This window comes from Haloferax gibbonsii ATCC 33959 (assembly GCF_000336775.1).
GTDB lineage: Archaea > Halobacteriota > Halobacteria > Halobacteriales > Haloferacaceae > Haloferax > Haloferax gibbonsii.
The window spans coordinates 56,582-101,479 of record NZ_AOLJ01000012.1; the positions used below are offsets into that span (position 1 = coordinate 56,582).

Annotated in this window: 39 protein-coding genes, 1 tRNA gene and 2 rRNA genes; 25 read left to right on the forward strand and 17 right to left on the reverse strand. The window is 66.9% G+C overall.

Annotated elements, in window-relative coordinates; genetic code table 11:
- Positions 1-22: 22 nt before the first annotated feature.
- Both C454_RS07495 and C454_RS07500 read right to left on the reverse strand, forming a co-directional pair.
- Positions 23-259 carry a hypothetical protein gene (locus C454_RS07495; protein ID WP_004974147.1) on the reverse strand — a complete coding sequence of 79 codons (237 nt, stop codon included), beginning with the start codon at positions 257-259 and terminating at the stop codon, positions 23-25.
- On the reverse strand, positions 256-1,578 hold the full coding sequence (locus C454_RS07500) for a CobW family GTP-binding protein (RefSeq protein WP_004974148.1): 1,323 nt from the start codon (positions 1,576-1,578) through the stop codon (positions 256-258). The genes C454_RS07495 and C454_RS07500 overlap by 4 nt, the downstream gene beginning before the upstream one ends.
- 101 nt (positions 1,579-1,679) lie before the next feature.
- Here C454_RS07500 and C454_RS07505 point away from each other — a divergent pair, with 101 nt between their 5' ends.
- From C454_RS07505 to C454_RS07515, 3 genes are all read left to right on the forward strand, one after another.
- Positions 1,680-1,976 (forward strand): hypothetical protein, encoded by a 297-nt coding sequence (locus tag C454_RS07505; RefSeq protein WP_004968702.1) that lies wholly within the window; start codon positions 1,680-1,682, stop codon positions 1,974-1,976.
- A gap of 1 nt (position 1,977) precedes the next feature.
- A complete protein-coding gene (locus C454_RS07510) occupies positions 1,978-2,943 on the forward strand; it encodes an ArsA family ATPase (RefSeq protein ID WP_004974149.1) in 966 nt (321 codons plus the stop codon).
- A gap of 134 nt (positions 2,944-3,077) precedes the next feature.
- Entirely contained in the window at positions 3,078-4,895 is a 1,818-nt protein-coding gene (locus C454_RS07515) for a carbon starvation CstA family protein (protein WP_004974150.1), read from the forward strand.
- Positions 4,896-4,926: 31 nt separating this feature from the next.
- Here the strand turns inward: C454_RS07515 and C454_RS07520 are convergent, their stop codons facing one another.
- On the reverse strand, positions 4,927-5,580 hold the full coding sequence (locus C454_RS07520) for a hypothetical protein (RefSeq protein ID WP_004974155.1): 654 nt from the start codon (positions 5,578-5,580) through the stop codon (positions 4,927-4,929).
- Positions 5,577-5,957: a cupin domain-containing protein gene (locus C454_RS07525; protein ID WP_004974156.1), complete on the reverse strand. Its 381-nt coding sequence runs from the start codon at positions 5,955-5,957 to the stop codon at positions 5,577-5,579. The genes C454_RS07520 and C454_RS07525 overlap by 4 nt, the downstream gene beginning before the upstream one ends.
- Before the next feature lie 88 nt (positions 5,958-6,045).
- On the opposite strand from C454_RS07525, the gene C454_RS07530 reads away from it, so the two are divergent.
- The 6 genes from C454_RS07530 to C454_RS07555 all read left to right on the forward strand — a co-directional run bounded on the left by C454_RS07530 (position 6,046) and on the right by C454_RS07555 (position 9,802).
- Complete coding sequence (locus C454_RS07530; RefSeq protein ID WP_004974158.1) at positions 6,046-6,255, forward strand: hypothetical protein; 210 nt, start codon at positions 6,046-6,048, stop codon at positions 6,253-6,255.
- Between the two features lie 73 nt (positions 6,256-6,328).
- Positions 6,329-7,021, forward strand: coding sequence for a DUF5828 family protein (locus tag C454_RS07535; protein ID WP_004974159.1), 693 nt, complete (start codon positions 6,329-6,331; stop codon positions 7,019-7,021).
- A gap of 99 nt (positions 7,022-7,120) precedes the next feature.
- Positions 7,121-7,360: a hypothetical protein gene (locus C454_RS07540; RefSeq protein WP_004974161.1), complete on the forward strand. Its 240-nt coding sequence runs from the start codon at positions 7,121-7,123 to the stop codon at positions 7,358-7,360.
- A gap of 78 nt (positions 7,361-7,438) precedes the next feature.
- On the forward strand, positions 7,439-7,810 hold the full coding sequence (locus tag C454_RS07545) for a helix-turn-helix domain-containing protein (protein ID WP_004044838.1): 372 nt from the start codon (positions 7,439-7,441) through the stop codon (positions 7,808-7,810).
- Positions 7,811-7,906: 96 nt separating this feature from the next.
- Positions 7,907-9,166 carry a threonine synthase gene (gene thrC / locus C454_RS07550; protein WP_004974165.1) on the forward strand — a complete coding sequence of 420 codons (1,260 nt, stop codon included), beginning with the start codon at positions 7,907-7,909 and terminating at the stop codon, positions 9,164-9,166.
- A gap of 135 nt (positions 9,167-9,301) precedes the next feature.
- Positions 9,302-9,802 carry a hypothetical protein gene (locus C454_RS07555; RefSeq protein ID WP_004974167.1) on the forward strand — a complete coding sequence of 167 codons (501 nt, stop codon included), beginning with the start codon at positions 9,302-9,304 and terminating at the stop codon, positions 9,800-9,802.
- 39 nt (positions 9,803-9,841) lie between these two features.
- On the opposite strand, the gene serA is transcribed toward C454_RS07555, so the two are convergent.
- Positions 9,842-11,419 carry a phosphoglycerate dehydrogenase gene (serA, locus tag C454_RS07560; protein WP_004974170.1) on the reverse strand — a complete coding sequence of 526 codons (1,578 nt, stop codon included), beginning with the start codon at positions 11,417-11,419 and terminating at the stop codon, positions 9,842-9,844.
- 139 nt (positions 11,420-11,558) lie between these two features.
- Here serA and C454_RS07565 point away from each other — a divergent pair, with 139 nt between their 5' ends.
- A complete protein-coding gene (locus C454_RS07565) occupies positions 11,559-12,224 on the forward strand; it encodes a DUF7504 family protein (protein WP_004974177.1) in 666 nt (221 codons plus the stop codon).
- A gap of 30 nt (positions 12,225-12,254) precedes the next feature.
- On the opposite strand, the gene C454_RS07570 is transcribed toward C454_RS07565, so the two are convergent.
- Entirely contained in the window at positions 12,255-12,692 is a 438-nt protein-coding gene (locus tag C454_RS07570) for a hypothetical protein (protein ID WP_004974180.1), read from the reverse strand.
- A 144-nt stretch (positions 12,693-12,836) separates the two neighbouring features.
- On the opposite strand from C454_RS07570, the gene serB reads away from it, so the two are divergent.
- A complete protein-coding gene (gene serB / locus C454_RS07575; RefSeq protein WP_004968687.1) occupies positions 12,837-13,484 on the forward strand; it encodes a phosphoserine phosphatase SerB in 648 nt (215 codons plus the stop codon).
- A 51-nt stretch (positions 13,485-13,535) separates the two neighbouring features.
- A complete protein-coding gene (locus tag C454_RS07580; protein WP_004974182.1) occupies positions 13,536-13,727 on the forward strand; it encodes a hypothetical protein in 192 nt (63 codons plus the stop codon).
- A 27-nt stretch (positions 13,728-13,754) separates the two neighbouring features.
- Here C454_RS07580 and lpdA read toward each other — a convergent pair whose 3' ends face one another.
- The 5 genes from lpdA to lipA form a co-directional block, all read right to left on the reverse strand.
- Positions 13,755-15,182 (reverse strand): dihydrolipoyl dehydrogenase, encoded by a 1,428-nt coding sequence (gene lpdA / locus C454_RS07585; RefSeq protein ID WP_004974186.1) that lies wholly within the window; start codon positions 15,180-15,182, stop codon positions 13,755-13,757.
- Positions 15,182-16,747, reverse strand: coding sequence for a 2-oxo acid dehydrogenase subunit E2 (locus C454_RS07590; RefSeq protein ID WP_004974187.1), 1,566 nt, complete (start codon positions 16,745-16,747; stop codon positions 15,182-15,184). Before C454_RS07590 ends, lpdA begins: the two co-directional genes overlap by 1 nt.
- A 3-nt stretch (positions 16,748-16,750) precedes the next feature.
- Positions 16,751-17,734, reverse strand: coding sequence for an alpha-ketoacid dehydrogenase subunit beta (locus C454_RS07595; protein ID WP_004974191.1), 984 nt, complete (start codon positions 17,732-17,734; stop codon positions 16,751-16,753).
- Positions 17,731-18,837, reverse strand: coding sequence for a pyruvate dehydrogenase (acetyl-transferring) E1 component subunit alpha (gene pdhA / locus C454_RS07600; RefSeq protein ID WP_004974193.1), 1,107 nt, complete (start codon positions 18,835-18,837; stop codon positions 17,731-17,733). The genes C454_RS07595 and pdhA overlap by 4 nt, the downstream gene beginning before the upstream one ends.
- 296 nt (positions 18,838-19,133) lie before the next feature.
- Positions 19,134-20,069 (reverse strand): lipoyl synthase, encoded by a 936-nt coding sequence (gene lipA / locus C454_RS07605; protein WP_049905034.1) that lies wholly within the window; start codon positions 20,067-20,069, stop codon positions 19,134-19,136.
- 630 nt (positions 20,070-20,699) lie between these two features.
- On the opposite strand from lipA, the gene C454_RS07610 reads away from it, so the two are divergent.
- On the forward strand, positions 20,700-23,039 hold the full coding sequence (locus C454_RS07610; RefSeq protein ID WP_004974197.1) for a DEAD/DEAH box helicase: 2,340 nt from the start codon (positions 20,700-20,702) through the stop codon (positions 23,037-23,039).
- Positions 23,040-23,088: 49 nt separating this feature from the next.
- Here C454_RS07610 and C454_RS07615 read toward each other — a convergent pair whose 3' ends face one another.
- Entirely contained in the window at positions 23,089-23,739 is a 651-nt protein-coding gene (locus C454_RS07615; protein ID WP_004974198.1) for an HAD family hydrolase, read from the reverse strand.
- A gap of 102 nt (positions 23,740-23,841) precedes the next feature.
- Between C454_RS07615 and C454_RS07620 the strand changes: the two genes are divergently transcribed.
- From C454_RS07620 to C454_RS07630, 3 genes are all read left to right on the forward strand, one after another.
- Complete coding sequence (locus C454_RS07620; RefSeq protein WP_004974199.1) at positions 23,842-24,573, forward strand: Sjogren's syndrome/scleroderma autoantigen 1 family protein; 732 nt, start codon at positions 23,842-23,844, stop codon at positions 24,571-24,573.
- A gap of 194 nt (positions 24,574-24,767) precedes the next feature.
- A complete protein-coding gene (gene endA, locus C454_RS07625; RefSeq protein WP_004974201.1) occupies positions 24,768-25,787 on the forward strand; it encodes a tRNA-intron lyase in 1,020 nt (339 codons plus the stop codon).
- Positions 25,784-27,373, forward strand: a complete 1,590-nt coding sequence (locus tag C454_RS07630; RefSeq protein WP_004974203.1) for a tryptophan--tRNA ligase — start codon at positions 25,784-25,786, stop codon at positions 27,371-27,373. Before endA ends, C454_RS07630 begins: the two co-directional genes overlap by 4 nt.
- 36 nt (positions 27,374-27,409) lie before the next feature.
- Here C454_RS07630 and C454_RS07635 read toward each other — a convergent pair whose 3' ends face one another.
- Positions 27,410-28,441, reverse strand: coding sequence for an ornithine cyclodeaminase family protein (locus C454_RS07635; protein WP_004974207.1), 1,032 nt, complete (start codon positions 28,439-28,441; stop codon positions 27,410-27,412).
- A 91-nt stretch (positions 28,442-28,532) separates the two neighbouring features.
- Here C454_RS07635 and C454_RS07640 point away from each other — a divergent pair, with 91 nt between their 5' ends.
- Positions 28,533-29,675 carry an NAD(P)/FAD-dependent oxidoreductase gene (locus tag C454_RS07640; protein WP_004974209.1) on the forward strand — a complete coding sequence of 381 codons (1,143 nt, stop codon included), beginning with the start codon at positions 28,533-28,535 and terminating at the stop codon, positions 29,673-29,675.
- Between the two features lie 19 nt (positions 29,676-29,694).
- On the opposite strand, the gene C454_RS07645 is transcribed toward C454_RS07640, so the two are convergent.
- Positions 29,695-29,967, reverse strand: coding sequence for a hypothetical protein (locus C454_RS07645; protein WP_004974211.1), 273 nt, complete (start codon positions 29,965-29,967; stop codon positions 29,695-29,697).
- A gap of 319 nt (positions 29,968-30,286) precedes the next feature.
- Here C454_RS07645 and pheS point away from each other — a divergent pair, with 319 nt between their 5' ends.
- The 4 genes from pheS (at position 30,287) to C454_RS07665 (ending at position 37,642) form a co-directional block, all read left to right on the forward strand.
- A complete protein-coding gene (gene pheS, locus C454_RS07650; RefSeq protein WP_004974214.1) occupies positions 30,287-31,786 on the forward strand; it encodes a phenylalanine--tRNA ligase subunit alpha in 1,500 nt (499 codons plus the stop codon).
- Entirely contained in the window at positions 31,786-33,498 is a 1,713-nt protein-coding gene (gene pheT, locus C454_RS07655) for a phenylalanine--tRNA ligase subunit beta (protein ID WP_004974215.1), read from the forward strand. The genes pheS and pheT overlap by 1 nt, the downstream gene beginning before the upstream one ends.
- 235 nt (positions 33,499-33,733) lie before the next feature.
- A complete protein-coding gene (locus C454_RS07660; RefSeq protein WP_049905035.1) occupies positions 33,734-34,939 on the forward strand; it encodes a trans-sulfuration enzyme family protein in 1,206 nt (401 codons plus the stop codon).
- Between the two features lie 90 nt (positions 34,940-35,029).
- Complete coding sequence (locus C454_RS07665; protein WP_004974220.1) at positions 35,030-37,642, forward strand: valine--tRNA ligase; 2,613 nt, start codon at positions 35,030-35,032, stop codon at positions 37,640-37,642.
- A gap of 66 nt (positions 37,643-37,708) precedes the next feature.
- On the opposite strand, the gene C454_RS07670 is transcribed toward C454_RS07665, so the two are convergent.
- The 3 genes from C454_RS07670 to C454_RS07680 all read right to left on the reverse strand — a co-directional run bounded on the left by C454_RS07670 (position 37,709) and on the right by C454_RS07680 (position 40,430).
- Positions 37,709-39,019 (reverse strand): DUF6498-containing protein, encoded by a 1,311-nt coding sequence (locus tag C454_RS07670; RefSeq protein ID WP_275039249.1) that lies wholly within the window; start codon positions 39,017-39,019, stop codon positions 37,709-37,711.
- Between the two features lie 97 nt (positions 39,020-39,116).
- Complete coding sequence (locus tag C454_RS07675; protein ID WP_004974225.1) at positions 39,117-40,172, reverse strand: quinone-dependent dihydroorotate dehydrogenase; 1,056 nt, start codon at positions 40,170-40,172, stop codon at positions 39,117-39,119.
- Between the two features lie 60 nt (positions 40,173-40,232).
- Positions 40,233-40,430: a hypothetical protein gene (locus C454_RS07680; protein ID WP_004044784.1), complete on the reverse strand. Its 198-nt coding sequence runs from the start codon at positions 40,428-40,430 to the stop codon at positions 40,233-40,235.
- A 238-nt stretch (positions 40,431-40,668) separates the two neighbouring features.
- Here C454_RS07680 and C454_RS07685 point away from each other — a divergent pair, with 238 nt between their 5' ends.
- The 4 genes from C454_RS07685 to C454_RS20910 form a co-directional block, all read left to right on the forward strand.
- Positions 40,669-40,983, forward strand: a complete 315-nt coding sequence (locus C454_RS07685) for a non-histone chromosomal MC1 family protein (protein WP_004044781.1) — start codon at positions 40,669-40,671, stop codon at positions 40,981-40,983.
- An 819-nt stretch (positions 40,984-41,802) separates the two neighbouring features.
- A 16S ribosomal RNA gene (locus tag C454_RS07690) occupies positions 41,803-43,257 on the forward strand.
- Between the two features lie 197 nt (positions 43,258-43,454).
- Positions 43,455-43,526: transfer RNA gene (locus C454_RS07695), tRNA-Ala, on the forward strand.
- 216 nt (positions 43,527-43,742) lie between these two features.
- Positions 43,743-44,898: ribosomal RNA gene (locus tag C454_RS20910) — 23S ribosomal RNA — on the forward strand; the annotation flags it as partial.

The window sequence follows — 44,898 nt, forward strand, 5'->3', positions numbered from 1 at the left end:
TTCGGCGGCGCATCCCGCGGTTTCAGTTCGTCACGAGGTACGTGACGGCCGTGAGCACGAGCGCCGCGGACGCGACGTTGACGACCGAGAAGGCCGCGAGGTCGAGGTACGACAGGCCGTAGACGACGACCGCCGCGAACGCCGTCGAGAGGACGAGGTTCATGACGAACAGCACCCGCGGGTCGCCCTCGCCCCACTCTATCTCGTCGGCTCCGCGCCCCTCGTCGTCGCTCCCGGCCCCTTCGGCTTCGCCGCTCATCGCCCGCCCTCCGAGGCCGCGCCCGTGGTCGGCACCGACTCGCGCTCCCGGGTCGGCTCCGCGAGCGCGACTTCCTCGCCGGGGTCGGTCGGGAAGTCGCCGGCGTCCGCGGACGCGCCGGGGTCGAGCAGGTGGGCGTCGAGCGCGGCCGCGAGCGCGTCTTCGTCCATCCCGCGGCCGATGAACACCAGTTCGGTCCGCCTGTCGCCGTGGTCGTCGTGCCAGTCGAGTTCGGGGTGATTGCGGCGGTAGGTGTCCTGTTCGAACTCGGGGCGCGAGGCGACCCACGGGCCGGCGGCGGCGACGTACGCCGACGGGCCGGCCTGACTGTAGGTGAAGTGTACGTCCTCGGCCCCGGCGACCCACAGCGAGCCTTTCGCCCGGACGACCGAGTCGGGGAGGTCACCGAGGACAGCGGCCGCACCCTCGGGGTCGAGCGGCGCCCGGCGGCGGTAGACGAACGAGGTGACGCCGTAGGTCGCTTCCGCGTGTGTGGTGTCGTCGTGGTCGTGGTCGCCGTAGCCGCCGTGGTCGTGGTCGCTGTGGTCGCTGTGGTCGTGGTCGCCGTGGCCGCCGTGGCCGTCTCGGTCGCTCTCGTCTCCTCCCGTATCATTTTCCAACGCCGCCCGCCAGCCGACGGGCGCGTCGGGGTCGTGGAGGTCAGAGAGGAGCAGGTCCGCGTCCACGTCGCCGCGGGTCGTCTCCACCACGGTCGCGCCGGGACGGAGCGCCTCGACCGCGTCGCGGACCGCGGCGAGTTCCGCGTCGGAGACGAGGTCGCGCTTGTTGAGGACGACGAGGTCGGCGCTCTCGACCTGCTCGACGAGGAGGTCCGAGAGGGGGCGCACCGAGCCGTCTCCCTCCTCGGCCACGGTCCGGTCGGGGTCGCCGTCGCCGAAGGTGTCCGCGAAGAGTCTGGCGTCGACGACCGTCGCGAGGCCGGCCACGTCGTAGCGGGCGGCCGCCCGCGAGGCGACGAACAGCCGGGCGACCGGGCCGGGCTCCGAGACGCCCGAGGCCTCGACGACGAGGTGGTCGAACGACCGCTCGCGCGCGAGGCGGACGACCGCGGTTTCGAGGTCGTCCTGTAGCTCGCAGCAGATACAGCCGTTCGAGAGTTCGGTCACGCCGTCGCCGACCGCGAGGTCGGACTCCTCGGCGACGAGTTCGGCGTCGACGTTCACGGAACCCATGTCGTTGACGAGCACGGCGATGTCCCGGTCGCCGGCGTGTGTCAACAGGTGGTTGAGAAGCGTCGTCTTGCCCGCCCCGAGGCTCCCGCCGAGCACCGTCACCGGAATCGTCTCCCCCGCGTTCATGGGCGGGCCTACCGGGGCCGCACATATGAAAGCGCAGGTAACCCATGTGGACGTTCGTGAACGATACCCTTTTGTCCGAAAGCGGGTGAGTGTGTAAACTGATGACGCTCGCCGCGCGCATCGAATCCTTTCGCGAACTCGTCGAAGAGTGGCTCCGCGGCCTCTACCACGGGATGATTTCGCACCCCGCCTACGAGAAGATAGAAAAGCAGGCCGAGGACGACGAGGACGCGTTCATGCTCGCGTGCTTCCCCGACGCGTTCGGCATCCCCTCGCCGATCTCGTACTACACCGCCGAACTGCTCCCGTACCTCGAAGACGAGTTCGAGGCGTGGGAGCGGCGGATGTGGGACCGCGGGTCGCTCCTCGAACGCAAGGGTCACCAGTACCACTTCTAACATGCGCAAATTCGTCTTCTTCGGCGGCAAAGGCGGCGTGGGCAAGACGACGATGTCGAGCGCCTACGCGGTCAAGTGCGCCCGCGACGGCGTCCGGACGCTCCTCGTCTCGACCGACCCGGCCCACAGCACGAGCGACGTGTTCGACCAGTCGTTCACCGACGAGCCCGCGGCCGTCGCCGGCGAGCCCAACCTCGACGCGATGGAAATCGACCCCGAGACCGAGGTCCGCGAGCACCTCATGGAGACCAAGCGGGCGATGGGCGACCAGGTCAGCCCCGCGATGGTCAACGAAATCGACCGGCAGATAGAGATGGCCCACCAGACGCCCGGCGCGTACGAGTCGGCGCTGTTCGACCGCTTCATCGACGTGATGCGCTCCGCGGACGACTACGACCGGGTCGTCTTCGACACCTCGCCGACCGGCGGGACGCTCCGACTGCTCTCGCTGCCGGAGTACCTCGACGGCTGGATTCAGCGGCTCCTCCACAAGCGAAAGGAGTCGGTCAAACTGTTCGAGCGCGCGGCCATCGGCAACAACGAACCCCGGCGGATGATGGACGGCGACCCCATCATCGCCCGCCTCGAACAGCGCCGCGACGACTTCTCGTTCGCCAAGGAGACGCTTCGGGACGACGCCGCGTTCTTCCTCGTCGTGAACCCCGACGAACTCTCGCTCCGGGAGACCGAGCGCGCCATCGACCAACTCGACGACTACGGCCTCGACGTGCGCGGCCTCGCGGTCAACCGCCTCACGCCCGAACCCGACCCCGAGGAGTCCGGGCGGGGCGCGACGTTCTTGCGCGAGCGAGTCAAGACAGAGCGAGCGCGCCTCGACGACCTCCGCGAGAATTTTTCACCGCCGCTCGTCGCCGCGGTCGAGACGCGGGTCGCCGAGGTCAAAGGCGACTTCCTCGGCGAGGTCGCCGCCGAACTCGACGTCGACACCGCACCCGACGTTCAGTGAGCCGGCAAACCGACCGCGCGGTGAGAATTTTCGGCTACTCCGCCGATTGAACGTGTCGTTCGAACACGATACATTCCTATCTATCGTTAACGTTAAGGTGAGCATTTTCGTGTCACCGAGTGGGGCAGCGTACCATGGTACAAGTCATTTGGTTGGTCGTCACGGTACTCGCGTTGTTTACCGTCGGGTATCTCGGTTACTCCCGATATCTCGCGCAGTTCGTCGAACTCGACGACAGTCGTGAGACGCCAGCGCACAAGTACGAAGACGGTCAAGAATACGTTCCGGCGAAAAAGCCGGTGTTACTGGGGCATCACTATTCGAGCATCGCAGGCGGCGCGCCGATTGTCGGTCCGATTACGGCGGGCGTGGTGTGGGGCTGGGTCCCCGCGCTCGCGTGGATCGCCATCGGCAACCCGCTTCTCGGGAGCGTTCACGACTTCGTGTCGCTGTCGAGCAGTCTGCGACACGACGGGAAGTCCATCGGCTACATCATCGGCGAGTACGTCGGCGAGCGCGGCAAGAACATGCTGTTGTGGTTCGCGTTTCTCACCATCGTCCTCGTCGTCGCGGTGTTCGCCCTCGTGGTGGCCATCGTGTTCAACGCCTATCCGGAGGCCGCCACGGCGAGTCTGGTGTACATCGTCCTCGCGGTGCTGTTCGGCATCTACCTCTACCAACTGAACCTCCCGTTCCTGCTGGGGACGTTCGCCTTCGTCGTGGCGATGTTCGTCGGCGTCTACGCGGGGATTCAGTACCCGATTGCGCTGTTCGAACCCGCGGCCCGCGCGCCCGCCGAGACGTTCGTCCTGTTCTCCGGTTCCGGCGCGTGGCTCCCCGGTGCGAGTTCGTTCAACGGGAACACCGCGGCGTGGGTGCCGCTCATCCTCGTCTACGGGGCGGTCGCCAGCGCCCTCCCGGTCTGGGTGCTCCTGCAACCGCGCGACTACCTCTCGTCGTTCCTGCTGTACGCGGGCGTCGGCGGCGCGCTCGTCGCCATCGTCGTGGGCACGTTCTTCACGAACCCGACTCAGCCGCTCGTGACGAACCTCGAACCGTACTACGGGTTCATCGGCCGCTCCGGCGCGCCGCTGTTCCCGCTCCTGTTCATCACTATCGCCTGCGGGACCATCAGCGGGTTCCACTCGCTCGTCTCGTCGGGCACGACCTCGAAGCAGCTGAACAAGGAGTCCGACGCGCGCGTCATCGGCTACGGCGGCATGCTCGGCGAGGGACTCCTCGCCACCGTCGCGCTGGCGACGGTCGCCATCATCGCGCCCGACGTGGGCGGCGGCATCGGCCTCGCGCTGCCGACGTTCGCCGCGGGCGGCGGCGTCATCCTGTCGAGCTTCGGCATCCCGACTTCCTTCGGCGGGCCGTTCATGGCCCTCGTGCTCGTGAGCTTCCTGCTCACGTCGACCGACACGGCCGTGCGTCTCGGTCGCTACATGATGGAGGAAATCGTCGGGACGCCCGAGACGCCGGTCGAGGAGTTCGCGACCAACCGCTACGGCAACGCGTTCGTGCAGTCGCTGCCGGCGTACATCCTCATCACGAGCGGCTCGTGGCTGACGCTCTGGCAGCTGTTCGGCGGCGCGAACCAGTTGCTCGCCGCGCTGGCGCTCCTGACCGCGACCGTCTGGCTGGCTAACTGGGACGACTCCAAGCAGCTCCTCAGCACGGGGCTACCGATGGCCCTCATGACGACGATCACGTCGCTGGGTCTGCTCTGGCTCGCGTTCCACGACAACCTCTACGCGAAGTTCCTGAACGCCGAGTGGATGGCCTCGGCGGGCACCTTCGCGATGGTGTCGGCGGCCGTCCAAATCGTCCTCGCGCTGGTGCTCGTCTACCTCGCGCTGTCGCTGGCGAAAATCGGCTACGACAACATCAAAGACGCCCGGAGTTCGGGCGGCGGTGGCGGCGGTCGTCCGCAGCCGAGCGACGACTGACGCGCCGGCCGCGCGACCGCTCCGTTTTCTCTTATCGACGAAGCTTCCCGAGGAGCCGACCTAACAGTCCGCCGGAGACGGCCGGCGAGCCGTCGCTCCAGAGCGTGAACGCGGCGACCGAGTCGGCGTTCCGGCTGGCGACGGCGTCCTCGTCGGTCGGCGCGACGACGGCGAGGTTCACCTCGTAGTGGCCGTAGTAGCCGAACTTCAGGAGCGTCCGGTCCGCGAAGTCGGAAACGAACGACCGGACCTCGTCCGACACCGCGTCGGCGACGACCACGAAGGTGAAGTCCGTCCCGTAGTGTTCCTCGTCGGGCTCTATCCACTCGTCGGCGAGCGCGTGGCCCAGTTCGACGAGCCGTTCGAGTTCGGCGACCGTCGCCGACTCGACCCGCCGCGCGAACATGTACTCCATCGCGTGGTGGTTGGCGTAGTTGATAGACTGATGGAGGAACTGCTTTTGGCTCTCCATGCGCATCGAGCCGAACAGGTCGAACCGCTCGCCGCGGACGGCGTACTCCCGCTCCAAGTCGTAGTTGTACATGAGCCGTTCGGCGACCCGGTCGAGGTACTCGTCGTCCCACTCGGGGCGGTCGAGGGCCGGACCCGGAGCCGACGCGTTAGCCTCGGTCGACTCCCCCGACGTTCCGGCTCCCTCGGCGTCCTCGGGCTCGGCGCGCTTCATTCCTCGTCGGGGTCGTAGACCACCGCGTCGCCCGACACGGCCGGCGAGCCGAGCGCGAGCAGTTCGACCGGCTCGTCGGCTTCTTCGGGGTTGTACGCCCGGTGGGGGCTCTCGGGGTCGGCGACGAACAGGCCGTCAGCGCCGACTTCGAACGTCTCGTCGGGCGTCTCGACGAACAGCGTGCCCGAGAGGACGTAGAACGCCTCTTCCTGTTCGGTGTGGTAGTGGTACGAAAGCGGCACCTGCTCGCCGGGGGCGGCCCGGAAGCGGTTGAGCGCGACGGTCTCCAAGCCGCCCTCGCCGCCGATGCGGCGGAGTTCGCACGGGCGGTCGTCGGCGGGTTCGACGGCGGTTGCGTCCACGACGCGATATCCCATGAGACGGAGCAACACGTTCGACCGTATAAGCCCGTCGCGACCCGTCCGAAAACCAAGATTTATTCGTGAAGGTTCCGAACCGCGGCGCATGGCAGACTCGTCCCGCGAGGCCTGCGGTCGGTGTTCGATGACCACCGTCGTGGACGCCACCGCGAGCGAGGACCGCGACCCGCTCGGCGACGACCGAATCGAACTCGACGAGTCGGCGCTCCGACTCGCGTCGCCGGCGGCGTGGCTCGGTCGGGTGTCGGCCCGCCTCGACGCGGCCGCCGAGCGGTTCGTCTACCGCGACCGCTAGGCGTTCCCATGGGTGTGCGAACCTGTCCCCTCGTAGAGTTTATACCGTCTGGCACGTACACCCGTCAACGACAATGGAAGAGAGCATCTCCGGGTTCAAGCGCCGCGGCACCTGGGACGAGGTCGTCGAACACGGGGAGCGAATCACCCGAGCGCTCCGCGACGCCGACGTCGACGGCGCCGCCTTCGACGACTGGGACGAGTGGCGACCGAAGTCCCACGAGCGCCTCGGCGAGGACGTCAACGAGAAGACGGCCCAGCAGGCCAGCGTCGGCGAGGGCGAGGGCGAGAAGGCGGGCAAGACGCCCAACGACGACCTCAAGACGGCGGGCGAGAAGCTCTCTCGGTCCTACGAGCGCGTCGAGGAGGGCGACAACGAGGGGGCCGTCGAGTCGTGGCAGGACTCCATCAACTACGTCGCCCGCGCGGCGGACTCCGCCGGCCGGAAGGCGCTGCGGAAGGTCGAGGACACGGTCTACCGCAACGTGATGACCCAGTTGGCACCGTACTACTTCGACAACGAACTCGTGAGCGCGAACATCCAGCAGGTCGGTCGCGGCACCGGCGACGAGCGGTTCGTCTTCGAGGTGAACGTCAACGACGACGAACTGAAGTCGATGGTGTCGGAGACGCTGCGGGACTTCGAGGACGAAATCGACCGCTGGCACATCGACACGCCGAAAGAGACCGAGGTCGCGGAGGTCGTCGAGGGCGTGGAGGTGCCGGTGACGGACGACGAACAGCGGTCCAAGTCCACGACGAACTGACGCACGTCCCGCGCTGCTTCGACTCGTCGAGCGCGGTCGCCGTCGTCGGCGTCCGCCGTCATCGACAATACTGATACCGTTCGCCCGCGACCCTCCGGTATGCCCGAGCCGCTTCGAGTCGAGTCCGGCGAACTGACCGCAGACGAAATCCTCGACGCGCTCCGCGAGGGCCGCCGCGTCGTCGTCCAAGCGGAGATGCTCGGCGGTATCCACGAGGTGACGCTCCGACACGACGGGACGGTCTTTTACTGCGACACGCCGACGACGCTCCACAAACACGACGACGAAGACGGCATGCGGGACTGCGTGCTGAAGATGGGCTACGCGAAATCGGAGTAGCCGCGGCGTCCCGTCCGGGACGACCGCTCGCTCGCCTGTAGGTGAGGGTTTAATCCGGCGCACGGCGAACAGGTGTGCATGGCCGACGCACCGGACATGGGCGAACTGATGGAGACCGAGGACCCGAACTTCGGACAGGTCCTCGCGTGCGTCTTCGGCATCCAGAGCCACGAGAGCCGGACGTACCTCGCACTACTCGACAACCCCGGCAGCACCGTCGCCGAACTCGCGGAGGTGCTCGACCGCGACCGGAGCAACGTCAACCGCTCGCTGACGACGCTCCTCGACAAGGGACTCACCGAGCGCAAGCGCCGCCTGCTCGACCCCGGCGGCTACGTCTACCAGTACACGGCGACCCCGCTCCCCGAGGCCAAGGAGATGATGCACGCCGCGCTCGACGAGTGGGCCGAAGACGTGCACGCCCGCATCGACGCCTTCGGCGAGTCGTAACCCTCCCCGACCGACCGCGTTCCCGACGAGGTCGTCGCCCGGCAGGTGCCGCCCAAACCCGCCCGCTTTTGTCCCTCTGGTGCCACCGCCCGAGCAATGAGCCTCGAACTCACGGCACCCGCCCCCGAGGAGCCATCCGTCGCCGACGACGGCACCTGGCTCGAATGTATCGCGTGCGGCGCGCAGTTCGCGCCGTTCGAGGACGTTCGGTACACCTGCGACGACTGCGACGGCCTCCTCGAAGTGCGCTACGCGTCCCCGCCGACGTGGGACGACTTCGAGGGCCGCGGCGTCTGGCGCTACAACGCCGCGCTCCCCTTCGAGGAGGGCGTCTCGCTCCCCGAGGGCGCGACGCCCCTGCACGAAGTACCCCGCCTCGAAGCCGACGTCGGCGTCGAGACCCTCCGCGTCAAACACGAGGGGATGAACCCCACCGGCTCGTTCAAGGACCGCGGCATGACCGTCGGCGTCCGCGTGGCGAAGGAACTCGGCGTCGGCCGCCTCGCCTGCGCCTCGACCGGCAACACCTCGGCCGCGCTCGCCGCCTACGGCGCGCGCGGCGGGATGGAGACGCTCGTGCTCCTCCCCGCCGGCAAGGTCGCCGCCGGGAAAATCGCCCAGGCGTCGCTCCACGACGCGCGCATCCTCGAAGTCGACGGCAACTTCGATTCCTGTCTGGACATCGTACAGGACCTCGCCGCCCGCGGCGAGGCGTACCTCCTCAACTCCCTGAACCCCTTCCGCCTGGAGGGCCAGAAGACCATCGGCCTCGAAATCTTAGAGGAGTTCCACGAGGACTACGGTACCTACCCGGACCGCATCGTCCTCCCCGTCGGCAACGCGGGCAACACCTCCGCGCTCTACAAGGCGTTCCGCGAACTCGTCCAGTCGGGCGCGCTCGACGTCGACGACGTGCCGAAACTGACCGGCGTGCAGGCCGAGGGCGCGGCCCCGATGGTCGAGGCTATCGAGAACGGCTGGGACGAGACCCGCCGCTGGGACGAGGTCGAGACGCGCGCGACCGCCATCCGCATCGGCAACCCGGTCAACGCGCCGAAGGCGCTCCCCGGCATCCGCGAGACGGACGGCACGGCCGTCGCCGTCTCCGACGAGGAAATCACCGAGGCGCAGCGCGACCTCGCGGGTGAGGGCGTCGGCGTCGAACCCGCCTCCGCCGCCTCCGTCGCCGGCCTCCGCAAACTCCGCGCCGAGGGCGTCGTCTCCGAGGACGAACAGGTCGTCTGTCTCACGACGGGCCACCTGCTGAAGGACCCCGACGCGGCGTTCGAGGCGGGCGACGACCCCGAACCCGTCCCGAACGACACCGAAGCGGTCCTCGAACACCTCGCCGAGTAGGCGCGACCGGTCCGGTCCGACCGTCGCCGGCGGTCGCGAATATCGGCGGGCGGAGCCGTCTGACCGCGGACGATGACGCGCGTCGGGTGCGCGTCTGACGCATCCTTTTCATTCTGTGGTACGTCGTGGCACACGATGTCGCTCAGCAGTATGCCGACCGGAACCGTCAGTCGGGACGGGGCCGGGTCGAGAACGTACCCGCCGGACGAGCCCGAGCGAGGGTCGTCCACCGCCGCGGCCTCGTCCGCACCCGCGGCCTCGTCCGCGTCTTCACCCGCACGCGCGTCGTCACCCGCGTCCACGTCCGCTCCACCCCGCGGTCACCGCCAGTCACCCGCGGGCGACGCTCGCGGTCGAGACGCCCTCCAACGCGAGAACGAGGCGCTCCGTCGCGCCAACGCCCGACTCAACGCCCGTCTCGACAGTGCCGACGCGGACCGACAGGAGATAATCGACCGCTACGAACGACTGTTAGCCGAGAGCCGGAGTCGCGGTCGGCAGCGGACGCACGGCCGCTCGGGTCGGCGGAACGAGCGGTCCCGTCGCTCGGGGGGAGAATCGAACGCGGTCGCCGCGGTCCGAGCGGTCGCCGACCGCGTGGTCGACCGGGTCGCGTCGGCGTTCGGCCGACGGTAGTCCGGCTTTTCTTTCAGAAAGAGGTGCGGTTCGACCGCTTCAGAGCGTGATGAGGTCCACGTCGATGATGCGGTCGTCGGCGAGGAGCTTCTCGCGGACGCTGTCCGGCACGTCGTCGTCGAGGTTGTAGACGGTCAGCGCCTCGCCGCCGGCCTTCGCGCGGCGGGCGTTGAACATCCCGGCGATGTTCACGTCGTTCTCGCCGAGGACGGTTCCGATGAAGCCGATGACGCCCGGCTTGTCGTAGTTGCGGGCGACGAGCATCTGGCCGTGCGGGATGGCGTCGAGACGGTAGCCGTTGATGCGGACGATGCGCGGGTCCTCGCCGGTGAACAGCGTCCCGGAGACGGTCATCTCCTCGTCGCCGTTGCGGACGGTGACGGTCACGAGGCTCTGGAAGTCGTCCGACTGGCGGGACTTCGACTCGACGACCTCGATACCGCGTTCCTTCGCGACCTGCGGGGCGTTGACGGCGTTGACCTGCCATTCGAGCGGCGCGAAGACGCCCTTCAGCGCGGACGCCGTGACGAGTTCGACGTCCTCTGCGGCGATGTCGCCGGTGTAGGTGACCTCGACTTCGTTGAGGCGGCCGTCGAGCAGTTGGGCGGCGATTTTACCGGCGGTCTCGGCGAGGCCGATGTACGGCTGGATGCGCGGGAAGGCGCTCTCGTCGACCGAGGGCGCGTTGAGCGCGTTGATGACGGGCTCGTCGCGGAACGCGGCGACGATTTGGTCGGCCGTCGAGACGGCGACGTTCTCCTGTGCGGCCGAGGTGGACGCGCCGAGGTGCGGCGTGACGACCACGTCGTCGACGGAGAGAAGCGGGTTGTCGGGCGAGACCGGCTCGTCGGCGAACACGTCGACCGCGGCCCCGTCGATGACGCCGGCGTCGACGGCCTCGGCGAGGGCGGCCTCGTCGACGACGCCGCCGCGGGCGCAGTTGACGAGGTAGCCGCTGCCCATCGTTTCGAGTTCGTCGGTGGAGATGAGCCCCTCCGTCTCGGGGGTCAGCGGCGTGTGGACGGTGAGGAAGTCGGCGCGGGAGAGACAGGCGTCGAACTCGACGAGTTCGGCACCGAGCTGGTCGGCGCGCTCCTCGCCGATGTAGGGGTCGTAGGCGACGATGTCCATCCCGAGCGACGAGAACTTCTTTGCGACCTCTTGGCCGACGCGGCCGAGGCCGACGACGCCGAGGGTCTTGCCGTTGACCTCGTTGCCGAGGTAGTCGGACTTGGCCCACTCGCCGTCTTTCAGGCGGGCGTGGGCCTGCGGAATCGAGCGCGCGGCGGCGAAGCCCATCGCCACCGTGTGTTCGGCGGCGGCGCGGACGTTCCCCTCGGGCGCGTTGGCGACGATGACGCCGTGTTGGGTCGCGGCGTCGATGTCGATGTTGTCGACGCCGATGCCGGCGCGTCCGACGATGACGAGGTCGGGTGCCGCCTCGAACACCTCGGCGGTCACCTGCGTTCCGGAGCGGACGATGAGCCCGTTCGCGTCGGAGACGGCTTCGAGCAGCGCGTCACCTTCGACATCGTACGCGGTCTCTACCTCGTAACCGGCCTCGCGTAACCGGTCCAGACCCGCGTCGGCGATCGGGTCCGTGACGAGTACCTTCATGCGCGTAGGGTCAGACCCGTGCGGGTTAAGGGTTGTCACAACGGCCGATATCGTGACATTGAGACTGTCTCGCACGGTTCGGGTCGTCCGACGTTCTCGCCCACTAGTATTATCTTGGCGAGTCCGATAGATTCTGTAGATGGTCTTCCGTCCCGAGAACGGTTCGCCGGCGACGCAACCGCCCGAGGTGTCGCTTCCGGACACCGGGTCCGTGCTCATCGCCGGCCCGACGATGACGCGGAAGCGACGGCTCATGCTCTCGATGCTCGCGCCCGGCGAGCGCGACGACGTGGGGACGGTCGTCGTGACGACCAAGAAGCCCGCCCCGAGCATCGCACAGGAACTGTCGCACATCAGCGGCTCGCCCCCGGAGCAGTTCGAGGTCATCGACACGACGAGCGTCGCCGACCTCCTCGGCGACCGCGCCGACGCGGAGAACCTCCGGTACGTCTCCAGCCCCGGCGACCTGACCGGCATCGGCATCCACCTGACGGAGTCGCTCCGACAGCACTACGAGGCGAGTCGGGCGGCCCGCGTCGGCCTGCACGTCCTCTCGACGCTCGTGATGTACGTCGACCTCAAGCGGCTGTTCCAGTTCCTTCACGTCATCACGGGTCGCATCTCGGCGGCGGGCTTTTCGGGCGTCTTCACGCTCGACACCGGCTTCGTCGACGAGCGCGAACTCGCGCTCCTCAAGCAGCCGTTCGACGGGTTCGTCGAGACGCGCGACACCGACGGCGACCCGGAGTTCCGGGTCCGCGGCCTCGACGACGGCCCGCGGTCGTGGACGCCGCTCCGAGTTTGAGCGGTCGCCGCGGTCGCCCCGCGAACGTTCTCACGACAGGTGCTTCGACGCGAGGTCGACCAGCGGCGAGTTCGCCCGGTCGAACGTCGCGATGGCCCCCGACCACTCGTCGTGCGGGTAGATGGCGACGACGACCTCGTCGAACCACCTGATGACGGCGTTCAAATCGCCGTAGCCGTCGAGTTCGGGTTCGTTGACGGGTTCGCCGAGCGCCTTCAGCACGAGCGTCTTCACGCGCTCGGTGCGCGCGTCCGGTTCGAGCGCCGCTTCGATGTCGTCCCGGAGGTAGAGCAACTCGAACGACTCGCCGTCGTACTGCCCGACCGCGCGCACGTCGGCCTCGTCGAGGTCGCGCAGGCCCCGGACGAACCGTCGGAGCGGGGTGTCGCCTTCCTCGCCGAAGTCGTCGGCGAGGTCGGCTTCGACGTCGCTGAGCCTCTCGTGTTCGGCGTCGTGGAGGTCGTCCATACGTGCTTGTCATGGAGACGACCGGTAAATAGCTGTGCGCGGCGCGACGCTGCTTTCCTCCGGCGGCCGACTCGGTCGCTGTCTCCCTCGCCCGATAACTGCCGACGCGGAAGCTTTGAAACCCCGCGGCGACGACGGGCAGATATGCGCATCATCGCCTTCGACTTCGACGGCACGCTCTCGGACTCCGAGATGACGGTTCTCCTCGGCAAGAAGAACGGCACGGCCGACGAGATGGCCGACATCACCGAGCGAGCCATGAACGACGAGATGAGCTACGCGGAGAGCCTCCGGTCGCGCGCCCGCCTCCTCGAAGGCCTCGAAGAGGAACTCGCCGAGGAGGCCTACGGCGAGGTCGAACTCCGCCCCGGCGCGGCCGACCTCATCCGGCGCCTCCGCGACTACGGCCACCACGTCGCCATCTTCACCGGCGGGTTCGAACGCGGCGTCGAGCGCGCGCTGGAAAAGGAGGGCGTCGAGGTCGACGACATCGTCTCGAACCGCCTGCCCGTGAAGGGCGGCCGACTCACCGGCGACGTCGAGGGGTCGCTCATCGAGGGCACGAAGGACACGGCGCTGGAGAACCACGCGGCCGAACACGACGTCCCGATGGACCGAACGGTCGCGGTCGGCGACGGCGCGAACGACCTCCCGATGCTCGAAGTCGCCGGCCTCTCGGTCGGCTTCGTCCCCAAGGACGCGGTCCGACCGGCCTGCGACGCCGTCGTCGCCTCCATGGACCGACTCGGAAAGCTCTTCGAGAGCCACGGGATTCTCGACGCCGACGAGTAGTCTGATTGTGGTCTGCTAACACTTATCATATTTCGGCCCGTAGCACCGCGCATGCCAATCAGCGACGTCAACACGCCCGAAATCTGGGTGGCGGGCTTCGTCTTCGTGGCCCTCGCGCTCGCCGCCCTGTTCGAGGGCGTCGTCCTCTTCGACGTCCGCACACTCGGCGTCGACGAGTCGATTCCCGCGGCCGTGGCAGTCGTGGGGACGATGCTGGCGCTGTGGTGGTTCGACGACGGGTGAAAAAAGACCGGTCCGGTTCTGCGGCGCTTACCGATTCAGCGTGTGAATCGCCTGCCCGAGCGCGTTCTCGGCGGCCTCCATGACCGCTTCCGCGAGCGTCGGGTGGGTGTGGATGGTCGACGCCACGTCTTCGAGCGTCGCGCCCATCTCGATGGCGAACGCCAGTTCGGCGATTAGCTCCGAGGCCTCGGGGCCGACGATTTGCGCCCCGAGGACGAAGCCGGACTCCTCGTCGGCGACGATGCGGACGAAGCCGTCGGCGTGGTTCGTCGTCAGCGCGCGGCCGGACGCCCGGAAGGGCATCTGGCCGACGGCAGGCGAAAAGCCGGCCTCCTCGGCGTCGGCCTCGGTCATGCCGACCGTGCCGATTTCGGGGTCGGTGAACACCGCCGCGGGGACGGCCTGGCTGTCGAAGGCGACCGGCTCGCCGGCGATGTGTTCGGCGGCGACGATGCCCTCTTTCGAGGCGACGTGCGCGAGCATCGGCGTGTCCTCGACCACGTCGCCGACGGCGTAGATGTGCTCCACGTCGGTTCGGCGGCGGTCGTCGACCGAGAGGAAGCCGCGGTCGTCGGCTTCGAGACCGGCGCTCTCGATGTCCATCGTGTCGGTGACGGGCGAGCGCCCGACGGCGACGAGCACCTTGTCGGCGCGGTACTCGTTTTCCTCGCCGTCTTCGGTCTCGGTGGTCACCATGATGCCATCGTCCTCCTCGCGCCAGCCGCTTGCTCCCTCGCCGAAGTGCATGTCGATGCCGAGGTCCTCGGCGCGCTTGCGGACGACGCGGGCCACGTCGGACTCGTAGCCCGGCAGGATGTCGTCGAGCATCTCCACGACGGTCACGTCCGCGCCGAGCTTGGCGAACGTCGTGGACAGCTCCATCCCGATGTAGCCGCCGCCGACGACGACCAGCCGCTCCGGGACGGTGTCGGCTTCGAGGGCGTCGCGCGACGACCACACCGGCTCGTCGCCGAAGTCGAAGCCGGGTATCTGGATGACGCGCGAGCCGGTGGCGATGATGCAGTGCTCGAACTCGATGGTCTCCGAGCCCTGTCCCTCGCCGCCGTGGGCGATGCGGACGGCGTTCTCGTCTTTGAACCGGGCGGTGCCCTCGACGAGGTTGACGCCGTTGGCCTTACAGAGCTTCTCGACGCCGCCGGTCAGTTGGTCCACGACGCCGCTCTTCCAGTCGCGCAGCTGCGACATGTCGACGACGGGGTCGGCGTGGATGCCCATCTCCTCGGCGTGGCCCGCCTCGTGGGCGAGGTTCGCGCCCGTGATGAGCGCCTTCGAGGGGATACAGCCGTAGTTGAGGCAGGTGCCCCCGTAGGCGTCCTTCTCGACGAGCGTCGTGTCGATTCCATTCTGTGCGGCGCGGATGGCGGCGACGTAGCCGCCCGGCCCCGCGCCGATGACGAGCAGGTCGGTTCCGGTCGCGATGTCTCCGACGACCATTATTCTAACACCAACAGCTTGGGGTCTTCGAGCAGTTCCTTCACGCGGTTCGTGAAGCGAGCGCCCTGCGCGCCGTCGACGATGCGGTGGTCGAACGACAGCGAGAGGGTGAGGACTTTTCGCGGCACGACCTCACCGTCGACGACCCGCGGCTTGTCTTTGATGGCTCCGAGCGCGAGAATCGCCACCTCGGGGTAGTTGACGATGGGCGTCGCGTACTCGCCGCCGATGCCGCCGATGTTGGTGATGGTGAAGGTGCCGCCGCGCATCTCGCCGGGCGAAATCTTGCGGTTTCGGGCCTTCTCGACCTTCTCGTTCATCTCGTCGGCGAGTTCGAGCATGCCCTTGCGGTCCGCGTCGTGGACGACGGGGACGAGCAGGCCGGCGTCGGTCGCGGCCGCGACGCCGATGTTGTACTCGTCGCGCAGGACGATTTCCTCGTTCTCCTCGTCGAGCTGCGAGTTGAGGTACGGGAAGTCCTTCAGCGCCGCGATGACGGCCTTCATCACGAACGGCATGTAGGTCAGCCGCGAGCCGCGCTCCTCGGCGACCGGCTTGAGCCGTTCGCGCAGTTCGACGAGCTCCGTCACGTCCACCTCGTCGTGGTGGGTGACGTGCGGCGCGGTGTACTTCGAGCGCTGCATCTGGTCGCCGATGGCCTTGCGGACGCCCTTGTAGGGGACGCGCTCGCCGGCACCGGGGCCGGTTTCGGCTTCGGCGCGCTCGGCCGCTTCCGACTCGCTCGTCGCCTCGGCGGTCGCGGTTCCGGCGTCGGCCTCGGCGGACACCGCTTCGGCGTCCGCGGCCTGCGCCTCGCGCTGGGCCTGCGCGTACTCTTGGACGGCCTCGGGCGAGACGAACGCCTCGCCGTCGCGCATCTCGGTCGCGGGGACGGCGTTGAGGTCAACACCCTCCTCCTTGGCCAGCGCGCGGGTCGCGGGCGCGGCGAGCGTCTGTTCTCGGTCGGCGCTCTCGGCCGACGCGGACGCGCCCGACGCCCCCTCGTCGCGCTTCGCGGTCGCGGACTTCCCGTTGCTCTGGACGGTCCGCGGGCCGCTGGGGTCGTCGTCGTCGCCGTCGTCTTCCGCGGCGGCGCGAACGTCGCCTTCGGTCACGCGGCCGCTCGGGCCGCTGCCGTCGACGGAGTCGAGACTGACGCCGAGTTCGCGGGCGAGCCGTCGGACGCTCGGGGGGGCGAACACGCGTCCGCCGGAACCAGCGTCGTCGTCGGCGTCGCCGGTGTCGTCCGACGCCTGCGCGTCGTCGCTCTCGGCCGTCTCCTCGGCGTCCGCGTCGGCTGTCTCGGCGGCCTCCTCGTCGTCGCCACCCACCCGGATGGTGATGATGACGTTGCCGACGGGGACGACCTCGCCCTCCTCGGCGAGGAGTTCCTCAACCGTCCCGTTGAACGGCGAGGGCACGTCGACGAGCGCCTTGTCCGTCTCGACCTCCGCGAGCACCTGGTCTTCTGTCACCTCGTCGCCCGGCGCGACGTGCCACGTTACGAGTTCGCCTTCCGCGACGCCTTCGCCGACGTCGGGGAGTTTGAATTCCTTGAGCGCCATCGTTCAGAAGTTCACCGCCTCACGAATACCTTCTTCGACGCGGGCGACCGAGGGGAGGTAGTAGTCCTCCAACGCGTACAGCGGGTACGGCACGTCGTAGCCCGCGACGCGCTTGACCGGCGCTTCCTGGTAGAGCAGCGCCTCCTCCTGAATCGTCGCCGTGATTTCGGCCCCGAGACCGCCGTTCTTCGGGGCCTCGTGGACGACCACCGCGCGGCCGGTCTTCTTGAACGACTCCACGATGGTCTCGCGGTCGAGCGGCGAGATGGTGCGGATGTCCACGACCTCGGCGTCGATGCCCTCCGCTTCGAGGTTCTCGACGGCTTCGAGCGTCGGGCGCGTCATCGCGCCGAAAGTGAACACGGACACGTCCGTTCCCTCGCGGCGGACGGCGGCCTCGCCGATGGGGACCGTGTACTCCTCTTCGGGGACCTCGCCGCGGAACGCCCGGTAGATGAGCTTCGGTTCCATGAAGATGACCGGGTCGGGGTCGCGGATGGCGGAGATGAGCAGTCCCTTCGTGTCGTACGGCGTCGAGGGGATGACGACCTTCAGGCCGGCCTCGTGCGCGTAGAACATCTCCTTGGACTCCGAGTGCGACTCGGGGGCGCGGATGCCGCCGCCGTAGGGCGCGCGGAGCACCATGGGGAGGGTGTATCGGCCGCGGGTGCGGTTGCGGAACCGCGACATGTGGCTCACGATTTGGTCGAAGCCGGGGTACATGAAGCCGGAGAACTGAATCTCGGGGACCGGCTTCAGCCCCATCGCGGCCATGCCGACGGCCGTGCCGACGATGCCCGATTCGGCAAGCGGCGTGTCGATGACGCGGTCGTCGCCGAACTCGTCCCAGAGGCCCTCCGTGGCCCGGAAGACGCCGCCGTTCTTGCCGACGTCTTCGCCCATGACGAGCACCTCGTCGTCGAGGTTCATCTCGGTGTAGAGACCGTCCCGTACCGCCTGCACGATGGTGAGGTTCTGACTGCTCATTCTCTGAGGAATCCTTCGTCGCCGAACTTCTCGCGGAGCGCCTCGAACTCCTCGTACTGCGCTTGAATCTCCGGGGTTCGCTCGGCGTATGCGTGGTTGAACATCTCGCTCGGGTCCGGACGCGGGTCGGACTCGGCCGCCTCGATGGCGTCGGCGACCCGCTGTTTCACGTCCGCCTCGATGGCCTCGACGCCCTCGTCGTCGATGCGGCCCGTCTCGCGGAGGAACGACTCCAGCCGCGGGATGGGGTCTTTCGCCTTCCACTTCTCGACTTCCTCGTCGTCGCGGTAGACGGTCGGGTCGTCGGCGGTCGTGTGCGCGCCGAAGCGGTACTGGACCGCCTCGATGAGCGTCGGCCGGCCCTCGCCCTCGGCGGGGTTCTTCGCCTTGTCGAGCGCCGCCTTCGTCACCGAGTAGACCGCGAGCGGGTCCATCCCGTCGACCTGCACGCCGTCGATGCCGTAGGCGGTCGCCTTCTGCGCCAGCGTCTCGGAGGCGGTCTGTCGCTCCCGCGGCACCGAGATGGCCCACTGGTTGTTGTTACAGAAGAAGACGTTCGGGGTGTCGAAGACGCCCGCGAAGTTCAGGCCCTCGTGGAAGTCGCCCTCGGAGGTCGCGCCGTCGCCGAAGTAACAGATGACGGCCGTGTCGTCCTCGCCGCGGAGCTTCTTCGCCCACGCCGCGCCGGTCGCGTGGGGAATCTGCGAGGCGATGGGGACCGCGGGCGGAAAGATGTTCACGCCCTCGGGCATCTCGTTGCCCTTCTCGTGGCCCATCCAGTACAGAAGCGTCTGTTTCAGCGGGAGGCCCCGGAGCAGCGACGCGCCGTGTTCGCGATAGCTCGGGACCATCCAGTCCTGTTCGTCGAGCGCGATTGCGCTGCCGATCTGTGCGCCTTCCTGTCCCGACAGCGGTGGATACGTCCCCATCCGCCCCTGCCGCTGGAGACTCACCGCCCGCGTGTCGAAGTGTCGGGCGAGACGCATGTACCGGTACATCTCGACGAGCGTCTCGTCGTCGATGTCGGGAACCTCGCCGACGACGGTCCCGTCCTCGTCGAGCACTCGTACCTGGTCCTGCGGGTCGCGCTGAAGCACGCTCACGGGAGAACCCTCCTGTTCATGGCAAAATCGACACCCGCCGGCGTTATATTGTTTTCGTATATAATTTACTTTGGCTCGGAATATTGCGGCTCGCGTCGTGCTATGTAAACTCACGCGAGGTAAAATTGGACATTTTCGCTTCTAAACGATTCTTCCTGACGTTCATTAGTGTGAACCCACACATCACCGAGAAATAATCGGAAATATCGACAGCATTGCAGGACCGTTTCGGGGCGGGAACGGGGTCGGACCCGGTCGGTCGAGTCGCGCGGAGCGGGGTGGGATGGCGGCGGAACTTACTGTCCGGCGGCCGCGCGCGCGGCCTGCCGCGCCTCCTCCACGCTCGACCCCTCGCGGAGGAGCGCGTCCACGAACAGTTCGCCGGCCTTGTACGACGACCGGACCATCGGGCCGGACGCGCAGTAGAGGAAGCCCAGTTCGTCTTCCGCGACGCGCCGCCACGTCTCGAAGGCGTCGGGGTGGACGTACTCGAACACGTCGAGGTGGCTCCGAGAGGGTTGGAGGTACTGACCGAAGGTGACGATGTCCACGTCGGCCTCGCGGAGGTCGGAGAGCGTCTGGTAGACCTCGTGGGCGTGCTCGCCGAGGCCGAGCATGACCGAGGTCTTCGTGTGGATGTCGGACTCGTCCGTCACCTGCTGGAGCACCGAGAGCGACTGCTCGTAGCCGGCGCGGCGGTCCCGAATCGGCCACTGGAGGCGCTCGACGGTCTCGATGTTGTGGGCGATGACGTCGGGCCCGGCGTCGATTATCTTCCGGACGTGCTCGGGTTCGCCCTGGAAGTCGGGAATCAGCACCTCGACGAGCACCTCGGGGTCGCGGCGCTTGATTTCGCGGATGGTCTCGGCGAAGTGGGCCGCGCCCTGGTCCGGCAGGTCGTCGCGGTCCACGGAGGTCAACACGACGTAGTCGAGGCCGATTTCGGCCACCGCGTCGGCGACGTTCGCCGGCTCCTCGGGGTCGAGCGGCTCCATCCCGCCGGTCGTCACGTCGCAGAAGTTACACCCGCGCGAGCACCGGTCGCCCATGAGCATGAACGTGGCCGTCCCGGGGCCGTCGCGGCCGCTCCAACACTCTCCGAGGTTCGGGCAGTTCGCCTCCTCGCAGACGGTGTTGAGGTTCCGGTCCCGGAGCGTCGATTTGATATCGGTGAAACGCCGGCCCGATGGCGGTCGCATCTTCAACCAGTCTGGCTTCCGCCGCGTGCGCATAGGCAGTTCTTGCGAGGCGACGGGCAAAAACGTGAGGATTGGTCCGCCGTCTGTCGGGTCGCCGATGGAATCTCCCGCCGAGTCAACCGAAACCGCGTCCCCGCGACGTTAGCCATCGCATGCACGTCCCGTGCTACCACGCCTTGTTCAGAATCGTTCAAACGAACACTACTATCGCGAGAAACAAAACGTTCAGGCCGAATACATCACAACTTTCCATCAAACAGCATGTACGACCGTGCTAGATGTATCATCTAACTGAAAAACTTATATTCGAGTAAAGACTTCTATCGAGTATGAACTGGAAACACCGCCGCAACATGACGAAGGCCGAATCGAAGAAGCACGAGGCCACCGCGGGGACGAACTGGTCGTTCATCGCCGCGCTCGCCGGCGCCGCGTAAGCGCTCGGCACTTCGGTCCTCGACTCCGCCCCCCACTCTACCACACCACACCGCGTTCCGCCGGAACGCGCCACCAACCTCAGCCCCTCCGTTTTCCGCCCGTTCGATACCCGCGAGCCACCGCGCCGGATGGAGAAACGCCTTTCCCCACGGACGACTCGGCTTCGTGTATGACGCTCGTCTTCGTCTCGTCCCCGACGCCAGCGCGCACCCGGAGGTGCGCCCAGTGAAAGTCGCCGAGGCGGTCCCCGAGTTCGCAGACGCCTTCGGGTTCGAGGAGTTCAACCGGATGCAGCGCGAGGCGCTGCCCGCCATCCTCGACACCGACCACAACGTCGTCGCCTCCGCGCCCACCGCCAGCGGGAAGACGGCGCTCGCCGAACTCGCCATCTGTCGGACCCTCCGCGACGAGGGGACGGCGCTTTTCATCGCGCCGCTCCGCGCGCTCACCACCGAGAAGGAGACCGAGTGGGAGCGCTTCGAGGACCTCGGCTACTCGGTGTACGTCGTCACCGGCGAGCGCGACCTGAACCCGCGGCGGGCCGCCCGCGCCGACATCCTCGTGATGACGCCCGAGAAGACCGACTCCGCGACCCGGAAACACGACTCGGCGCGCTACTCCTTCATCGAGGACGTGGACTGCGTCGTCATCGACGAGGTCCACCTGCTGGACTCCGAGACTCGCGGCGGCGTCCTCGAAGTCACCGTCTCGCGGATGCGACGCATCTGCGACCCCCGCATCGTCGCGCTGTCCGCGACCATGCCCAACATCGACGACGTGGCGGCGTGGCTCGACGCGCCGGACGAGACGACCTTCGAGTTCGGCGACGACTACCGCCCCGTCGACCTCCACGCGGGCGTCAAAACCTACACCCACGGCGAGAACTCCTTCGCCGACAAGTACCGCCGCCTGTACCGGGCGTTCGACCTCGCGGAGCCCCACATCCGCGACGGCGGCCAGTCGCTCGTCTTCGTCTCCTCGCGGCAGGACGCCGTCCGCGCGGCCGCCAAGGCCCGCGACGAACTCGCCAAGCGCGACGTGCCGATCGGCGCGCGCGGCGACTACGACTTCCACAACGAGGCGAAGGAACTGAGCAACGACTCGCTCGCCAAGGGCGTCTTAGACGGCGTCGGCTTCCACCACGCCGGCCTCTCCCGCGACGACCGCGAGGCGGTCGAAGAATGGTTCAAGGAGGGGAAGATTCAGCTCCTGTTTTCGACCTCCACGCTCGCGTGGGGCGTGAACCTCCCCGCCCGCTGCGTCGTCATCCGCGACACGAAACACCACGACCCACTCGAAGGCGAGGTGGACATCTCGCCGCTCGACATCCTCCAGATGCTCGGCCGCGCGGGCCGCCCCGGCTACGACGACGTGGGCTACGGGTGGGTCGTCTGCGACCGCTCGGACCAGAACAAGTACCGCCGCCTGCTCCGCGAGGGCAAGGAAATCGAGTCGCGCCTCGCCGAGGACCTCGACTCGCACCTCAACGCCGAAATCGCCATGGGCACCATCCGCGACCTCGACGACGTGCTGTCGTGGCTGGAGACGACGTTCTACTACCGCCGGGCGCAGTCGAACCCGGCGGCCTACGACTTCGAGGACCTCCGCGAGCGCGTCCGCGACGTGCTCGACCGCCTCGTCTCCCGCGGCTTCGTCGAGATGGACGACGACCTCTCTATCGACGCGACACCGCTCGGGCGACTCACCTCGAAGTACTACCTCCGCCTCGGGACCGCCTCCCGTTTCGCCGACCTCGCCGAGCGCGACCGCATCACCGCCGACGACATCCTCGAAACCGTCGCGGGCGCGGCCGACTTCCGGCAGGTGTCGGCGCGTCAGTCCGAGGTCGACGCCGTCGACTCGGTGTTGACAGGCGTCTCGACCACGCTCGAAGACGGCCCGAAGAAGGTGCTCGCCATCCTCCACGCCAGCATGGCGAACTCGACGCCGAGCGAGCTCCGGAGCGACGCGTGGGTCATCAAGCAGAACGCGCTCCGACTCCTCTCCGCGCTCCGCGAGTTCCTCGACACCTTCGCGGACGCCCGCGCCGCCAACCTCGCAAAGCGCGTCGAGGCCCGCGTCGACAACGGCGTCAGCAGCGACGCCGCGGCGCTCACGGCCGTCGACGGCATCGGTCCCGGTCGCGCGCGAAAGCTCGCCACCGGCGGGCTCTCCACCCCGGCCGACGTGGTCGACGCCGGCGTGAAGGAACTCACCCGCGCGGGCCTCTCGCAGGGCGTCGCCGAGCGCGTCATCAAGAGCGCGAGAGACCTCCCCGCGCCCGACATCGACTGGGGTGATTTCCCCGAGTCGGTCGCTCGCGGCGAGAGCGACATGCACGACATCCGCGTGCGGAACGACGGCGGCGGCGGCTCGGTCGGCATCCGCGTCACCGTCAACGACGTGGAGATGTCGGCGAAGACGTGCTACCTCTCGGACGAGGTGACGGTCCCCGTCGGCGTCTTCGGCGCGACGGACGACGAACTGGAGTTCGTCGTGGAGGTCACGTTCCCCGACCTGCCGCTGCTCCCGATTCGGGAGTCGCGGACGGTCCGAGTCGAATAGAAGAAAACGCGGGGTCAGCCGCCCTTCGGTCGGTTTTGGTCGATTTTGCCTACTCCTCGCCGAGCAACGCCGCCCGCAACTCCGCCGGTCCGTTCACGATTTCGTCCGCCCGCGAGAGGTCGAGGTCGGCGTTCTGTTCGCCGCGGTAGGCGATGGTGTACGCGCCGGACCGCACGGCGGCCTCGATGCCGTTTATCGAGTCCTCGATGACGACGCACTCCTCGGGGGCGACGCCGAACTCGGCGGCGGCGTGCTCGTAGATGTGCGGTTCGGGCTTCCCCGGTCTGTCGATGTCGTCGGCCGAGAGCACGAGGTCGAGCGGGTCGAGGTCGAACCGCTCGCGGACGGTCGAAATCCAGGCCTGCGGGGCCGACGAGACGATGGCGACCTTCTTGCCCGCCGCGCGGAGGTCCGAAAACAGTTCCTCCGCGCCGTCCATCAGGACGACGTGCTCGCCGTAGACGCCCTCTGAGTTCTCGTGGTACGCCGCGACGAACTCGTCTTTCGTGACGGTCGTCCCGTACTCCGCGTCGAGGTAGTCGTATATCTCGCGGAAGTTCATCCCCGTTATCTCCTCGTGGTCGGGGTCGCCGGACTCGATGGCGTCGGCGAACACCCACTCGTCCTCGAAGGCGTGCCAGTACTGTTCGGAATCGACCAACACTCCGTCCATGTCGAACAGCACGACGTTCGCGTCCATGGTTCGCCCTCGGCCGCGACCGACCAAAGAGCTTCGTGCCGCGGCATGGCTGATGAACCCCCGTACGAAGGTTCAAATCGCAATTGGCGGCCATTCCGCCGCATGGATTCGATACGCGTCTTCGCCGGCGACTGCACCGTCAGCTTCGAGGGCTCCCGCGACCGCACCCAGCGCGGCCGGGTCGTCGTCGTGGCCAAACCCGACCGCACCGTCCTCGTCCACGACGCCGGGGGCTACCAACCCGTCGCGTGGCTGACCCGCGCCGACTCGCTGACCGTCGAGTCGGGGCCGGGGTCGTTCGGCCTCGTGGCCCGCGCCGGCGACCAGACCCTCACGGTCGAGTCGAACGACGTGACCGGCCGCGCCGAGTACCCCGCGAGCGACGCGGGCGTCCCGGTCGGTTCACACCCCGACACCGGCGACCCGCTCGTCAGGACTAACGGGTCCGTCGTCGCCCTCGACTCGGGGACCGAGTATCGCCTGCCGGCGGGCGCGACCGTCCTCGACGAGACCTGCGACGACTGCGGCCTGCCGCTGATGCGCGTCGAGCGCGGCGCGCCGTTCGAAGTGTGCATCGACCGCCGGTGCGACCCGCTTGACGACCATGTGAGAGACCGCTTCGACGGCGAGTGGTCCTGTCCGGACTGCGGGTCGCCGCTCCGCATCATCCGACGGGGCGGCCGGCTGCTCGCCGGCTGTGGCGCCTACCCCGAGTGCGAAACGGCGTTTTCCCTCCCCGCGGGCGTCGTCGGCGACGACTGCGAGTGCGGCCTCCCGATATTCGAGACGAGTCGCGGCCGGCGGTGTCTCGACTCCACCTGCGAGGTCGCATGAGCCGACGCCCACGCGCAGGGCAGCAAGACGGGGGGCGACGACCGTGGCCCCGCCGCTGGCGACACGGCCGGCCGAGCGGTGCGCGTCCGGAACCGCGGCCGCGACGAGTCGACGCTGGCGGTCACCCCGACGCTCCCGCGGGCCGCGCCGCCGGCATCGCAGGCCCTTTGTCGTCGCCGCGCCCCGATTCGGGTATGCAAGGACGCCTCGAAGACGGCGTCGTCCACCTCCCGGGCGACGCTCGACAGCGGTTCCACGACTCGCGCGGCTACGGGAGACCCACCGGCGGCGACGACCTCGAGGTCGCGCCCGTCGAGGCCGCCCACCTGCTCTCGCGGGACGACATCGACGGCGTGGACGGGATGGGCCTGCGCGAACTCCTCGCGCGAACGGGGACCACCCTCGACTTCGTCGTCTACAAGGACCTCCGCGACCGCGGGTTCTACCTCTCGCCCGCCCGGGAGGGCTGGCCCGGCGTCGGCGACGCCGCGGGCGCGGACTTCCTCGTCTACCCCCGCGGGAAAGGTCCGTGGGACGGCGAGGTCGAACACCGGGTCCGCGTCGTCGGCGAGCGCGAGAGTATCCCCGTCTCGTCGCTCGGGGACGTGGTGCTCGCCATCGTCGACGAGGACGGCGACCTGACCTACTTCGACACCGAGGGCTACTCCCCCGAGGGCACGGCCGCGGAGGACCTCCCGGCCGACCTCGACGCGGAGCTCCTCTCGGACCGCGCGCTCGTCTGGGACGGCGTCGACCGCCTCTACCAGCGCGGCTTCTTCGGTCAGCGACTCTACGGGAGAAACGCCGACAGCGGCCCGCTCCAACTGTCGCTCCTCGAAGCCGCCTACCTCGCCCGCGCCGACGCGCTCGCCACCGACGAGGCCGACGTGGTCTCCCGCGGCCGCGACGTCGAGGGCGACCGATTCGACCGCCGGCTCGCGGTCTACGCCGCGCTCCGGGGGGCCAAGACGGTCCCCAAGAGCGGCTTCAAGTTCGGCTCGGACTTCCGCGTCTACACGGAGTTCGAGTCGGTGTCTGACCTCTCGCACTCCGAGTTCCTCGTGCGCGTGGTCGCGCCCGACCACACGTTCGTCCCGCGGGACCTCTCGCTCGACGTTCGCCTCGCCGGCGGTGTCCGCAAGCGAATGGTTTTTGCGCTGACCGACGACAACGGAGAGATAGACTGGCTTTCGGTCAGTCGGCTCACGCCATGACAGACGACGAACCCGCGGAGCGCATCCGCACCGATGGAGGCACAGCAGAGGGAGCAGATGACGTCGCCCTCGACCCGTGGGGCTCGTCGACCGTCTCCGACTACCGGAAGCTGTTCGAGGAGTTCGGCATCGAGGAGTTCGACGAGGTGCTCGACGAGGTTCCGAACCCGCACTACCTGATGCGCCGCGGGGTCATCTTCGGCCACCGCGACTACCGGCCGGTCCTCGACGCCATGCGCGACGGCGACGACTTCGCCGTCCTCTCGGGCTTCATGCCGACGGGCGACCCCCACATCGGCCACAAGCTCGTCTTCGACGAGATAATCTGGCATCAAGAGCAGGGCGGCGACGCCTACGGCCTCATCGCCGACATGGAGGCGCACTCCGCCCGCGGCATCCCGTGGGACGAAATCAACGAGCACAGCCGCGACTACCTGCTGTCGCTCATCGCGCTCGGGTTCGACCCCGAGGCGGGCGAACTCTACCGACAGTCGGACAACGACCGCCTCCAGCGGCTCGCGTTCGAACTCGGCGGGAAGGCCAACTTCTCGGAGTTCCAGTCCATCTACGGCTTCGACGGCGAGACCAACGTCTCGCACATGCAGTCGGTCGTCACGCAGATGGCCGACATCCTCTACCCGCAGTTGGACGACCCCAAGCCGACGGTCATCCCGGTCGGCCCCGACCAGGACCCCCACGTCCGGTTCGCCCGCGACCTCGCCACCCGGATGCGATTCTTCAAGGTGACCGAGGCGTTCGCGAGCTTCGAACTCGACGACGCCGAGCGCCCGCTCGTCGCGGCCGCCCACGACGCCCGCGAGGCGTACGCCGAGGACGCCGACATGCCGCGGTGCGGCGAGGCGGCCGAGTGGCTCGCCGACGCCGACCTCGACGCGGCCGGCGTGCTCGTTTCCGAGTCGGTCCGCGAATCGGCGGTCGAGAAGCTCGAAAACGCCGGGATGGAACCGCTCCGCCCGCGGATTCGCTTCTTCGCCCGACAGGCGACCGACGAGGCGTTCGAGGCGCTCATCGAGGACATCGAGGGCGAAAAGCGCCGGTACGACCAGCACATCGACGCGTTCGACATGGGCGTCGACGAGGCCGAAGACCTCGCCCGCGAGGTCGAGGCCCACCACGGCGGCTACGGATTCATCCCGCCGTCCTCTATCTACCACCGTTTCATGACCGGTCTCACCGGCGGCAAGATGTCGTCGTCGATTCCGGCGAGCCACATCTCGCTTCTCGACGCGCCCGAGGAGGGCTACGACAAGGTAAAATCGGCGACGACTGGCGGCCGCGACACCGCCGACGAACAGCGCGAACTCGGCGGCGAGGCCGACAAGTGTCCGGTGTACGAGCTGTACGCCTACCTGCTGACGGGCGACGACGACGACCTCGCCAAGGAGGTCTACGACGAGTGCGTCGGCGGCGAGCGCCTCTGCGGCGGCTGCAAGGAGCAGGCGGCGACGATGATGCGGGAGTTCCTCGAAGACCACCACGAAAAGCGCGAGGAGGCCGAGGAGGTCCTCGACTCGCTGGACATCGACTTAGAGACGGAGCGGCGAGGGGTTGCCGCCGAGCACTAGTGAGCCGGTAACGCCACCCATCGCCCACACGACCGCTCACAACCCCACTTCTTCTCCCACGCCGCGCGCGTTCGACTTCTCGTAGAGGTACTCGGCGGTCGCGGCGTCGAGCACCGCCGACCCGACGCTCTCGACCACCAGAATCTCGTCGTCGTCGTCGCGACCGGCGTCGCCCTCGAACACCGCCGAGAGCGGAATCAGGTCGGACTCGTCGATGTCGGCCCCGCGCACGTCGCCGATGTCGGCGACTTCCTCGGGCACGTCGGCGAACACCCGCGCGGCCCGCTCGAACGTCTCGGCGTCGAGTTCCCGCATCTCGGGCGTGTAGGCCCCGACGGCGACGACGAGGGTTCCGGGTTCGAGCCGCGAGCCGTCGAAGACGGGCGCCTCGCTCGTCGTCGCGGTGACGACGACGTTCGCCTCGGAGACGGCCGCCTCGGGGGAGTCGACCGCTTCGGCGGGGAGGCCGTCCTCGCGGAGGTCGGCGGCGCACGCCTCGCGGGAGTCGCTCGGGGAGTAGACCCGGACTGACTCGACCGCGGAGCCGACGGCGACGGCGCGGCTCTGCCAGCGGGCCTGCGTGCCCGCGCCGAGGACGCCGAGTCGGACCGGGTCGGCGGCGAGGTACTCCGCGGCGAGCCCGCCGATACAGCCCGTGCGGGCGCTGGTAATCGTCGTCCCGTCGAGGAGCGCGAGCGGGAGGCCGGTCGTCGCGTCGGTGAGGACGACCTGCGCGTTCACCGTCGAAAGGCCGTGCGAGACGTTCTCGGGATGGACCGACGCGAGCTTCGTCGCGTACACCTCGCGGCCGTGGATGTACGCCGGCATGGTGAGGGCGGTGCCGAGCGGGCCGTCCCGCCCTGCCGGTTCCACACCCGCGCCCGCGACACCCTCGCCGCCGGTCCCGTCCCGAACCCTGTCGATGTCGATGCCGACCGGGAAGTGCGGTCTCGGGGGCCGTTCGACCTCGCCGCGACCCTGCTTGACGAACGCCTCCTCGACGACGGGAAACAGCTCCGCGAGCGACAGTAACTCGCCGACGGCGTCGGCGGAGAGTATACGGACCATACCCGGACGACTCGTCGCGGTCGGGTGAAAACATTGCGCCTCGCTAGTGTGTGACAGACAAACTCATGTCGGTGGCGAATCAGACAGGACCATGCACGTCCTCATCGTCGGCGGCGGGGTCGTCGGACTCGCCTGCGCCCACGCGCTGGCCGACCGCGGAGCCGAGGTCACCGTCTGCGAGGCGGGGACGCTCGGCGGCGGCAGCACGGGTCGCGCGGCGGGCGGCATCCGAACGCAGTTCTCCACGCGCGTGAACGTCGAACTCTCGCTCGCCAGCGTCCCCGTCTGGGAGTCCTTCGCGGACGACTTCGGCGTCGACATCGACTACCGTCGGTCGGGCTACCTCTTTCTGGCCCGGACCGAGGAGACCGCCGCGGCGTTCCGGGAGAACGTCGCCATGCAGACCGACGCGGGCGCGCCGAGTCGCGTCCTCTCGCCCGAGGAGGCCGCCGAGTACCTCCCGGAGCTCCGGGCCGAGTCGTTCGTCGCGGCGACCTTCTCGGCCGCCGACGGCGTCGCCGACCCGCACTCCGCGGTTCAGGGCTACTCGGACGCGGTCCGCGCCGCCGGCGTCGACGTTCGGACGAAGACGCCCGTGACCGACCTCGCTCGCGTCGGCGGCTGGCGGGCCGAGACGCCGGACGGACCCATCGACGCCGACGCCGTGGTCATCGCCGCGGGCGCGTGGTCCGGTCGGGTCGCGGCGCTCGCGGGCGTCGACCTCCCACTCGCGCCGCGCCGCCGACAGATAGCCGTCGTGGAGCCCGAGGGCGACCTTCCGGCGGACGCCCCGCTCACTATCGACCTCGACACGGGTGCGTACTTCCGGCCGGAGCGGGAGGGGACCGCCATCGTCGGCGGCCACTTCTCGGCGTCGGACCCCGACGTGGACCCGGACCGGTTCGACGAGTCGATGGATATCGAGTGGGCGGTGGAGGCGACGGAGCGGGCCGACGACGCCGCGGCCTACTTCGGTCCGGAGACGCGGATTCGAAACGGCTGGGCCGGACTGTACGCCGTGACGCCGGACCACCACGCGGTTCTGGACGAGGTCGAACCCGGTCTCGTCGTCGCCGCGGGCTTTTCGGGCCACGGCTTCCAGCACGCGCCCGCCACGGGCGAGGCCGTCGCCGACCTGTGTCTCGGCGAGGACGCCTGCGGGGTGGACGTGTCGGCGCTGTCGCTCGACCGGTTCGAGTCGGGCGAGACGCTCCGCGAGCGGAACGTGGCGTGAGAGAAATCGAACGCTCGGCTCAGGCGCTCATATCGACGACGGCGCGGAGTTCGCCGAGGACGCGGACGGGGTCGGCGACGTCGCGCGACGCGAGGACGCGAAAGCCGGTGTCGCCCTCGTCTTCGACGACGCGGTAGGTCCGTTCGCCGTCGTCGAACTCGTAGGGCGGCGAGGCCCGGACGAGGACGGCCTCGACGTCGTCTCTGTCGTCCGGTCGGTTCGGGGGTTTGACGATGAGCGACGCCTCGTGGCCGAGGCGAATCGCCGAGAGGGTCGTGTCCAGGTCTCGCATTCGTCTTCGCCGTCTCTCCGTCGGCCGGTACCAAGAACGTATCTGCGTTCGGACTGGCTCGGGACGGACGCGCAACGCTTTTACTCGGCACTCACAATCGGTCGCATATGGTGTCCGAACCCAAACGCGGGACGCGAGCGAGCGAACCGACCACCGACGGGTTCGGATTTTTCTTCCTGACCGCCTGAGGTCGGCGGACTCCGTGCGGGCGTCATCGCGCCCGCCGGACGAAACCGACCCCGCCGGTCAGCCCCGCCAGCGCGGCGAGGCTTCGAAACTGCTAACCGACCACCAGACGGCTAACGCCACAACGAACCAGATGCGACTTCCGGAATCACAGGTCGCGGTGTTGAACGCCGCGAGCGCCACCGACGAACGAACGATTGCACAGCTCGCGGAGGCGACGGACCAGAAGCCCGAGACGGTGACGGGCGCGGTCTTCGACCTCCGCGACGAGGGACTCGTCTCGGTCACCGAGACCACGGCGGAGTCCGTCGAACTGACCGACGAGGGCGTCCAGTACGCCGAGGAGGACCTCCCCGAGGTCCGGCTCTACCGCGCCGCGCTCGACGTGGGCGACGGCGACGCGGTCCCGATGGGGCAGGTCATCGGCGCGTCCTCCCTCGGCGGCCCGCAGGTCGACATCGCGCTGTCGAACTTCGCGCGCAAGGGCTACGGGACCATCGATTCGGGCGAACTCGCGCCCGACGCGGACGCCGACCCCGACGCCGACGAGGAGGCCGCCGCGCTCGCGGCCCTCGCCGCGGGCGAGTCCGTCGACGCCGACGTGCTCGACCAGCTCGAATCGCGACAGCTCGTGGTCCGCCACGAGCGCACCATCCGCGCCGTCACCCTCACAGACGAGGGCGTCACGGCGCTGATGGAGGGCGTCGAGGCCGCGGAGACGGTCGACCGCCTCACGCCCGAACTGCTCACCTCCGGCGAGTGGGAAGACGTGGAGTTCACGGAGTACAACGTCGAGGCCGACGCGCCCGAGGCCCGCGGCGGTAAGAAGCACATCCTCCGGCAGACCGCCGACCGCGTGAAGGACGTGCTCACCGGCATGGGCTTCGCCGAGATGGAAGGCCCGCACGCCGACGCGGACTTCTGGATTAACGACTGTCTGTTCATGCCGCAGGACCACCCGGCGCGCACCCACTGGGACCGCTTCGCCCTCGACGTGCCGCCGATGGAGGACATCCCCGAGGACCTCATCGACCGCGTCCGCGACGCCCACCTCAACGGCGTCGGCGAGGACGGCGACGGCTACCACTCGCCGTGGTCCGAGGACTTCGCGCGGGCCATCGCGCTCCGCGGCCACACCACGTCGCTGTCGATGCGCTACCTCTCGGGCCACGAGGTCGGCGAGTTAGAGCCGCCGCAGCGGTACTTCTCGGTCGAGAAGGTGTACCGCAACGACACGCTCGACCCGACGCACCTGCTGGAGTTCTACCAGATAGAGGGCTGGGTGATGGCCGAGGACCTCTCGGTGCGCGACCTGATGGGCACCTTCGAGGAGTTCTACTCCCACTTCGGCATCACGGACATCCAGTTCAAGCCGCACTACAACCCCTACACGGAGCCGTCGTTCGAGCTGTTCGGCCGACACCCCGAGACGGGCGAACTCATCGAAATCGGTAACTCCGGCATGTTCCGCGAGGAAGTGCTTCGCCCGCTCGGCGTCGAGTGCGACGTGATGGCGTGGGGCCTCGCCCTGGAGCGTCTCCTGATGCTCATGTACGGCTTCGACGACATCCGCGACGTGCACGGAACGCTGTGCGACCTCGACCTGCTCCGCGAGACGGAGGTGCTCAAGTAATGCCCGTAGTCGACGTTCAACCCGACGAACTGCGCCGCCTGACCGGCCACGAAGACAAGTCCGACGAGGAGTTCAAAGACGACCTGTTCGCGCTCGGACTGGAGTTCGAGGGCGTCACCGACGACGGGGCGTTCCAACTGGAGTTCGGTCCCGACCGCCTCGACCGCCTGTCGGTCGAAGGCGTCGCCCGCTCGCTTCGCTACCAGTACGGCGACGCCCGCGGCGTCTCGGTGCCGAACACGAACGACCCCGACTGGACCTTCGTCGTCGACGACGACGTGCCCGAGGAGCGACCCTACGTCACGGGCGCGGTCGTCCGCGGGGTCGACCTGGACGACGCGGCGCTCGACTCGCTCATCCAGTTGCAGGAGAAACTCCACGCGACGATGGGCCGCAAGCGCGCCAAGGGAGCCATCGGCATCCACGACCTGACGATGCTGAAAGGCGACGTGCTCTCGGAGAACGCCTCCGGCAACTCCATCACGTACACGGGCATCGAACCCGACGGCGACACGTTCGTCGCGCTCGACTCGAACGACGAACTCACGCCCGCCGAGGTGCTCGAACAGCACGACACCGGGCGGAAGTACGCCGACCTCGTGAGCGAGTACGACCGCTATCCGGCCATCTACGACGAAATCGGTCTGTTCTCGTTCCCGCCGGTCATCAACGGCCGCCGGACCGAGGTCTCGACGGACTCCCGCGACCTGCTCGTCGAACTCACCGGCACCGACCAGTGGACCATCGACCGGATGTGCAACATCATCTGCTACGCGCTGGCCGCCCGCGGGGCGACCATCGAGGACGTCGAGGTGCAGTACGGGGGTGGAACCGTCGTCAAGCCCGACTTCGAAGTCGAGACGAAACACGTCTCCCACGACCGCATCGAGACGGTTCTCGGCGTCGAGTTGGAGATGGACGAGGTCATCGACCTGTTCGAGCGCTCCGGGCTGGACGCGGACGCCGAGTTAGGTGAGGAGACCGTCTACGAGGTCTCTATCCCGCCGTACCGCGTGGACGTGCTCCACCCGCTCGACCTCGTCGACGACGTGGGTCGCGCCTACGGCTTCAACGAACTCGAACCGCGCTACCCCGACGTGGGGACGGTCGGCCAGCGCCACGAGCGCTCCCGACTCGAAGACGCCGTCCGCACCTCGCTCGTCGGCCTCGGCTTCGAGGACCTGCTCAACTTCCACATGATTTCGGAGGAGGAGAACTACGAGCGCATGGACGTCGAGGTCGGCTCCGAGTATCTCGGCGGCGGCGAACCGGCCTCCATCACCGAGCCGTACAGCGAGGACTACACCATGCTCCGGACGTGGGTGCTGCCCTCGCTGACGATGGTGCTGGAGAACAACACCCACCGGGCGTACCCGCAGGACCTCGCGGAAATCGGCCACGTGGCCCACCGCGACGACGGCGAGAACACCCGCGTCGCCGAGGCCCGGCACGTCGCGGCCGTCCTCGCCCGCCACGATGCGACCTACGAGGACGCGAAGGCTCGCCTCGCGGCGCTCTGCCGCGATTACGACGCGGAACTGGAGACGCCCGCGACCGAGCATCCGTCGTTCATCGACGGCCGCACCGCCGCGGTCGTCATCGACGGCGAGGAAGTCGGCGTCGTCGGCGAACTCCACCCGAAAGTCATCGTCGACCACGACCTCGAACTGCCGGTCGCGGCGTTCGAGTTCGACCTGTCGGCGCTGGCGTAGGAGTTTCGGCGGTCGTTTTTGGTCCAGATTTTTGCGTGACGAGCGGAGCGAGTCGCGGAAAACGGTGGGAGCTTCGACCTGTCGGCGTTGGTACAGGTGGACCGGAGATATTTTTGAGGGTCTACGAACCGAAATCGGATAACTTGAGGTAATTTAACGACGCCAGTAATTCTTTTCGTGCATTTGGTCAGAACGCGATAGAAACCTTTAGGACGCGAGTCGTCGCCTTTCCTGTATGAACGATAATGATGTACGCCGCGAGACGCTGGCGGTGACCCACGGCGAGCGCGGTCAGACCCCGGCCCCTGGCGTCGAGGACGTCGTCGTTCCGGTCCATCTCTCTTCGACCTACGCGGTGCCGACCATCGACCCCGACGCGGACCTGGAGACGCTCGACCCCGACGCGGGCGAGTACCTCTACTCGCGGCTGTCGAATCCGACGCGGAACGCGCTGGAACACCGGCTCGCGGCGCTCGAAGGTGCCGACCACGCGCTGGCGTTCGTCTCCGGCACGGCGGCCATCGCCGCGACGATGACCGCGGTGGTCCGGCCGGGCGACCACATCGTCGCGTTCGAGGACCTCTACGGCGGGACGAAGACGATGCTCAACCGGCTGTTCGCCGACCGGCTGAACGTGGACGTGTCGTTCGTCGACGCCACCGACCCGGAGAACGTCGCGGCCGCGATGCGCGAGGAGACGGCGCTCGTCTGGATGGAGACGCCGACGAACCCGCTCATGCACCTCTGCGACATCGAGGCCATCGCGGCCATCGCCGACGAGGGCGACGCGGTGTTCGGGGTGGACAACACCTTCCTCAGCCCGCAGTTCCAGAATCCGCTTTCGCTCGGGGCCGACGTGGTCGTCCACAGCACCACGAAGTACCTCAACGGTCACTCCGACTCCATCGGCGGCGCGGTCGTCACCGACCGCGAGGACGTACTGGAGGAGATTACCTTCCTCCAGCGCGTCGGGATGGGGTCGATGCTCTCGCCGTTCGACTCCTACCTGACGCTCCGGGGAATCAAGACGCTCCCGCTGCGGATGCGCCAGCACGAGGCCAACGCGATGGAAATCGCCGAGTTCCTCGAATCCCACGAGGCCGTGACGCGAGTGCTGTACCCGGGGCTGGAGTCCCATCCGCAACACGACCTCGCGGCGCGCCAGCAGTCGGGCTTCGGCGGGGTGCTGTCGTTCGAACTCGACACCGACCTCGACGGGACCGCCGAATTCCTCGGCGAACTCCGGGAGTTCCCGCTGGCGGTGAGTCTCGGCGGCGTCGAGAGCCTCATCGAGCACCCGGCGACGATGACCCACTCGCCGCTCTCGCAGACCGAACGCGACGCGCTCGGCATCTCCGATTCGTTGCTTCGGATGTCCGTGGGCGTCGAGCACGTCGACGACCTTCGTTCGGACCTCGAATCGGCGCTTTCGGTCCTGTAGGTAGTCACCGCTCTCGCGCCCGAATTCCGTTCCCTCGGGCACTTAACCGAGGCGTTTAACAGTCCGCCCGGCTGTAGGTACGCCAACGCAATGCCGAGCGGAGAATACGATCCGGAAACCGTCGAGGCGAAGTGGCAAGAGAGGTGGGTCGACGAAGACCTGTACGCGTACCCGGAGCGTGCGGTAGACCCCGACACCGTCTTCTCCATCGACTCACCGCCGCCGACGGTGTCCGGGAGCCTCCACTGGGGCCACGTCTACGGCTTCACCCTCCAGGACTTCGTCGCCCGGTTCAACCGGATGCGCGGCGACGAGGTGTACTTCCCGTTCGGTTACGACGACAACGGCATCGCGTCGGAGCTCCTGACCGAGGACGAACTCGGAATCAAACACCAGGACTACGAGCGACGCGAGTTCCAGAAGCTCTGCCGCGAGGTCACGGCGGAGTACGAAGGGGAGTTCACGGAGAAGATGCAGAACCTCGGCATCTCCATCGACTGGGACCAGACGTACCAGACGATTTCGCCCGAGGTCCAGCGCGTCTCCCAGCTCTCTTTCGTCGACCTCTACGACAAGGGTCGGCAGTACCGCCAGCGCGCCCCCGCCATCTGGTGTCCCGAGTGCGAGACCGCAATCTCGCAGGTCGAGACCGAAGACGACGAGCAGGGCTCGCACTTCCACGACATCGAGTTCGGCGTGGCCGAGTCCGAGGAGTCGTTCGTCATCTCCACGACGCGACCCGAACTGCTCCCCGCCTGCGTCGCCGTCTTCGTCCATCCCGACGACGACGACAACGAGCACCTCGTCGGGCAGGAAGCGGAGGTTCCGCTGTTCGGACAGCGGGTTCCCATCCTCGAAGACGAGCGCGTCGACCTGGAGACCGGCACGGGTCTCGTCATGTGCTGTACCTTCGGCGACCAGACCGACATCGAGTGGTATCAGGCCCACGACCTACCGCTCCGCGTCGCCATCGACGAGTCCGGCACGATGACCGAGGAGGCCGACGAGTACGCCGGTCTCTCCGCCGACGAGGCGCGGGAGGCCATCGTCTCCGACCTCGACGACGCCGGGGCGCTCCTCGACAAGCGCGCCATCACGCACACGGTCAACGTCCACGAGCGGTGCGGCACGAGCGTCGAGTTCCTCGTCAAGGACCAGTGGTACATCAAACTGCTCGACAAGCGCGAGGAGTACCTCGAAGCCGGCGAGCAGATGGACTGGTACCCCGAGAAGATGTTCACGCGGTACAAGAACTGGATCGAGGGTCTCCAGTGGGACTGGGCCATCTCGCGGCAGCGCTCCTCGGGGATTCCGTTCCCCGTCTGGTACTGCGAGGACTGCGAGCACGTGGTCGTCGCCGACCGCGAGGACCTGCCGGTCGACCCGCTCTCGGACGACCCGCCGGTCGATGCCTGCCCCGAGTGCGGCCACGACGAGTTCGCCGCCGAGGACGACGTGTTCGACACGTGGGCGACCTCGTCGCTCACGCCCCTCATCAACGGCGGCTGGGACTGGAACCCGGAGACGGAGGCGATGGAACTCGAACGGCCCGAACTCTACCCGTTCGACATGCGCCCGCAGGGCCACGACATCATCTCCTTTTGGCTGTTCCACACGGTCGTCAAGTGCTACGAGCACACCGGCGAGGTCCCGTTCGACAGCGTCATGATAAACGGGATGGTCCTCGACGAGAACCGCGAGAAGATGTCGAAGTCCGTCGGTAACGTCGTCTCGCCCGACGAGGTCTTAGAGAAGTTCCCGGTCGACGCCGCCCGCTACTGGGCCGCCGGGAGCGCCGTCGGCGACGACCTGCCGTACCAGGAGAAGGGCCTCGTCGCGGGCGAGAAACTCATGCGGAAGCTCTGGAACGCCTCGAAGCTCGTCGAGAGCCTCACCGAGGACGCGCCCGCCGAGTTCGACCACGACGACCTGAAGGCCATCGACCGCTGGCTTCTGGCCTCGCTCGACCGCGAACTCGAGTTCGTCACGGAGAAACTGGAGAACCGCGAGTTCTCGAAGGCGCGCGACCGCCTGCGTAGTTTCTTCTGGCACACGTTCTGTGACGACTACCTCGAAATCGCCAAACAGCGCGTCCGCGAGGGCGACGACCCCTCGGCGGCGTACACGCTCCAGACCGCCCACAAGCGGTTCCTGACCTGCTTCGCGCCCATCCTCGCACACGTCACGGAGGAACTCTGGCGCGACATGTACGACGAAACGAGCGTCCACGACCAGTCGTGGCCCGAACCGCTCGGACTCGACGCCGACGTCGCGGCCGGCGAAACCGCGATGGCCGTCGTCGGCGCGCTCCGCAAGTACAAAAGCGACAACCAGCTCTCGATGAACGCCCCCGTCGACCTCGTGCAGGTGTACGGCGACATCCACGGCTTCGAGGAGGACGTGAGCGGCGTCATGCACATCGAGGCGCTCGAACTGCTCGACGAGGAGCCCGAAATCGAGTCGGTCGTGACCGGCGTCGACCTCGACTACTCCCTCGTCGGCCCCGAGTACGGCGCGCAGGTCCCGGACATCGAGGCCGCCCTCGAAAGCGACGACTACGAGGTCGAAGACGGCGTCATGCACGTCGCGGGCGTCGAACTCGACCCCGAGATGTTCACCATCGAGGAGTCCCGCGAGTACGTCGGCGAAGGCGACATGCTCGAAGCCGGCGACGCCATCGTCATCGTCCAGCACGCCGACTGAGACGGCCACTCGGTCGTTTCCGTCCGCGTTCTTTTCCCGGTATTCGGTCGCTTAGCGGGCGGCCCGTCAGTCGTCGCCGCTCGGCACCGTCGTCTCGACCTCTGTCTCCGGCTCAGTCTCAGTCTCATCTACGTCGCCGAAGGCGTCCAGCACCGCCGCCGCGTCTTCGACGTGGGGAATCGTCATCGGATGATTCGCGTTCGCGTCGTCGGTGCGAGCCTCCTCGGGGTCGGGGACGGTGAGTCCCACGTCGGGACTCGTGTCCACACCCGTCTCGAACCGTATCGTCTCCGTGCCGAACAGGCGGTCGACGGCGTCGGTGGACACGCTGACGTCGGTGACCGCGTCGCGTTCGAGGCGTGCTTGCGGCTCGTCCAACAGCGCGTCGTGGGCGACGAGCACGTCCCCGTAGCACCGGAACTCGACGGGTCCGTAGGCGAGGTAGCGTGAGGTCCCTCGGATAGTCCCGAACGCGGCGGCGAGGGCGAGCGGCGCGAGCGCGAACGTCCACGCGCCGAAGAAGACGAGCGCGGCGGCGACGCCGTAGCACCACAGCACGCCGCTGGTGACCGTGTACCGGAGGCTTTGGGAGACCGCGTCGGTGAGGGCGACCGAACGGGCGGGCGTGGTTCGATAGGTCGGCGCTCCTGCAGGCACCTCCACCGGGATCGGTTCGATTTCGGTCTCCTCGCTCCCGTAGAGTCGGTAGAAGACGCCCCGCGTTTCGCTCCGTTCGAGTTGGAGCGCGCGGAGGTCGTAGAGGAACTTCAGGCCGACGAGGATCACGAGGAACACGTCGTTTTCGAGTTCGATCGCGAACGGTCCGAAGACGAACAACAGCAGTCCGACGGCGAACAGGAGTTTGAACGGGGGGAGCAACACCGACCGCGCGGAGTGGTCGCGGTAGCCGCCCGCCGCGAAGTAGCCGGTGACCGTTTCGACGCCCCGCCCGACGAACACGCTCACGCCGCCCAGAAGGATTTGTCCGGCGACCACGTCGGTGACGACCGGGTCGGTCAGGCCGAAGGCGACGAAGGCGACGGCGAGTTCGAGCGGGACGAGCAGGAACGCCGCGATGAGGAGCGTCGGAACGTTCCGCGGGTAGAACCGCGGGAGGGACCGGGGCAGCGAGACTCCCCCTCGCTTGGCTTGCAACGGGCCGAACAGTCGGTCCCCGTCGCCGATGGCGTTGTTGGGGCGCTTCGCTGCGAAGGGTATCTTCACGAGCGTCCAGCACAGCACGGCGGCGATTTCGGCGACGAACACGCCGAAGAGCACGGTCGGAGACCAGTCGAGGAACAGGACGCCGACGGGCGCGACGGCGTTCGAGGCGAGGACCGCCAGCACGCCGGAGTCACGAGGTGAGGGAGGGCGCACGACTTTTCAACCGGATGGGAAGAAAATCAGTCTTCGGTTCGCTATCAGCGCGCAGGTCCTCGGTCGTTGCGGCCGCGGTCGGCGAGATTTCGGGCCGCTACAGTCCCGACCCGACGGCGTCGGCCACGTCGTCGAAGCCGTCGCGGTCGAGCAGGTCGAGGAGGCCGCGGTTGATGTCGCGGGCGATAGACGGTCCCTCGTAGACCATGCCCGTGTAGAGTTGGACCATCTCGGCCCCGGCGCGAATCTTTCTGTAGGCGCTTTCGGCGTCCGAGACGCCGCCGACGCCGACGATGGGCACGTCGGTCCGCTCGGCGATGAAGCGAATCATGTTCGTGGCCTCGGCCTCGATCGGCTTCCCGGAGAGACCGCCGCGTTCTGCCCGGTTTGGGTTCCGCAGGGTGTCGGGCCGAGAGGTGGTCGTGTTGCTGGCGATGACGCCGTCGAGACCGAGTTCGTCGACGACTTCGAGCGCGTCCTCCACGGCGGGGTCCGGGAGGTCGGGCGAGAGTTTCACGAGAAGCGGGTCGGCGCCGGCGTCGACGAGCGTCCCGAGAATCGCTTCGAGCGAGTCGCGGTTCTGCAGGTCGCGGAAGCCCTCGCTGTTGGGACACGAGACGTTGACGACGAAGTAGTCCGCGCCGTCGGCGACGCGCTCGTAGGTGTAGCGGTAGTCGTCGGGGGCCTCCTCTGTGGGCGTTACCTCCGAGAGCGCGAGGTTGACGCCGACGGGGATGTCCGGGAGGGGTCCGGCGGCGAGGCGCTCTCCGACCGCGTCCGCGCCCTCGTTGTTGAGGCCCATGCGGTTGATGAGCGCCTCGTCTTCGGGGAGGCGGAACATCCGGGGGCGCGGGTTTCCGGGCTGGGGCTCCGCGGTGACGCCGCCGACTTCCACGTGGCCGAAGCCGAGCGCCGAAAGAACGGTGGGTATCTCGGCGTTCTTGTCGAACCCGGCCGCGACGCCGACCGGGTTCGGGAAGTCGAGGCCGAACGCGTTCGTCGCGAGTCGGGAGTCGTCGACTCGGTAGCGCCGCTCTAAGAGCGGTTCGACCGGAGTGCCGCGAGCGGTCGCGAGCAGTCCGTGGATGGTCCGGTGGGCGGTCTCCGGTGGAAACGAAAAGAGGAGTGGTTTGGCGAGGTGATAGGGGTTCATTGCTGTCTGTCGTGCCTTCCGCTGGTGACGGGTCGGTTCGAGACGATACGTATCACGCGCTCAGAAGTCGTGTTCGACCTGGTCTGGGTCCGCTTTTTGGATGATGATTTTACCGTCCCGAACGCGGACGAACACCTCGTCGCCGATCTCCATTCCGGCGACCGCGAGTTCGTCTTCGTGGAGGTTGACATGGACGTTGTGGTACTCGCCGTTCTCGTCTTTGGCGCCACTCGGACTGAGCTTCTTTTTCCGGACCATCTGGGGGTCTATCCGTTGGTTCGCCGCAGGGGATACATAAGTGTTGTCTCCGTCCTCCCGGAGAGTGGTGATTTTCGCCGGAACCCGACCGTCTCGCAGCGAAGTCCGTCGCATCGTCGGCGAGGTGAGTCGGCGCGTCGAACCGGTCGAGTATATAAGTAACACGGCGTCGTCGGTCGAAATTCGTCGATATATTTATCATGTGCCATGTGGTTCATTGGCATAGAGGTGGAAAATCATGGTACGCGAGGACGGTAAGCGGAACTTCGTGCTCCGAGAGGAGGACGGTACAGAGACGAGCGTGTTTTCGGGCAGCATGCCGAGGCAAGCGGCGCTCAAGGCGGCCCGACGACTCGACCCCGCCGGGTCCGAAGACGACGCGAAGTCGGACGCGGTCGAGATTCGACTCCGGGAGAAGGGGACTGACAAGGTCCACATCTTCGACGCGTGGGCGTGGAACAGCAGCGCCCCGGAGGACAAGCCCGGCTGGATGGAGGGGAAGATTACCAAAGGAAACGTTTCCAAGAAGGGAATCGAGCACCTCGACGAGTAGCGCGACCGACGTTCACATTCTTATCGTGCGCACGCACGTGTAGCACCCCGAGTCGTAGTGCAGTCGATACGCCTTTCAAACAGCGCCGCCAGCGTCTGCTTGCGCGACCGACACCCGGTCAGACCGAACGTACGACGCGGGGGATGACCGACCGGCCTCCAGTCGCGCGATATCTACGTCCTCGAGAGTTATCCGTGTCTCCGAGAGTCTATCATTATTTTATGAATAATCCCGCCATGAAACCGCATGACGAAGCGCCATCGGTTCGACGGCCTTTTATGTATCCCCGGCATTCGGATTAATGCGAAGAAGCGCACGGGGGCACTCCCCCCGAAGGCTTCCACCGAACGCCCCGACCCCAAGGTCGTCAGGCGCCCACCGGGATGACACACCTTCCCGGGGGTCGCCACGATACGACGGCCTTAAGTGGTCCAAGGCATTTCGGATGAATGCGAACGACACACCNCACCGGGATGACACACCTTCCCGGGGGTCGCCACGATACGACGGCCTTAAGTGGTCCAAGGCATTTCGGATGAATGCGAACGACACACCGCGATTGCAGGGCGATTCAACGCGTCCTGCCTCACCGGGCCAGAACCCACGGAGGTTCGAAGGGTTTATACCCACGAATCGCCTCGGTTCAGGTCCGAAGGAAATGAGGATTCCGCCCCTGCGGTACGCCGCAAGACGGTATCTGATGTTAGCCCTAGTAGTTCGGTGACATCCGAACGGATGTCATACGAACTCGGACCTTTGAACGGTGATTTGACAGCANCCCGCCAAAACCCCGCGACCAGGTTTAAATGGTCGCGACCCATTCCGGTTGATCCTGCCGGAGGTCATTGCTATTGGGGTCCGATTTAGCCATGCTAGTTGCACGAGTTCATACTCGTGGCGAAAAGCTCAGTAACACGTGGCCAAACTACCCTACAGAGAACGATAACCTCGGGAAACTGAGGCTAATAGTTCATACGGGAGTCATGCTGGAATGCCGACTCTCCGAAACGCTCAGGCGCTGTAGGATGTGGCTGCGGCCGATTAGGTAGACGGTGGGGTAACGGCCCACCGTGCCGATAATCGGTACGGGTTGTGAGAGCAAGAGCCCGGAGACGGAATCTGAGACAAGATTCCGGGCCCTACGGGGCGCAGCAGGCGCGAAACCTTTACACTGCACGCAAGTGCGATAAGGGGACCCCAAGTGCGAGGGCATATAGTCCTCGCTTTTCNGGAATAAGAGCTGGGCAAGACCGGTGCCAGCCGCCGCGGTAATACCGGCAGCTCAAGTGATGACCGATATTATTGGGCCTAAAGCGTCCGTAGCCGGCCATGAAGGTTCATCGGGAAATCCGCCAGCTCAACTGGCGGGCGTCCGGTGAAAACCACATGGCTTGGGACCGGAAGGCTCGAGGGGTACGTCCGGGGTAGGAGTGAAATCCCGTAATCCTGGACGGACCACCGATGGCGAAAGCACCTCGAGAAGACGGATCCGACGGTGAGGGACGAAAGCTAGGGTCTCGAACCGGATTAGATACCCGGGTAGTCCTAGCTGTAAACGATGCTCGCTAGGTGTGACACAGGCTACGAGCCTGTGTTGTGCCGTAGGGAAGCCGAGAAGCGAGCCGCCTGGGAAGTACGTCCGCAAGGATGAAACTTAAAGGAATTGGCGGGGGAGCACTACAACCGGAGGAGCCTGCGGTTTAATTGGACTCAACGCCGGACATCTCACCAGCTCCGACTATAGTGATGACGATCAGGTTGATGACCTTATCACGACGCTATAGAGAGGAGGTGCATGGCCGCCGTCAGCTCGTACCGTGAGGCGTCCTGTTAAGTCAGGCAACGAGCGAGACCCGCACTTCTAATTGCCAGCAGCAGTTTCGACTGGCTGGGTACATTAGAAGGACTGCCGCTGCTAAAGCGGAGGAAGGAACGGGCAACGGTAGGTCAGTATGCCCCGAATGAGCTGGGCTACACGCGGGCTACAATGGTCGAGACAATGGGTTGCTATCTCGAAAGAGAACGCTAATCTCCTAAACTCGATCGTAGTTCGGATTGAGGGCTGAAACTCGCCCTCATGAAGCTGGATTCGGTAGTAATCGCATTTCAATAGAGTGCGGTGAATACGTCCCTGCTCCTTGCACACACCGCCCGTCAAAGCACCCGAGTGAGGTCCGGATGAGGCCACCACACGGTGGTCGAATCTGGGCTTCGCAAGGGGGCTTAAGTCGTAACAAGGTAGCCGTAGGGGAATCTGCGGCTGGATCACCTCCTAACGACCGAGACCACCCCGACGGGGNGAATCTGGGCTTCGCAAGGGGGCTTAAGTCGTAACAAGGTAGCCGTAGGGGAATCTGCGGCTGGATCACCTCCTAACGACCGAGACCACCCCGACGGGGTGGCTCACACGCGATCTTCCGAGTTCACCGATGACACCCGTTCGGACACCTTAGAACTACTAGGGCTAACACGGGCCCATAGCTCAGTGGTAGAGTGCCTCCTTTGCAAGGAGGATGCCCAGGGTTCGAATCCCTGTGGGTCCATGGTAAGCAGTATTCCACTCCGAAACGATCGTGCCACTTAAGTGTGGCAAGACGTTTCGACAGAATGGATACTGACGACAGATGCACCATCCCGCGCAAGCGAGGTTGGGAAGGGTCGAAAACACGCCTCGGCTATCTCCGAGGGTGTTTGATGAAACCGTGTGTACGTGCAATCCAGGCGTCCACTGGACCCGTTCTCCGGGTCACAGTGACTATATCAACTGGCTACTGTGCCAGCTGGTGGATAGCTCGGCTCGAGAGCCGATGACGGACGTGCCAAGCTGCGAAAAGCCTCAGGGACCCGCATGGAGGGAAAGAACTGAGGATCTCCGAATGGGAATCCCCACGCAATTGCCTCGCGCAATGGGGAACGTTCCGAATTGAAACATCTTAGTAGGAACAGGAAAAGAAAGCAATCCGCGATGTCGTTAGTAACGGCGAGTGAACGCGATACAGTCCAAACCGAAGCCTTCGGGCAATGTGGTGTACGGACTACCCATAACGGACCTGGATCTTATGTGAAGTCTCCTGGAACGGAGCGTGATACAGGGTGAAAACCCCGTAACATAAGATTCAGATCCCGGGGTTGTTCCAGAATAGCGGGGGTTGGATATCCCTCGTGAATTTCGCAGGCATCAACTGCGAAGACTAAACACTCCTCGAGACCGATAGCGAACAAGTAGCGTGAGCGAACGCTGAAAAGCACCCCGAAAAGGGCGGTGCAATAGGGCTTGAAATCAGTTGGCGATAGAGCGACGTGGCATACAAGGTCACTCGACGAAAGAACTGGGAGCGATCCCGTAGTATGACTCGAGTGAAGCCGATGTTACGTCGTGCGTTTTGAAAAACGAACCATGGAGTGCATCTGACTGGCGAGTCTAAGGGGTGAACCCCCGGAGGCATAGGGAAACCGATACGGCCGCAGTCTTTGACCAGGGCCACCGTCTTCAAGGGCGGGGAGCCAACCGGATGCGACCCGAAACCAAGTGATCTACGCCGGAGCAGGGCGAAGCGTGGCGAAAGCTGCGTGGAGGCCCGTTAGAGTTGGTGTCCTACAATACCCTCTCGTGACTCTGGTGTAGGGGTGAAAGGCCCATCGAACTTGGCAACAGCTGGTTCCAACCGAAACATGTCGAAGCATGACCTCTGATGAGATAGTCTGTGAGGTAGAGCGACCGATTGGGAATCCGGACTCCGAGAGGAGTTCGCTTCCCTGTCAAACTCCGAACTTACAGACGTCGTAGACTCAGGGAGTCCGGTGTGCGGGGTAAGCTTGTGCACCGTGAGGGAGACAACCCAGAGCCAGGTTAAGGACCCAAAGTGTGGATTAAGTGTGATTGAAGATTGTCTCGAGCCCTAAACAGCCGGGAGG

Bases quoted from the DNA above. Each gene is read 5' to 3' on its own strand.
- C454_RS07495 (WP_004974147.1), bottom strand. From the start codon at position 259: ATGAGCGGCGAAGCCGAAGGGGCCGGGAGCGACGACGAGGGGCGCGGA.
- C454_RS07500 (WP_004974148.1), bottom strand. From the start codon at position 1,578: ATGAACGCGGGGGAGACGATTCCGGTGACGGTGCTCGGCGGGAGCCTC.
- C454_RS07505 (WP_004968702.1), top strand. From the start codon at position 1,680: ATGACGCTCGCCGCGCGCATCGAATCCTTTCGCGAACTCGTCGAAGAG.
- C454_RS07510 (WP_004974149.1), top strand. From the start codon at position 1,978: ATGCGCAAATTCGTCTTCTTCGGCGGCAAAGGCGGCGTGGGCAAGACG.
- C454_RS07515 (WP_004974150.1), top strand. From the start codon at position 3,078: ATGGTACAAGTCATTTGGTTGGTCGTCACGGTACTCGCGTTGTTTACC.
- C454_RS07520 (WP_004974155.1), bottom strand. From the start codon at position 5,580: ATGAAGCGCGCCGAGCCCGAGGACGCCGAGGGAGCCGGAACGTCGGGG.
- C454_RS07525 (WP_004974156.1), bottom strand. From the start codon at position 5,957: ATGGGATATCGCGTCGTGGACGCAACCGCCGTCGAACCCGCCGACGAC.
- C454_RS07530 (WP_004974158.1), top strand. From the start codon at position 6,046: ATGGCAGACTCGTCCCGCGAGGCCTGCGGTCGGTGTTCGATGACCACC.
- C454_RS07535 (WP_004974159.1), top strand. From the start codon at position 6,329: ATGGAAGAGAGCATCTCCGGGTTCAAGCGCCGCGGCACCTGGGACGAG.
- C454_RS07540 (WP_004974161.1), top strand. From the start codon at position 7,121: ATGCCCGAGCCGCTTCGAGTCGAGTCCGGCGAACTGACCGCAGACGAA.
- C454_RS07545 (WP_004044838.1), top strand. From the start codon at position 7,439: ATGGCCGACGCACCGGACATGGGCGAACTGATGGAGACCGAGGACCCG.
- thrC (WP_004974165.1), top strand. From the start codon at position 7,907: ATGAGCCTCGAACTCACGGCACCCGCCCCCGAGGAGCCATCCGTCGCC.
- C454_RS07555 (WP_004974167.1), top strand. From the start codon at position 9,302: ATGTCGCTCAGCAGTATGCCGACCGGAACCGTCAGTCGGGACGGGGCC.
- serA (WP_004974170.1), bottom strand. From the start codon at position 11,419: ATGAAGGTACTCGTCACGGACCCGATCGCCGACGCGGGTCTGGACCGG.
- C454_RS07565 (WP_004974177.1), top strand. From the start codon at position 11,559: ATGGTCTTCCGTCCCGAGAACGGTTCGCCGGCGACGCAACCGCCCGAG.
- C454_RS07570 (WP_004974180.1), bottom strand. From the start codon at position 12,692: ATGGACGACCTCCACGACGCCGAACACGAGAGGCTCAGCGACGTCGAA.
- serB (WP_004968687.1), top strand. From the start codon at position 12,837: ATGCGCATCATCGCCTTCGACTTCGACGGCACGCTCTCGGACTCCGAG.
- C454_RS07580 (WP_004974182.1), top strand. From the start codon at position 13,536: ATGCCAATCAGCGACGTCAACACGCCCGAAATCTGGGTGGCGGGCTTC.
- lpdA (WP_004974186.1), bottom strand. From the start codon at position 15,182: ATGGTCGTCGGAGACATCGCGACCGGAACCGACCTGCTCGTCATCGGC.
- C454_RS07590 (WP_004974187.1), bottom strand. From the start codon at position 16,747: ATGGCGCTCAAGGAATTCAAACTCCCCGACGTCGGCGAAGGCGTCGCG.
- C454_RS07595 (WP_004974191.1), bottom strand. From the start codon at position 17,734: ATGAGCAGTCAGAACCTCACCATCGTGCAGGCGGTACGGGACGGTCTC.
- lipA (WP_049905034.1), bottom strand. From the start codon at position 20,069: ATGCGCACGCGGCGGAAGCCAGACTGGTTGAAGATGCGACCGCCATCG.
- C454_RS07615 (WP_004974198.1), bottom strand. From the start codon at position 23,739: ATGGACGCGAACGTCGTGCTGTTCGACATGGACGGAGTGTTGGTCGAT.
- C454_RS07620 (WP_004974199.1), top strand. From the start codon at position 23,842: ATGGATTCGATACGCGTCTTCGCCGGCGACTGCACCGTCAGCTTCGAG.
- endA (WP_004974201.1), top strand. From the start codon at position 24,768: ATGCAAGGACGCCTCGAAGACGGCGTCGTCCACCTCCCGGGCGACGCT.
- C454_RS07630 (WP_004974203.1), top strand. From the start codon at position 25,784: ATGACAGACGACGAACCCGCGGAGCGCATCCGCACCGATGGAGGCACA.
- C454_RS07635 (WP_004974207.1), bottom strand. From the start codon at position 28,441: ATGGTCCGTATACTCTCCGCCGACGCCGTCGGCGAGTTACTGTCGCTC.
- C454_RS07640 (WP_004974209.1), top strand. From the start codon at position 28,533: ATGCACGTCCTCATCGTCGGCGGCGGGGTCGTCGGACTCGCCTGCGCC.
- C454_RS07645 (WP_004974211.1), bottom strand. From the start codon at position 29,967: ATGCGAGACCTGGACACGACCCTCTCGGCGATTCGCCTCGGCCACGAG.
- pheS (WP_004974214.1), top strand. From the start codon at position 30,287: ATGCGACTTCCGGAATCACAGGTCGCGGTGTTGAACGCCGCGAGCGCC.
- pheT (WP_004974215.1), top strand. From the start codon at position 31,786: ATGCCCGTAGTCGACGTTCAACCCGACGAACTGCGCCGCCTGACCGGC.
- C454_RS07660 (WP_049905035.1), top strand. From the start codon at position 33,734: ATGAACGATAATGATGTACGCCGCGAGACGCTGGCGGTGACCCACGGC.
- C454_RS07665 (WP_004974220.1), top strand. From the start codon at position 35,030: ATGCCGAGCGGAGAATACGATCCGGAAACCGTCGAGGCGAAGTGGCAA.
- C454_RS07675 (WP_004974225.1), bottom strand. From the start codon at position 40,172: ATGAACCCCTATCACCTCGCCAAACCACTCCTCTTTTCGTTTCCACCG.
- C454_RS07680 (WP_004044784.1), bottom strand. From the start codon at position 40,430: ATGGTCCGGAAAAAGAAGCTCAGTCCGAGTGGCGCCAAAGACGAGAAC.
- C454_RS07685 (WP_004044781.1), top strand. From the start codon at position 40,669: ATGGTACGCGAGGACGGTAAGCGGAACTTCGTGCTCCGAGAGGAGGAC.